The organism is Colwellia sp. D2M02, from assembly GCF_018860755.1.
GTDB classification, from domain to species: domain Bacteria; phylum Pseudomonadota; class Gammaproteobacteria; order Enterobacterales; family Alteromonadaceae; genus Colwellia; species Colwellia asteriadis.
Genome location: NZ_JAHKPW010000050.1, coordinates 5,803 through 54,500, shown reverse-complemented (window position 1 = coordinate 54,500; position 48,698 = coordinate 5,803). Strand labels below are relative to the sequence as shown.

Here is a 48,698-nt window from a genome sequence, read left to right as displayed (position 1 = left end):
ATATGATAAGCAAGGCAAAATTCGCGTCAATAGCAGCTTGGTTTAAATATTCATGCCGCTAAAACTTGGTCAGCAGTTTGCATAAATATTATCTAAATAAGTGATGACATTTAATGTAGCTGAGCGTTATAAATATTAATCTAATTTATACATCATATTTGTCATCACATTGCCGATAACCTAGTTAGCTTTGGGTAATTTATTGTTGTAGTTAACTCTATTTTTCAGAGCATATAATATAGATTCAAAAGTGAATTGCTTTACCATAGGATTTTTTATGCGCATTTTATTGACAATATTGTTCAGTGGCTTGATGGCTTTCTCTTCATTAGCACAAAGTGCCAACATGCAAGCTGTGCAAATATATACAGACGATCAATTACTTGACTTAATCAAAGAAAACAAACATTTAAGCCAAGTGGTATTAGATGAGTGTCAGTTAGTGCAAGATATTGAAGCGCGAGCCAATAAAGCGAATATGCCATCGTATCAATTTTTATGGGGCGATATGCTTGCCTTTGGTGTGTGTGTGAAAAAAGATATTCCGTTGGGATTGCACTATATGAATTTAGCGGCCGATCAAGGTTTATCAGAAGGGCTAGAGCAACTTGGACGCTATTATCATATTGGTAAGTTTATGCAGGTTGATATTGATAAAGCGATTGTTTATTTAAAAACTGCAGCCTCATTAAATAATTTAAAAGCGCAAATGCGTTTAGCGAGTTTGTATGAGCAAGGTTATGGCAGTCCGCTCGACTATCCAGCCTTATATTCGCAACTACATAATTCACTAACTGATGATAAAAAAACACATAAAAAAATTAGCCAGTTACTTGCACAGTTAGCCACTAAAATGCCACCTCAAGTGATTGAAGACGCTAAAAGGCGCAGTTACACCAATTAAGCTTTTCGGGTTAGAGCGATAAAACACGCTGAAGTTGTCTTATCAAAAGTGCTATCGCCCGCTCTAACTATTTAAAAGCAGCCCAAAGAAACAGCCACACTATTTTGGTAATAAAATTCTACAGATAACGTGATATACTGATAGCAGTTAATCCTTTATATACTGACTTAATATAGTGACATTTCAAGACCCACACGCTAAACGCGAAGCACAAAAATATGAAAAGCCTGTAGCTTCTCGTGAGCTATTGTTATCTGTTATTGAAAAATGCTCACCGCCGCCGACCTTTAAAGCTCTAGCTAAAACACTCAAGTATGATGAAGACTATCAATTAATTGGTTTGAAACGTCGTTTACGTGCCATGGAAAACAGTGGTCAGTTGGTGTTTAATAAGTTTAAGCAGTACGCGATACCGGCAAAAAGTAGCCTGCTTACTGGCAAGGTTATTGGGCATCGTGACGGTTTTGGTTTCTTTAGTCCTGATGACAGCAGTATTACGGATAAACGCGGGAAAGACTTTTATATTTCGTCTCATGAAATGCAGCGTGTTTTTCATGGCGATATTGTTGAGGCTATTTTAGTTGACCGTGTTGATCGCAAAGGTCGTAAAGAAGTTAAAATTATTGATGTTATTGAACCAAGAAAAGCGCCATTTGTAGGGCGTTTTTATGTTGATCATCATGTTTGCACTGTTATTCCCGAAGACACTAAAATTAAGCAAGAAATCACCATAGACCCTGAAGCTAAAATGGGGGCTCGCCATGGTCAAATGGTGGTCGTTGAATTACTACAACGACCTACCAAACGCTCACACGCTATAGGTAAAGTGGTTGAAGTATTAGGTGACCATTTAGCGCCAGGTATGGAAATTGAAATTGCCTTACGTGCCCATGATTTACCGCATCAATTTTCTCATACAATTACCGAAGAGTTAGCCAGCATTGCTGATGAAGTCGAAGAAAGTGCAAAGCTACCCCGTCGAGATTTACGAGAGTTACCGTTAGTCACGATTGATGGTGAAGATGCGCGAGATTTTGATGATGCGGTTTATTGTCGCCCTGAAGGTGATGGTAGTTGGCGCTTATGGGTTGCTATCGCCGATGTTAGTTATTATGTTCGCCACGGTAGCGCGCTTGATGATGAAGCTATTTCTCGTGGTAACTCGGTTTATTTCCCAAGCCAAGTTATTCCGATGTTACCTGAAAAACTTTCTAACGGTTTGTGTTCATTGAACCCGCATGTTGATCGGTTGTGTATGGTTTGTGAAATGACGGTGAGCGCTAACGGCGCATTAACTACTAGCGAATTTTACCCTGCGGTAATGCAATCACACGCACGTTTTACCTATACAAAAGTCGCTGCCATTTTAACGGGCGATGACGCGTTACGTAGTGAATATGCAGCGCAAGTTGCTGATTTAGAAAACCTTGAAAAAATGTACTTAGCTTTAAGTGATGCTCGCAGTAAGCGTGGCGCGATAGCCTTTGAAACAGAAGAGTCTATCTTCTTGTTTAATGAAGATAAAAAAATTGATAGCGTTGTACCCCTTATTCGTAACGACGCCCATAAAATCATTGAAGAATGTATGATTTTAGCTAATGTCGCTACCGCACAATTTATTGAGCAACATAATAAACCGGGCTTATTCCGAGTTCATGACAAACCGAGTGAAGACAAGTATAAAAACTTTGTTACCTACTTGAATGAATTAGGTTTATCGTTACCTGCAAAAGAATCACCAGAGCCAAGAGACTATGGCGATATTTTAGCGAAAGTAGCAGGTCGCCCAGACCAAGAGCTTATTCAAACCATGTTATTGCGCTCTATGCGTCAAGCGGTTTACCAAAGTGATAACTTAGGGCATTTTGGTTTAGCGTTAGAGTCATATAGTCACTTTACCTCACCTATTCGTCGCTACCCTGATTTAGTGGTACATCGGGTGATTAAAGCTATTTTACAAGAGCAATTGTTAGCGCAATCAGCAGATCATTCAACAAACAATTCAACAAAAAATTCAGTAGACAGTTCAGCAGCGAATGCAGGCTTTTATGACTATAAACTTGCCGAAGTTATTGAGTTAGGTGAGCACTGCTCAATGACCGAACGTCGAGCCGACGAAGCAACACGCGATGTTGCCGACTGGCTGAAGTGTGAGTTTATGCAAGACCACATTGGTGATGAATTCACTGGTGTTATCTCTACCGTTACTAATTTTGGCATGTTTGTTCGTTTAGCGGATTTACATATTGAAGGTTTAGTACACATTACCTCGTTAGGGCGAGATTTTTATCATTTTGATGATGTCAGAATGTGCTTAACGGGTGAAAACTCAGGCATTAAATACCGTGTTGGCGATGAAGTTAACGTGCGTGTTGCGGCAGTTCACCTTGATGAGAAAAAGATCGACTTAACTATTGAGGGAGTCGCTAGCCAAACAGATAAGCCATCAAAACGTCAGGGCAAAGGTAAAGCTAAAACTGGAGGTCGCTCAAGTTCAAGTAAAGCAGCTACAACTAGTGGTACTAAAAAAACAAAAGCGACAGATAAAAACGGTAGTAAAGTAAAAACTGAGAAACGCAAAGCAAAAAAGCGCACTGAACGTAAAAAGCGTCCTGGAAAAAATGCCCGTAAAAAAGCGAAATAGTTTCCTAAAGTTATAAACTATATGAGACCAACCAATAAGTGGTTAACGGCAACGCTTTATAAATAAAGCGGTGCAGTAATAATTTTAAAAGAGAAAAACATGGCGAAAAATGAAGAGTTAGTTTTTGGTATTCACGCAATTAATGCCTTAATTGACAGCGCTCCCGAGCGTTTTATTGAGATTTGGTTATTAAAAGGCCGAGAAGATGAACGCCTTATGCCAATTATTAACTTAGCGCGTAAGTACGGTATTTCAACACAAATGGTACAGCGTAAATTTCTTGATGAAAAAAGCGAGGGTGAGCAGCACCAAGGTGTGGTTGCGCGTGTTAGGCCGGGTAAAGTTTTTACCGAAAATGATTTAGACGACATTCTTGCTAGTGCAGAGAAAAAAGGTCAACCTCCATTTTTACTTATTTTAGATGGTGTTACCGACACGCATAATTTAGGCGCTTGTTTACGTAATGCTGACGCCGCAGGTGTACAAGCGATTATTGTACCGAAAGACAATGCCGCACGCTTAACACCAACTGTGCGTAAAGTAGCGGTTGGTGCAGCAGAATATGTACCCTTAGTGCAAGTGACTAACTTAGTACGTACTATGAAGCAATTACAACAAATGGGTGTGTGGATTATTGGTACTGCCGGCGAAACAGACACTTGCCTTTATGAGACCAAACTTTCAGGTCCGATGGCGTTAGTGATGGGGGCAGAAGGTAAGGGCATGCGTCGACTAACGCGAGAAAATTGTGATCAGCTAGTGAAACTTCCTATGGCAGGTAGTGTTTCTAGCTTAAACGTATCTGTGGCAACAGGTATTTGTTTATTTGAAATAGTGCGTCAACGCTCTGCTTAAACACTAAACACTAAACACTAAACACTAAACACTAATCGCTACGAATATAAAGCGAAAAATATATAAACCGATGAGGTAAATCATATAGATTAACCTCATCGGTTTTTTTCGTTAAGGCATCAACAGAGTCTAATTTAGGCTGAGCTTTCAGAGCCAAACTTTCGCGTATAAAATAGATGAAAATAGCGTATTCAATTGTGGGTTATATCAGCTTCTTCTGTATGTTTTTTAAGAACATTATAGTAAGGTAATATACCTGTTTTGATGATGGATTTACGGTGAACGGTTATGTCAGAGGGCATTGAAAAAATTGTAATTGTTGGCGGTGGTACAACGGGGTGGATGGCTGCAGCTAGCTTGTCACGCTACGTTAAAGATAAAAATATTACCGTTACCTTAATTGAGTCGCCTAGCATCAATACCGTAGGTGTTGGTGAAGCAACTATCCCTAATATTGTTTCATTTAATCGAAACTTAGGTATTGATGAAGTTGAGTTAATTAAAGCAACACAAGCTACTTTTAAACTCGGTATTGAGTTTGAAGGTTGGCACCAAAAAGACACGCGCTTTTTCCACCCGTTTGCTGACTACGGCATGAAAGTCGATAACGTAGAGTTTCATCATTATATTAACAAGCTCAACAGTGAAGGTTATTCATTGGATTTGCAAGATTACAGCTTTGCTTGTGTGTTAGCTAAACAGGGTAATTTTGCCCAGCCGCACCCAAATCCTACTAACCCTATGGCTGACTATTCTTATGCGTATCATTTAGATGCCGCCTTATATGGCAAGTTCTTAACTGATTTTTCGGTTAAACAAGGGGTTGAACATATTCTCGCTAATGTTGATAAGGTTCATTTAAATAAGGAATCGGGTTTTATTGAATCGGTTGAACTTGATGATGGACGTTGTATTTTTGGTGATTTATTTATTGATTGCTCAGGTTTTAAAGGGTTATTAATTGAAGGTGCTATGGGCATTGGTTTAGATGATTTAAGTCAGTGGTTACCTTGTAATAGTGCGGTTGCTGTACAAACTGAGTTGGCAGGAAGACCACTGCCTTATACGCGCGCTATTGCTAAAGAGGCGGGTTGGCAGTGGCAAATTCCATTGCAACACCGTATGGGGAATGGCTACATTTACAGCAGCGAGTTTAGCGACAAACAAGCCGCTGAAGATAGCCTACTGGCAAGCGTTCAAGGTCAAACCATTAATGATGTTAGACACTTCACTTTTCCATTAGGGCGACGAGAAAAAACCTGGCATAAAAACTGTTTTTCTTTAGGGCTAGCAGGCGGTTTTCTTGAGCCACTAGAGTCGTTAGGGATTTCTTTAATTCAAACGGCGTTGGCTAAACTCTTAACTTTCTTCCCAGATAAATCATTCAATGAAGCTGATATTGCTGAGGTAAACCGTTTGCACAGCACAGAGCTTGACCGTATTGTTGACTTTTTAGCTATGCATTATAAGTTAACCAAGCGTGACGATACTGAGTTTTGGCGCTACTGCCAGCAAATGAAAATATCTGACACGTTAGCACATAAAATTGAGGTATTTAAAAGCCAAGGACATATTGTGATGCATGATCATGAGTCGTTTGAAGAGGCTAGTTGGCTGTCGATGTATCACGGCTTTAAGGTTGTGCCGCAGCGCTATGATGTTCGGATTAAAAACCTTGACTCAAAGATGATAGAGCAAAAATTAATGCAAATGCGTAACTCTATTTATGGCGCGGCAGAGCAAGCGATGTCGCACCAAGCTTTTATTGAAAAGCATTGTCGTGCGAAAAGTGATCTTTAAGTAAAGTGATTCATTGATCGTGTTAACTTAGTCGAGTAACCAAAAAGGGAGTGCGTTTAGCACTTCCTTTTTGGTTATTTTAAAAAGTAATTAAGGTATTGGCGCTCGGCAGTATTGTTGAATAAATTCATCATGACTTGGTTGTAATTTAACTACTTGTTCAATTGCTTGCTTACCACTGGTTAAACTTTTATTTAACTGCGAGTAATTTAAGGCATCTAATGTTGGGTTATAATTTTTAGGTGTGATACCCATACCATCTAATACTGCATACCAACTGGTTGGCTGAAATAATTCTTCAACACCAGGAATTAATCCACCTGAAACTTTAAAGAAGTCTAATTTTTTTTGTAAAGTTGCAGGTATCTCCATGTTTTGACACCAACGCCAAAATTCAGTGTCATCACGCTCTGTGGCGGAGTAATGCAGTACCAGAAAATCACGAATTTCTTCATAGTCGGCTTTTACACGACGGTTAAACTCAGACATCAATATAGGGTTACATTCTTTTGTTGGAAATAAACGCACAAAAAAAGCTAAAGTTTTTGAAACCAAATGAATCGCGGTAGACTCTAATGGTTCAAGAAAGCCTTGCGCTAAACCAAGGGCCAAACAGTTTTTATTCCAAGCTTGTTTACGGATCCCTGTAACAAAAGGGATCACTTTAGGTGTAGTAATAGGCTCTCCCTCTATGTTGGCTAGTAAAGTGGCAATAGCGTCTTCATCACTGCAGTATTTATCACAAAAAACATAACCGTTGCCCGTTCTATGCTGTAGTGGAATACGCCACGTCCAACCTGCATTTTGTGCTCTTGATGTTGTATAAGGAGTTGTTTCACCGATATTTTTTGTTTGAACAGTAACGGCTCTATTGCAGGGTAAATAATGAGACCAGTCGTCATAACCTGTCTGTAAGGCTTCCTCGATTAATAAGCCTTTAAATCCTGTGCAATCAATGAAGAAGTCACCGTTGACCTCACGTCCATCTTTTAAAGTAACACTATTGATAAAACCTTGTTCATTTTTAATAACCGCTTCAACATGCCCTTCTGTGCGAATAACCCCAATACTTTTAGCGAAGTCTCTTAAATAACGACCAACCAATACCGCATCTAAATGCAAAGCATAATGTGCAGATGCTAAAGGCGTTCCCATTGCTTTAAACGGGAGAAAAAATCGATTATGATCTGATAATACCGACTCAGGAGAGTGTGCCATTAAAGGCGTTTCATCACCTTCTGCTTTTGATTTTAGCCAACATTGATAAAACTCGTGTCCATCAATATCTCGACCTAAAGAGCCAAAAGGGTGGAAGTAAGCGTGATCTTTTTTATGCCAGTTCTCAAAACGAATACCCCACTTAAAGCTTGCTTGCGTTGCTTTAATAAACTCCGCTTCATCAATACCAAGGCTGCGAATAGTTTCTAAAAAAGGTGGTATAGTTGCTTCACCAACACCGATAATGGCAACATCAGGCGATTCAACTAGCTCAACAGTAACATCACTATCTTTGAAAATATTTCCTAACGTTGCTGCAGCAACCCAACCAGCGGTGCCTCCTCCAACAATAACAAACTTTTTAATTGTGTTTTCCGTGACCTGCATTTGTTTCACTCTTATTTAAATTACTAACTTATTATTAGGGTTGGTAGCCACAATATTTCACCAAAAACTGTGTATGCGTTGGTGCATTATCGACTTGCTGTTTGATTATTTTTTTCATTTTTTCTAAATGTAGCTGTAAATAGTCATTATCCATTTTATCTGCTCTAGCATCATAATTTGTTGGTAAATAGTTTAAGCCATTAAATACTGCCAGCCAGCTATCAGCACCAAAAATTTCCCATGGGTAGCGAATAATATTACCCGTTTCTTTAAACTGCTGCATTTTTTCAGCGAGTTTCTCAGGTATTTCCATATCTCTGTAGCGTTGCCACATAGGGCTGTCATTACGTTGATTCGCCTTATAGTGAAAAATAATAAAGTCTCTTACTCGTTCATACTCAAGAGCATTTACTTCATTGAAGCGATTGATGTCATTATCGTTATAATGAGGAGTGTTAAACGATAGAATTATTTTTTCAATAGCTGTTTCAACTAAGGCGATACTGGTACTTTCTAAAGGTTCTAAAAAGCCTGAGGAAAGCCCTACGGCGATACAGTTTTTATTCCATGCTTTTTTTCTCCTGCCTGGCGTAAAGGTGAAGCTTCTTGGTTCATGTAAAATATCACCGTCAATATCTGCGAGTAACGATGCTTTTGCAGACTCTTTATCAAGATATTGACTACTAAAAACATAACCATTACCCATGCGATTTTGTAAAGGGATTTGCCATTGCCAACCCGCAGATTTTGCTTGAGAAATAGTGCGCGTGATAGGAGTAGAAGTGATTTTACTTTGTACTGCAACAGCGCTATCGTTAAATAGCCAATGACTCCAATTATCAAATCCAGTTTTTAAAGCACCTTCAATAAGTAATGCTTTAAAGCCTGAACAGTCGATAAACAAATCAGCGGAGACTGATGTCCCGTCTTTAAAGGTTAAGGAGTCAATGTTGCCAGAAGTTGGAGAAATATTGACGACTTCAATAATATTGTCAATTAGCTGAACCCCGTGATTGACTGAATATTCGCGCATGAGGTTGGCAAAAAGTGCGGCATCAAAATGTAAAGCCCAGTCAAATATATCGAGTTGGCTGTTAGGCTTTTCGGGAGGAAAAAAGAATTTGTTTTGCTGAGCTAAGTTTACCCCAAGAGAGAAGTCATTGAGATCATTGCTGTTGGTGCTAGCGTTTTTTTGTGCTTTAAGCCAATAGTGAATAAAGGGAACTTCTTTGGTACCTTGCCCAAATAAACCAAAGGGATGAATGAAGTTACTGTTATTATCAGTCCAGCCTTTAAATTCGATACCTAATTTACAGGTAGCATTGGTGGCTTTGATAACATCAATATCAGTAAATCCGAGCTTTTGATAAAATCGACGTAGCGTCGGAATAGTTGCTTCACCAACTCCAATAGTACCTAATTGTGATGACTCGACTAAGGTTATCGCTATTTTTTTATCAGGGAAGGTGGAAGTAAAGTGATGGCTTAGTGCTGCTGCAGTCATCCAACCGGACGTACCACCACCAGCAATCACAATTGATGTGATCTCGTTTGATGTCATCTTTATTTTCTCATTATTTATTGTAATAAGTAACCAGTGAGTACTAGTAGGGGAATATCATATTTTATTCAGCCCTTATTTAATACATAGTACTAATATAACTAACCTGAGATCGGCTTAACAAATGTTTCTCTAGCAGCTATTTTTCCTAACTTCTTCGTTAAATTTACTTGCAATAGGCCAGCTATTGACGCGAAATTTTCCTTGTTTATCATATGAAAAAAAGAAAAACTATCAAGCTATCGGTTCAGAAAAGTAATTTTTGCTGATATTTCAATTTGTTAAATATCTCTTAAACCAAGTTCAGGTTAACTAGACAAAAACGCCGCAAAATATGCGGCGTTTTTAAAGTGCGCAACCCGCACATTTTGTGAAAGTTACGCTAAAGTGTATAGTATTTAATCGTTAAATTAGAATGTTACACGAGCACCTAATGTCCAACGTGCTTCATATTCATTACGGAACGCTTTTTGTGAAGAAAACTCTAAATAAGTCTGTTGAACTTCTTCTAAAATGTTTGAACCATTAATAAATACATCTACGTTTTCAGTAACATGGAAGTTGGCGTTGAAATCAAGTTGTGAGTAAGTATCTTGATACAATGCTTGACGGCCAACAGCATCAGAGCCTTCAGTCATTAAGCGTGGGCTACGTGAGTTCCAGGCAAAACGCGTTGAAAATTCTTCTTGCTCATACCATAACACTAAGTTGTAAGTGTCTCTTGAATTACCAATGAAAGGCATATCGTTGCCTGATACATCTTTTGTACCTTGGCTGCTATCACTGTAAGTATAGTTAGCATCTAAGCCTAAGTTATTAATGAACGGGATATCCATAAAGTCATTAAAAGCGACTCTTGCTCCGACTTCAATACCATTAACATAACCGCCATCGCCTTGTACTTGAGTTGAAAAAGGCCATGGACCACGGCTGATGCCATCATCATCAGGCTCGTCGATCATTACAGTACCTGGAGTCGTAAAGCTTTCAATATCAATTTTGTAGGCAGAAATGAACATCATAGATGCATCACCATTATACCACTCAGCCGTTAATGAGAAGTTCTCTGAACGCCATGGATCTAAACTCGGGTTACCCGTCAGAGTACCGTTTACTACGCGTAAACAATCACAATCATCACTGTTAACTTTACCTACGGTTTTACCGCCACCCCAGTTAGCAAGGTCTAGTGATTCAACATTTTTAGAGTAAGCAAAACGGAAGATAATATCATCAGTTGCGGCTACAGCAACGTTAAGCGATGGTAAGTAATCTGTATAATCTCTGGTCGTAACGGCATCACCTACATCTGGACCTAAACCACTGTGTGGTAGATTAGGACCTGTTAAGTTTTGCTTAACGTATAAGTCAGTTTCAATAACTTTTAAACCAAAGTTACCACTTACAATACCTTGTTCGAAATTAGCTTGTAAGAAGTAGCTAAACTCTTCTAAACCAACATCATAAGTAGCACCACCATTTTCAGTACGTTGAACATTGCCGAACGTGTCTAAATGGAACTGGCGTGGGTTTTTAAAGTTACTTGGATCAATAGCCCACATGGTAGGAATACCTTGTGCACTACCAAAGTTAGACATTTGACTAACCGTTGTATGTTCGTCTAAACGTGTTGGTGGTAAAAGCGTGTAAGGAACCCACGTACCTGCTGCAAGGTCACCAACATCTGCAGTTAAGTATTCACCTGCTGCTGGGTTGCCTTCACAAGTAGCATTAGTATGGTATTGGTCAACCGCTTTCCACTGTGCAATATCACAACCATCACCAAACTCAGAAGTGTAGGTAAATTGGTCATGATCTACTTCACGTTCCATGTAACGTACACCAAAATCTACACTGGTAATAAATGGCATATCATCAAAGGCATAATTCCACTTGGTGCTGAAGGTGTTAATTGATGCGTCATCATCAGTGTTACCTTCTGAAGAGAAAGCGCCAATATGGTAAGAGTCTATATTGCCCATGTAATCGGCAACACTTTGCATACCTTGGCCACCATTAACCATTTGATCGAAACCACTAAATATTGGAGAGCCATTCGCTGCATTGTATTGTAATAAGAAAGAATCATCTTGAATGCCACCTGGTGCGAATGTGGCATAACAACCACCACGATCGCCAACAATAACGTCGTTAGGTCCACAGTTTTCACCTTGTGAAAATTGACCTGGGCCTGTAACCAAAGTGCCTTGGTCAATACTTAACATATCGCCTTCGCCGTAACCATGACGCATTTTCTTAGTTGCTGTAGCACGTGTCATACGTACTTGGCCGGTTAAGTTACCACCATTGTTGTAGTTTAATTCTAGGTTAAGGTTTTTAGACTTTTCTTCATTGCCGTTAACTTGAGTAAAAGTCTGCATACGGTAAGGTTTTAAGGCAAATTCATTAACCCCACCCCATAAATCGCCATTTTTATCAGTAAAGGTATCGCCTGTCCAGCTATCCCCATCAACAGGGTAAGCGTAGTCATTAAATGAGTTCCAACGGTTATTTTGTGAGAAACCTTGACGATTATTGAAGCGTTGCTGATCTGTGTAAAATGCATCAAAAGTTAGCTCGAAACCTTCACCTAAGTCCGCTTGTAAAGATAACTGGTAACCTTGACGCTCACGAGTCTCTTCTTTGTTAAAGGCAGAAAAACCTTGCGGTACTACATGACGAGTAGTGTTACCTTGTGGGTTTGGACCCCAAGTAAAGTTGTTGTTTGCTGCGCCAATGCCACCATTTTCAGAGGTATCGAAATAGCCGTTATAGTCAGTCGCTAAAGTAACTTCTTGTGTTACTGCAGAAAATAACACACCAAAACGATCCGAGTTATAACTTACTAAACCATTTAGGTTTGGATCACTTTCTTGACTAATAGAGCCACGAGTTACGTCAGCACCAGCGTTAAATGTCCAACCGCTATCCATATCGAAAGGACGACGCGTGTGTAAATCTATAGAGCCTGAAATACCGCCAGCAGTGCGTGCAGCTTCAGATGATTTATACACATCTACACCTGAGAATAATTGTGATGGTAAATCACCAAAGTCGGCACCCGATGAATCAATGGTCGTTGCACTTAAAAATACTTCACCATTTAGGGTTGAACCAATTTGAGGTAAACCACGAATTGCAACAGGACCGCCTTCACCAGCGGTACGTTCAACTTGAACACCAGTAATACGTTGTAATGAGTCAGCAATAGTAACATCTGGTAATTTACCAATGTCTTCTGCTGCAATACCGTCTACTTGAGAAGTAGCAAAGCGTTTGCCGTTAATACTTGCTTTGGTACTACCACGAATACCTGAAACCTGTATTACTTCTACATCATCTTTTACTGAGCTAGCGGTATCTTCTGCAGCCATTGCATATGGAACAGCGCTGGTAGATAAGACTACAGCTATGCTTGTTGATAACAAACTTTTTTTAAATTTTATATTTGACACAATAGGACCCTTAACATGTTTTTTATTATTTATAATTAGAGTTAGTACGTTTTCAGTTCAATTTTCTCTGGTATTTAAAACAATAGTGGTACTTTTCAAATGCATTCAGGTACTTTTCTACTGCTTTTTCATTTAAATGTCGAACGCTGTCATTTTTATAAATACACGTTGCAATTTATGAACAAAAAAGTACCTGCATACAGGTAAATACCAATAAGAGAAAGTGATTTTATTCAAAGAAGTTAAATGCGTTAATATTCAAGCAAGCAGTGTGTGTAAGGGCGAGGCATGAATTTGTTAAAAGCATTAACTCTATGATTAATAGTTAATAAATTAACTATCAATCCACTTTCAACCCACATTTTAGGAATGATTATTTGCCACTTAAGTTACAAATTAACACTTACTTCCGTGTAGGTTGTTAATTTGTAACATTCTAGGAGAGAGGAAAGCAACCATTTTTTTTGTTTATTAATAAATCATTATGTTTAACTTATAACCGTTAACGATAAGAAAATATGAGAAGTGAGGTTGTGCAGGAAAAGCTATGTGAGGCACCTTCGATAATATGTACGTTTTATCGAAGGTGCGAAAAGTTATCTTATTTCTTAGGGCGTTATTCTTAGGGCGTTAGTAAGCTGTTATGAGCGTTAAAGTTTAAGCCACAACGGCGAATGAAGTCACCCAAACCAGCCATTTCTTGGTGATGCGCTGTATAATCAATTGTTTGACTTGTACTTGTCTGCGGGAATACACCATAACCAGCCAACATACAAGCCCATGACTTAGGCTGGTAGCTGCCCATTAGTTTATATTTAATCATATCGTCAGCGAAATTTTGACTATTGGTCCACAGGTATAATATTCGACCTAACGTCTCTGATATGTTGCTATTTTTGGCATTATCTCGCCAATAATCAGTATCAAGGCGTTGGTTGGCTTTGTAGTGGCAAACCACATAGTCTCTAATGCCATCAAACCTTGAGTTTATATCTTGATTAAATGCTGATTCAAATTTATTAGTACCTTCACCCTCTTGATAGTGAAGCATAAATTGCGAAACGGTATTAAAGGAAAGTGCTATTGCTGTTGCCTCTAAAGGCTCGATAAAACCTTGTGATAGCCCAACCGCTAAACAGTTTTTATGCCAATGCTTTTCAACCCTACCTACTTTCATTTTCAAATGTCTTGCTTCGACATCGCTATCTAATAAACCTAAATGATCTCTCAGTTCCGTTTCAGCTTGATCGGCATTGATATAATCACTGCTATAAACATAACCATTGCCAAAACGGTTTTGTAACGGTATTTGCCAAGCCCAACCGTTAGTAAGTGCGGTGGCTTTGGTTTCTACTGGCAGTATTGATGATATTTCACTGGGCATAACAACAGCAGAGTCATTGAATAAATTATCTTTAAAGCTTTGATAGTTAACTTTTAAGGTTTTTTGCATTAATAACGAATTAAAACCAGAACAATCTAAGAAAAAGTCGGCTTCAAGTAAGGTTTGATCACTTAGCTTTACTGCATTTAAATTACCGTCGTTATGTACTAATACGTCACTAACAGTACTGACGATTTTTTTTACACCTAGACTTTGCGCATGTTTAGCTAAGAACTTCCCTAACAGTGCAGAATCAAAGTGATAGCCGTAAGCAATACCAAAAGGGAAACTTTCAGCAGGTAAAGGCCCTAAGTTATTTTTCGATAAATAGGTCTCTAAAAAATAACTATCAGGATGTGCGTTAACATCATAGCCCTGCATTTTTGCTTGAATATTTTTGAAAAAAATCGGTACGGTTAACATATCGTCAGTTTGTGCGGCAAAGGGATGAAAGTAAGACTCAAAACCTTTAATGTTTGACCACTTATCAAAAGTAATACCATTTTTGTAGGTGGCATTACAATGGGGCATCCATTGTGAGTCAGTAACGCCTATGGCATCAAAAAATAATTTTAAATGCGGTGTACTGCCTTCACCCACGCCAATAATGCCTATTTGTTCGGATTCAACTAAACAAATTTCAGTGTTTTTCCACCGAGAAGCGAGTAAGTTGGCTGCCATCCAACCTGCAGTACCACCACCTACAATTACTATTTTTTTTGGCTTGCCGTCATTATTTAACATTGTTTTATGCTCATTCTTTATTATTTTAAGTACTTTGAGGAATTACTGTTTAAGCTTGGTAACGAAGTATTCTTTAACCGCTGTAATATATTCAGGGGATAAATCGCCGAGTAAATGATGCTGATGTTCAGGAATATAAGAAGCTGGATCGACACCTTGTTTGAACAAGTAATGATCGAACATGCAGCGCCAAGCATCGCGCTGTTTAGGGCTCAAATCTCGCATAGCAAGTAATGCTATATTTAAACTATCAATAGGGCTAGGAGATATTGCATTTGGCGCGGAAGAACCATTCCACCAGTAATTCATTAACGCATTTACTTTTGATAAAGATTCAACGTGGTGCCACCAAAGCATAGGAATGAAAATAGCGTCACCAGGGGCTAACTCTGCGCTATATGCGGCGGCTTGTGCCTGTTTAAATAATGGATAACGCTCATAATCAGGCTGTGCAAAGTTAACTAAGCTTGTTGGGGCTCCAGCAGGGGTAAAGTTGAGTGAACCAGGGTATAAATTCGCTGTTTGCTCGGGTGGAAAAAGTATAAAGCGTCTGCGACCTGCAACAACACACGCGATATTATCGGAGCCATCATAATGAGCGCTAACAATGCCTTCATTACCAACCCATAAGCGTGGTTCAATGTGAGGAAAGAAGTCAGACTGATTATCCTGAACTAAGCCAGGTAAAATATCGCTAGTGCGTGCATTTTGCATAGAAATGGCAGGGTAAGTCTCGCGATCAATTAGTTCAAGTAAACGTCCTAGAAAAAGATCAACACGCTCTTCGCCACTTAAATAGTTAACATCGGTCATCTCTTCGTTATAATAAAAGCGCTTGTTAGCCGCGGGGGGAGCTACGAGCATTTTGGCTTTTGTCCCTTGATAAAACTGATTTAAATAATCGACAAAAGCGTTAGGTGATTTTTGAGCTGCAGCCACTAATGGCCAGTTTTTAACAAACCCACGGATGACGATAGGCTTTTGCGCAGGGGCAACTTCTTGAAAAAACTGTGCGGCACTTAATGTTGCACTATGTAGGTTGTACTCTGAAATGCTTTTATATACGGTCATTTACTTTTATTGACACCTTTCATAATCTTACTTTTTAATTAATTACACGCTTGGCAATGCGTTTGAATATATTCGTGGTGATTAGGCATTTGTTTTACCGTAGCACGAATATCATTAATATTTTTAGTTAATGTATTGGTTAGGTCTTGCTGATGAAACGCATCTAATAGCGGGTGGTATTTTTTAGGACGAATTTTCATTCCTTCTAAAATAGAACACCAACTGTCATTTGTAAAAAACTGGCCTAATGTATGATCTAATTGACCACGTTCTCGAAACTTACGTATTTTCTCGTTCAGCGACTTAGGAACAGGCATGGTTTGGCACCATTGCCAAAAATCACTATCGTCACGACCCGAAGTGCAATAATGTAAAATAATAAAATCTCGAATTTCTTGGTAATCGGTATTAATGTTGTCGTTAAAGGCTTGCTCGTTATAAGCATCAAAGTCGCTATCAGGGAAGTGCTTGATAAAATGGACCAGCGATTTATAAACTAAATGAATAGCCGTTGACTCTAAGGGCTCTAAAAATCCACCTGCTAACCCTAAAGCTAAACAGTTATTGTGCCATATTTTTTTCCGTCTTCCGGTTGTAAACGGAATAACTCTAGGTTCATTTAGCATTTTCCCTTTGATTTGCTTAAGTAAGGTTTCCATTGCTTGTTCGTCACTACAGAACTGGCTAGCAAAAACATAACCATTACCCACCCTATGCTGTAAAGGAATGCTCCAAGACCAACCCGCTTTTTGTGCGGTTGCTATTGTATAAGGAACGGGGTTATTTACTTGTTCAGTTTGTACTGCAACAGCGCGATTACAAGGTAAATAATGCGACCAGTCTTCAAAGCCAACTTGTAATGACTTTTCAATTAATAGTCCGTGAAAGCCAGTGCAGTCGATAAAAAAATCACTGGTAAGGCTTGTGTCATTGTCAAGTTCAACACTTTTTATAAAATCCTTTTCATCTAGATTAACGTTTTTCACTGTGGCTTCAATACGAGTAACTCCGCGTTTATGGCAAAGATCACGTAAATAGTGAGCAACTTTTACGGCATCTAAATGTAGCGCATGGGCATAACTTGATAGTACCCAGTTATCATGCTTTGCGGGGCGTAACATAAAACGTTCGTTTTCAGCCATGATAGCGCTTGGAGAAAAGTCAAGCCAGCGTGATTTTTCTCCATCAGCAAGTGATTTCAACCAGGCTTGATAAAACTCAAAACCGTTGATGTCTTTGCCCACTTTACCAAAAGGGTGAAAATAGCTTTCGCCTTGGGTTAACCAGTCATCAAAGCGTATGCCTAACTTGAAAGTAGCAGAAGTTGCTTGAATAAACTCTTTTAAGTTAATTTGACTTGCTTGTATAAAGTCCATCATTGAAGGTACGGTAGACTCACCTACACCTATGGTCGCAATATCAGGTGACTCCACGACAGTAATTTGAATTTTACTGCCTCTTAAAGCACTTGAAAGGAGTGTTGCTGCCATCCAGCCGGCGGTACCGCCACCAACAATACAGATAGATTTTAAAGCGTTTTGCATAATAAGGCCGTATTTATAATAAGTGTTATATTATTTTCTCGTGGGTTTGTGAGCTTGTATTAGTGGCGTTGATATTTCGAGATTACTTTCTACAGCCCCTAAAGTAAATAAACGACGCTGCATTGCTACAGCGCCGTTTATATTACCTTTTCTACTTTTTTAGCTACTAGAAAACAGCGCTAAGACTCAACGAGTAACGACGGTCTGTCGTAAAGGTAAAGGCATCGGTTAATGTCCCTTCCTGATTTTGTTGATATTTAGTTTTAGTGTCTGAATCTAAAACATTATTTACCGTTAGGCCAATTTTGACATTATCGGTAATGTTGTAGAAAAGACTAGCATCCATCATGCCTTGCGCTTCAGAGTAAGCAGGGACGAACTCTTCAGACTCACGTAAAGTTAATAGATACTCAGAGCGCCATGTGTAAGCTAGGCGAAGTGAGAAGTCGTATTTTTCATACATGCCGACAATGTTGAAGTTCTGATCAGAATACCCTTGTAATGGTAAGTTAGTAAACTGGCGGAACGAGTTACGATTGTCGGTAACTGGCACACCAGCACCATTGTATTGTAGCTGCTCAGCAGGTGAAGTATTTGGATCTTCTAAACCATTTTGATCAATATAGGTATAGTTAAACTGCATGCCTAAACCACTAAATACGCCAGGTAACATATCGTAGAACTGACTATAAGCAAGTTCTACACCACGAATTGTGCCCGATCCTGTGTTATCAGGGCCGTAAGCTGATACTGGGTAAGTGGTACCATCGACTTCAACTTCGGTAGAAAATTGCTTGTTACGAATAATGTTTGAAAGCTTTTTGTGGAACAAGCCAACTGTTACAGAGCCAGCATCGGCAAAGTACCATTCGGTTGTTAAATCTAGGTTTATTGACTCTTCAGGCTCTAAAAACGCATTACGTGCATTAGCGCTGATTTCAATGTTTCTAAGATCAACCGTTGGGTTAGTCGCTTCATCTTTACCTTGAGAAGGGTCTAATAGTACTTCTTGGTAATCTAAACTAATGTTCATTTTGTTAGCTGAGTCGACTAGGCTTGGGTAGTAAAGCCCTTTTGAAGCGCCAAATCGAACAATTAACTCATCAGTAAGACCAAAACTTAAGTTTAAGCTTGGTAGTATTGTAGTGTAATCAGTTCCATCAACCGTGCTAGCGAAGCTTTCACCTGAAGCCAATGCGAAAATACTTGGGTAGTCATTTAGCATTACTTGGTAAAGTGAATCACTTTCACTTGTGCCGCGACGAGCAGTGGCTGGTGTATTAATACCACCAGTTGATTGTAGTTGATAGTCAACATAACGTAGACCAACATTACCTTTAATAATAATATCGCTTATGTCGAAATCAAAATCACCACGTACGTAGAACTCAGTACGTTGAGTTTCACTTGAGCTAATATGACGAGGAGCAAAGTGACTAAATACGCGATCACCTACGTCGGCATAAGCTAATGCACAACCGCCACTACCGTCCATTGCATTACCGTTAGCGCTCCATGTACCACAACCATCTCGAAGTGTTTGAGCGTAGTTCTGTGCTAAGTCCATACGTGGGAATAAGAAGCTATTATTAGCACCAACTAAACTATCGCCTTTGTAATGGTCAGCAAAACTAATACGATCGAATAAACCAGGCTCTACTTGCGGCGAAGCATTGTAAGAAGCTTGAGCATTCCACGGAGTGCCTAGCGCTTGCCAGCCTTCATAATCAGTATCACGAACGGTAAGTTCTTTTTCTGAATAGTAAACACCGGCTTTAATTGCGGTAAAAGCACCATCAAGGGCATATTCAAAGTCTAACTTAATCGCGTCAGAACTTGCTTCGTTATGCTCTTCTTGTTGCATACCACTTGCTAATCGTAGAATAGGGTTGGTATCAGCATCCACGTCTGGTGGCATAGACGTATTCGAATTTAAATATTCTAAAGTTGGGGTATCACCGCGTAAATCTAGGAAGAATGGAGCATGCTCACTAGTTTGGTTACCATTGATACGTGAAGTTAGTGAGTTATTGTGAACAATTTGTTCAGAATCAATATGTTGATAATCAAACGCAACGGTTAAACGATCGGTCGCTTTAAATACTACATTTAATGAAGTGTCATCAACCGTACTTTCATTATAGTTGTAACGTGAGCGGAATTGCAGTGGTAAATCAGGGCTAGTACCACGACCAACACCAGAGGTTACATAGCCGTTGCTATCAACCGTTAATGGGTAATCTTGATTATTCCCTTCATAGCCATCAAACCATTGTATACCATTAGGTGCATAAGATAAGAAACCACGGTCACCTGAGGCAATAACATGCTCTCGCCACTCTAATGAGGCTTCTGAGCTTATGTGTTCTAAGGTTGCGGTAATACGTTCGTCATTACTTTGCCATTGCAAAGAGGCGGTTAAACCTTGACGCTTACGATCATTTTCCGCACTGGTCATAGTGTAACTTGCTGGCGCATACCAAGTTGAACCTTCAGGTTGACCTTCAAGTTCCTGTGCTTCAAACGGCGCAGTATAGTTTGCAGCATCTTGCTCTGAATATTGAACGGTATCGCCCAAGTCGGCACCACAAGCACGCCAATCTGAAGCGCCTGGAATACAAGGGTTAGAATATTGCCCTGCGATTACGCCTGGGCTTGGTGTACCCCACTCATCGTATGAAAAAGTATCGGCAGGACCGCGACTATGGAAGTTACCTAAACCAAAGCCGTCACCACGACTTTTGTGTTCTGAATATGAGCCAGCAACTAATACCCCAAATTTACCAGCATCAGTATCCCAACTATCTGAGAAAAGAGCACTAAATGATGGTGTGACTTCTTCACGGTAATCACCGTAGTTTGCTTTTGCTGTAAAAGCAAAAACAGGCTCTTCAGAGTCAAACGCTTTACGGGTTACTAAGTTAACAGTACCAGCGATACCGCCAGAAATAAGATCAGCGGTTTGGTTTTTAACAACTTCTACCGCACCTAGTAATTCTGCTGGGAAATCTTCATAACTTAAACCACCATGTGGGTTTGCACTAAATGAATCGCGACCATTTACCTCACTACGAACACGGTCTAAACCACGTATTAGTACACCGGTACCTTCATCAGCAAAGTGCTTAGGATCGCTTGATGATGCAAAGCGCTCGATAGTCACACCAGGTAAGCGTTGCAAGGCTTCTGTTACTGATACATCAGGTAATGCACCAATGTCTGCAGCGGTAATTACATCTTTAACGGTGTCAGCATGGCGTTTTAGGTTTTGCGCACTATTAATACTATTACGCATACCGACGACTTGTATTACTTCAAGATCTTCATCTTTAACTTCTTTTTTATTGACGTCATCAGCAGCAAAAGCTGCTGTTGATACCGAATAAGCAACGGCCGCTGATATGGCGATTGCTAAGCGTTTTCTCTCAAACTTGCTCGACATTGTATACCCTCAATATTTATTATTTTAATATTTGGCTCTTTATATAGCCTTAGGTTTTATTTATTTTTTTCTTGTTACGCCTGTCATAGCAACTCTATTAATTAAGTGAATATTCTCTCCCTATAAAGAACACCTATGTATTAAAGTTGATATTAAATCCAATTAACATATTGATAATTAGGTTTTTTATAAAGGCTCTCCTTAATATGTACAGAAATAATATGGCATATATTACTAATGTACATTTACCTAAGCCGCCCCACTGTTTAGGTATATAGTCACCATATCACAATGAATTATTATTCACTTAAATTAACTTATTATACGTTATTGTCTTTTTGATACGTAAGGTTATAAAATAACAATCATTAAGTATTGAACTTGTTACTTTTTAACATTAGTATGTGGTAAAAATCAACATATATTTACATTTTTGGTTGTTAATTGACCATTATGATATTGTTCGTTGATATATCTTTCTAGGTAAGTGAGCATAGGTAAGTAAGCAAGGCGAATAGGTCTAAGGTATGAAAAATAGCTTTACAAAAGCTGTGGTAGAAAAAGGCAGCGGCGTTACTAATAATGCACAAAAAAATTGGAACTTACTTGCCGAAGAGGTGAGCTTCCCTACTGCGGTGTTAAATGAGCAAGCATTAACTAATAATGCCCGCTGGATGCAGCGTTTTAGTGATGACTCCGCGGTAAAGTTAGCGCCCCATGGCAAAACCTCAATGTCGCCTGAGTTGTTCCAGCTACAACTAGCGCAAGGCTGTTGGGGGATTACCCTGGCGACTGTCCCGCAAGTGGTTAATGCTTATAATAGTGGCGTTAAGCGTATTATGTTAGCGAATCAACTTATTGGTTTATATCACTTTAAACTCATTGCAGACTTAATCATTGATACAGATATTGAGCTTTATTGTTTTGTTGACTCTATTGATAACGCAAAAGCGCTTGATGATTATTTCTCAAGTCGTGGTGTTACCTTGAATATTCTACTTGAACTGGGTGTTAAAGGTGGGCGCTGTGGTTGGCGTGATATTGTTAATATTGATAGCTTAGTGGATGTAATCACTCAAAGTAGTAGCTTGAAATTAACAGGGTTAAGCTTTTATGAAGGGGTAATTCATGGTGACAACTCTTATCAACAAGTTTGCCAATTTATTGATGAAGTAAAAGTACTGGCACAGCGCCTACTTGCCCAACAAAAATTTGCACTGCCAGAGGTTATTTTAACCGGCGCAGGTTCAGCTTGGTATGACGTAGTCGCTAAAGAATTATTGCCTTTAACCTCTGACTTTACCGTTGTTATTCGTCCTGGTTGTTATCTTATTCATGACACTGGTATATATCAAGAAGCACAAAATGCTATTGTAGCACGTAGTCAATTAGCCTGTGATATTGCTGGCGATTTGATTTCTAGCCTTGAGTTATGGGCTTATGTTCATTCAATCCCTGAGCCGGGGTTGGTGATTGTTGGTTTGGGTAAACGTGATGTTGCTTTTGACGCGGGCCTACCGACACCAGAATATAGTTACCGACCAGGTAATGATAAACCAAGCAAAGTTAATGGCTGGCAGGTTGTAAAAATTATGGATCAACACTGCATGATGGAAGTGAGCCTTGATTGTGACTTAAAACCGGGTGATTTAGTGATTTTTTCAAGCTCACACCCGTGTTTAACATTTGATAAATGGCGACATATCGGCATTAGAAACCAAGACTTCACAGTTGAAAAAACCATAACCACCTTATTTTAGCTAAACCATTATTAGTAACCTTTAAAATAGAGTAAATCAATGGATATAGTCAGTAGAATTAAAGCCGGTCTAGGGCACTTTAGCCCCGCCGAGGAGAAGGTTGCTCGCTTTATTTTGGCCGATCTCAATTATGCGGCCAATGCCCCTATTAATGAATTAGCTGAAAAAGCTAAAGTAAGTCACGCCAGTATTACCCGTTTAGCACGTACCTTAACTTGTGCGAATGTCCGCGAACTTAAATTAAAGCTAGCGCAATCGGCAGCCGTTGGTGAACGCTTTATTAATGAAGATGCCGTTGATAAAAAAGATATTTCTCATGTTTATCAATCTATACACGACATTCTAACTTTAAACGCTGGATTGATTGAAGATGAAACGGTTGAGCAAGCGGGACAACATATCTGTGCAGCAAAACATACCTTGGTTTTTGGTGTTGGCGGCGGCAGCAGCATGATGGCACAAGAGTGTCAAAATCGTTTTTTTCGTTTAGGCATACCAAGCAACGCGCATAGCGATCCGATGATGATGCGTATGACTGCTGCTACGGTTGATAATGATGATGTTGTGGTGTGCTTATCACTTAGTGGCTTAAGCCCTGATGTTTATCATGCTACGCAAATAGCGAAAGAGTATGGCGCTATTATTGTTGCTATTTGCCCTGATGGAGAGTTGGCTAACTTAGCAGACTTTCACCTGCCGATAGCGACACAAGAAAGTGACTATATATTCAAACCGAGCGCTTCTCGTTATGTAATGCTTGCGGCGATTGATATTTTATCCAGTGAATTAGCGATGAAAAATCAACGAAAATCACGAGAGAAGTTGCGCCGATTAAAAGTACAACTTGATGCGCACCGTGAACAGCATGCTACAGGGAACGATAGCATGAATGAGCACCTTAAACGCTTACCATTAGGGGATTAGTACGTGCACAAAAAAACAATGGAAGTGCCAAATAATGCAGCCCCATTAAATAACTCAAGTAAGCACTCAACTGAGATTATTATTGATACCTTAATTATTAATGCAGAGTTGTGTGATGGCAGTGGCTATAAGAGTATTCAACAAGACGTTGCTATTAAAGGTGATAAAATTATTGCCATAGGTGATCTGAAACATTGGAACGCTACAACACTGATTGATGGTGAGGGTTTACTATTAGCGCCAGGCTTTATTGATGTGCATACCCATGATGATCTTGAGGTGTTACGTAATCCTCAAATGCACAATAAAATTAGCCAAGGGGTAACTAGTGTTATTGTTGGTAACTGTGGTATTAGCGCTAGTCCATATCAGTCAGATAAAGCCCCCATTGATCCAATAAATTTACTTGGTAAGCCTGAAGAGTTTTGCTTTCCTAATTTACAAGCGTATGTCACTAAATTTAAGCAAATAAAGCCTTTTATTAATGTGGCAGCACTGGTGGGGCATACAAGTCTTAGAGCGCAAGTGATGGACTCATTAGATCGCGCAGCAACACCTGTAGAAATTGAGCAAATGGTGCTGTTATTGCGCAGCGCGCTAGAGCAAGGTGCCAAGGGTTTCAGTACAGGGCTGGCCTATCATAATGCTAATTGCGCGCCTACAGAAGAAGTGCAAGCGTTAGTGCAGCTGTTGGGTGATTATAGCGCGATTTATTCAACTCATTTACGTACCGAATTTGACGGCATTATTGATGCGTTAGATGAAGCTTTTAGTGTAGGCAAGAAAGCCGAGGTGCCGGTGGTTATCTCACACTTAAAGTGTGCTGGAAAAAATAACTGGGGGCGTGCTGGTGAAATACTTAACCATATAGAAAGTAATCAACAGAATCAGCATATTAGCTGTGATTGTTACCCTTATAATGCGAGTTCTAGCACTTTAGATTTAGCACAAGTTACTGAAGACTTTGAAGTTTATATTACCTGGTCTGAGCCTCACCCTGAAAAAGCGCAACAAACCTTAGCGGCAATTGCCGAGCAATGGCAAGTGTCATTACTTGAGGCGGCTAAGCGACTACAACCCGCTGGCGCTGTTTATCACGGTATGTTTGAGGAGGATGTTCGCACCATTATGCGGGCACCTTATAGCATGATTGGCTCAGACGGTTTACCTTGTGATCCTCATCCGCATCCAAGACTGTGGGGAACTTTTCCACGTGTTTTAGGGCATTATTGTCGTGATGAAAATGTATTAGCGCTTGCGCAGGGTATTCATAAAATGACTGGGCTATCGGCAACCGAATTTAAGCTTAACCAGCGTGGTTTTATCCGCGAAGGTTACTTTGCTGACTTGGTGCTATTTGATCCTGAAACCATTAAAGATGTGGCTAGCTTTACCAATCCTGTGGCGACCTCAAAAGGCATAAAGTGTGTTTGGGTTAATGGTCAACTCAGTTATGAAAATAATGCCGCCGTTTCAATGCAGGGTGCAGGGCGTTTTCTAACTCATAACGAGGTTTGTTAACACGTTTGCTAGCACAATAAGCACTAAAAATAGTCAAGAATGTAAATAAATTTAAATAAATCCATTTTTATAAATAAAGTCAGATAAGTAAGGAAAAAACAATGACAATTAAACGTTATGGTGTTGAAGGCGGTAAAGGTACCGGTGGACAACATTTACCTTTTTCTCGTGCAGTTGAAGCGGGTGGTTGGTTAAAGGTCTCAGGTCAAACACCAATGCGAGATGGTGAAGTGGTTGAAGGTGGCATTATCGAACAATCGCGTATTGCTATTGAAAACTGTATCGAGATTATGACCGAGGCTAACTATGGTCTTGAGCATGTTACTCATGTTTCGGTTGTGTTGACTGATTCTCGATATTTCCAATCATTTAATAAAGTCTTTAAAGAATTTTTTGGTGAACATCCTCCAGCGCGAATTTGTTTAGTGGCCGACTTGGTTGTTGATTGTAAAGTTGAAGTTGATGTGACTTGTTATAAAGCTCCATAAGGTTTGATAACTCAATCATAAAGTAGTTAAGAGGGCAGGTATGGAAACATTATTTATTATTGCTTTTATCGCTTACATGTTGGTGATGATCGCTATTGGCTGGTTAGTTTCGCGTAAGCAAAAATCGGGAGACGATTTTTTATTAGCAGGCCGTAATGTTCCTTTACTTCTTTCGCTAGGTACTACGGTTGCTACTATGGTTGGCACTGGATCGTCAATGGGCGCGGTCGGTTTTGCTTATCATAATGGCTGGGCAGGTGCTCTTTATGGTTTAGGGGGAGCGGTAGGTATTCTCTTACTTGCTTGGCTTTTTGTGCCAGTGCGAAAACTTAACTTCACTACCATGAGTGAAGAGCTCGCTTATTATGTTGGCAATAATATTTATGTAAGAAATATTATTGCTTTTATTATTTATGCCGCAAGTATTGGCTGGTTAGGTGCGCACATTATTGGCGGTGGTATGTATTTATCATGGCTAACAGGCTTAGACCTAAGCAGTGCTAAGTTACTTATCGCGCTTAGTTTTGCTATTTATGTTGTTATTGGTGGTTATACCGCCGTGGTATGGACCGACTCAATTCAAGCACTTATTTTGTTTGTTGGCTTTATTTTAATGGCTTATTTTTCTGTTGATTATGTTGGTGGTTGGCAAGCTATGCTTGATAACCAACCTACAGAAAATACCAGTTGGTTTGCTTTAGATAAAATGGGCGCTTTACCTGCACTTTCGCTCGCATTGGCTGTATTGGTGGGGGTGTTAGCAACGCCGTCTTTTAGACAGCGCATTTACTCAGGAAAAAACGTTAGTACTATTCGTAAGTCTTTCATTTATTCGGGCGTTTTATATTTAGCCTTCTCTATTATTCCTGCGCTAATCGGTATGAGTGCTTATGCGATGACCGCAGATTTAGAAAATGCCGCGTATGCTTTTCCTCATATCGCATTAAATGTTATGCCGGTTGCTTTAGGTGTATTAATTATTATTGCTGGTATATCAGCAACACTCTCTAGTGCTAGTTCAGACGCTATTGCTGGGGTTAGCGTACTGTTAACAGACATTTATCAAGCGATTTTTTCAAGAAAACCTGCCGCTGATCGCATGATGCTTTTTTCTCGTCTCGGTTTGGTCATTACCATTAGTATTGCCTTAATGTTTGCCATGCTCTCGAACAATATTATTACCTATATCACGCAAATGATTGCGGTACTAATGTCTGGCATGTGTGTTTGTGGGCTGTTAGGTCGCTTATGGCCTAAGTATAACTGGCAAGGTGCTATTGCTACGTTAATTGCCGGAATGAGCAGCGCTATTTTAGTAAGTACTAATGAAAGCTGGAATAGTTTTTTTGGTAATTCAGTACTACCAGCACTTGTTTGCGCTACATTGGCAGGTGTAACGGTTACCTTACTTACCTATAAGCGTACCCCAGTTAATAACACCGTTACTGCTGCTGAAATAGAGCAAAGCGGATAGACAACTATTAGCCACTAATATATCAAAACTTTTAAAATACATAGGAATTATTGTGCGACGTCTCTCTAGTTTTTTACCACTTATCACCCTTAAATTGGGTTTAACAGTAATGTGTTTTTCAGCATTCGCTCAAAAGGCTACTATTGAAAGTTGTTTAGGGTTAATGCCTTGTCCGCAGCAAATCGAAATAAAAGACGGGCTTTATCATTTATCTGTTGCCCCTAAAATTTTTATACAAGGTATGAGTGAGCAGCGACAAAAAGTGGCGTTAGCGCGATTAAATCGGCATTTAAAAAAAATTAATGGTTTTGCTTTTCAAAAGTTAGAGGTTACCAACACAAAGAAAAGTGCAGATATTGTTGTGTTAGTTCACTCTGCTAATCAAACCTATCAATTACCCGCATTAGGCGATGATGAAAGCTACCAGCTCACCATTAATAGCTCGAAAATATTACTTAATGCTAATTCCGAATTTGGCGCTTTACAGGGGTTAACAACTTTAGTGCAATTAGCGGCTTTACCTCATGGCGCACGGCCATTTATTACCGATAATGTACACGCTAAAACGGATGCTTTAGCATTAACTCAGGCGAATATTAATGATAAACCGCGCTTTAAATGGCGCGGGTTTTTACTCGACAGTTCACGTCATTTTATGCCTGTTGCTACTGTGAAACGTCAGTTAGACGGCATGGCTGGAGCTAAACTCAACGTGTTTCATTGGCATTTAACTGATGATCAGGGGTGGCGAATTGAATCAAAGGCTTATCCTAAATTGCATCAATTAGCTTCTGATAACTTATATTACAGCCAAGCTGAGATTAAATCGGTAGTTGCGTATGCTAGTGATTTGGGGATTCGTGTCGTGCCAGAGTTTGACATTCCAGGTCATGCTTCTGCAATTGCGGTTGCGTATCCAGCGTTAATGGCAGAACAAAAAGTTTATGAAATGGAGCGCCACTGGGGAGTTTTTGAGCCGTTATTAGATGTCAGCAATGAAAATGTTTATCTGTTTGTTGATAAAATGGTTCAAGAGATTACCACTTTATTTCCTGATGCATATTTGCATATTGGTGGCGATGAAGTTAATCCTAAACAATGGCAGGAAAATGCTGATATTCAAGCGTTAATGGTAAAAGAGGGCTTGCACGATAGCGAGGATTTGCACCGCTTTTTTAATGGTAAAGTCCAAAAAATATTAATGAAGCACCAACGTAAAATGATGGGCTGGGATGAAATACTCCACAAAGACCTTCCTAAAGATGTGGTGGTGCAATCCTGGCGCGGTTTAGAATCTATTAATCATATTGCAGGGCAGGGCTATCAAGCGTTGTTATCTGCAGGTTATTATATTGACCAACCTCAGCCTACTAGTTATCACTACCGCAATGACCCACTTGCCTATACCAATCACCAAGGGCTTAATAAGTCTACTCAAATAAATAAAACTGGGCATCAAACTTGGCAGTCTTTTTCTTTTACCATGCCGCGTTTAAAAGGCAGTAGCGTTCGTGGTGAGTTAACCCTGATCACAGACAATAATAATGGTGTTGATAAAAGTGACACCGCAACAAATTTTAGTGCCTATTTAAAGCTAAATGATCACTTTTATAAAGAAGTTACCTTACTCTCATCACTCAGTGAGTTTAAAGCCAATAAGGTTGTTTTTAATTACGATAGTTGGATGGGTGCTATGCGTTTTGAGCTAGATACCTCTAATTCAGCTGCATTGCAGGGAGTGATTTTTGTTGGTAATAGTTATTATCCTTTAGTGGCAAAAACTACCTCAAGTCAAAAAGCAACGGTTGTTAATCAAATCAACTTATTACCGTTATTATCAAATGAGCAAGCGAAGAATATTCTTGGTGGTGAAGCAACATTATGGGCTGAAATGATTGATGAAAATAATGTTGATTTACGGGCGTGGCCGCGCTTATTTGCTATCGCTGAACGTTTTTGGTCAGCTAAAAGCCTAACAGACAGTAATTATATGTATCAACGCTTACATTATATCGATGATTATGCTGCTAACGTGCTTGGCTTGCAGCATAAACAACAGCAACAAGATGGTTTTCAGCAATTACTTAATGATAATACCTCAGCAGAGGAGGTTGTAAATGATATTGCGGTGTTAACTGAATTTTCGCAAGTGTTAGCGCCAGCGCAGTATTACACTCGTCATCATATAAAATATCAGCAAAATCAATATCACCAACAAGCGCCATTAAACCTATATGTCGATTATTTAGCGGTTGAGAGCTTTAGTTTATTAGCATTAAAGCGCCAATTACAGGCCTATCAGCAAGGTAATAAGTCAGCACTAGGTGTTATTGAAAGCAGCATACTAGCTTGGCAGCAAAGCGAACCTTCATTAGCTGCGTTAATAGCAAAACATGAAAAATTAGCTGATTTATCAGGCTATGTGGCAGACTTTAAACGTTTAAATAATTTGGGGTTACAGGTGATTTCTGCGTGTAAACAAGGTCTACCACTAAGCGAATCACAGCAACTTGCAATTAACCAACAAGTACTAGCAATACAAAGTAAACAACAAGAAATAGTATTAGCGACTGCGCCAGTTATTCGTGAGCTTATGGCAAGTTGTCAATAATCACACCATAGAGGCGCTGCCTTGCTTAAATACTAAACAGATAGCTGCAAATTTAAGTTTGAAAGGTCAACAGCCCCTAAACCCTATTGATAAAAGCAGAGAGTATTAAATGAAACAGAATAATTTAACTAAAGTAGCTTTAGTATGTGCAATGACAATACTAGCAAGCGCTTGTACGAAAAACTCTACATCAACAACAGCTCATCAGGTTAATAATGTGCCTTTATATCAAAGCACAGACTGGATTACTGATGGTGTATTTACGCAAGGCGTTGAAGGCCCAGCAGTAGCTCAAAATGGCACTTTATATGCGGTCAATTATCAGCAAGAAGGTACTATTGGTAAAGTTAGTGGGCAAAGCAACGCTGAGCTATTGGTTGCGTTACCTAATGGCTCAGTGGGTAATGGTATTCGTTTTGATAGCATTGGTAATATGTATATTGCCGATTATGTAAATCACAACGTCTTAAAAATAGCGGCACAAGATCTTGCCAATAATTCAGTATCGGCCGAAAAAGTACAAGTTTATGCCCATTCTGCACAAATGAATCAACCTAATGATATTGCCATTATGGCCAATGGTATTTTATTTGCTAGTGATCCTAATTGGGCAAATGGCTCGGGACAATTATGGCGTATTAACACCTCAAATTCAGCTCAGGGTAGTAGCCAAGGCGATAAACCACAAGGTGAAGCGGTATTACTTGAAGCGAATATGGGCACTACTAATGGCGTTGAAGTAAGCCCTGATAACAATACCCTGTATGTTAATGAAAGTGTGCAACGTAAGGTATGGCAGTACTCATTAACGCCACAAGGTGATATTGAACATAAAAAATTATTAATCAGTTTTGATGATTTTGGTTTAGATGGTATGAGAACCGACAAGCAAGGTAATTTATATATTGCACGTTATGGCAAAGGCGTTATTGCCATTGTTTCGCCACAAGGCGAATTATTACGTGAAGTGCAATTAACCGGTCAGCATCCAACTAATGTTGCCTTTGGCGGCAAAGATGGAAAAACGGTATTTGTAACCATGCAAAAACGCGGCGCCATTGAATCATTTCGTAGTGAATTTGCAGGGCGTGAGTTTATTGGCAACTAACTTCGCTTTGAGTGATTTTTATGCTTGTTATTAATATGTCTTGCGCCTATAATACGCGTCCTTAATTCAGCCTGAACTTTTGTTCCTTGCCTCAATACTGGTGTTGGCTGAGCCAGATTAAGAGGCTACAACCGTAAGGAGCTCGTAATGCGTCATTACGAAATCGTATTTATGGTTCACCCTGATCAGAGTGAACAAGTGTCTGGTATGATCCAGCGCTACACAGACTTGATCGATGCTGCTGAAGGCAAAATCCACCGTCTTGAAGACTGGGGCCGTCGTCAATTAGCATACCCAATCAATAAATTACATAAAGCACACTATGTTCTTATGAACATTGAAGCGCCACAGTCAGTTATTGATGAACTTGAAACTTCTTTCCGTTATAACGATGTTGTTATTCGTAACATGATCATGCGTACTAAAAACGCGGTAACTGAAGCATCACCTATGGCTGCTGCTAAAGAAGACCGTCGTGAAGTTAAAAATGATGCACCTGCGCAAGAAGCAACTGAAGGCTCTTCACAAGAGAAGTCTGAAGAAACTGCTAGCGAAGAATAGTCATTTGTGATGGCTCTCTCGTTGAGATTTTAATAGAGAATATCTATGCAAGACTCTCTTCCAGAGAATAACCTGGTGATGACAGGTGAAGTCGTGAAAGCGCCTAAACAGTCATCAAGCCCTGCAGGTATAGCACATAGCCAATTTTCAATAGACCATAAGTCTATTCAAAATGAAGGGGGTTTTAACCGCCAAGCTTTTGTGAGAATACAGGTGGTGGCAACAGGTGAATTATCACAGTTAACGCGTGAATTAGTTGCTGGTAGTATGGTGAAAGTGAGTGGTTTTATTAATCGTCACGAATCTAGAAACGGAAATCCGCTTTTAGTACTACATGCCCAGCAGATAGAAATGATTAATTAAGGATTTTTTACGCTATTTTTAGCATAAAAAAACCATATTAGGAGAACTCCATGTCTCGTTTTTTTAGACGTCGTAAGTTTTGCCGCTTCACAGCGGAAGGCGCAACTTCTATTGATTATAAAGATGTTGCAACTTTAAAAAACTATATCACTGAAAGTGGTAAAATTGTTCCTAGCCGTATCACTGGTACTGCTGCTAAATATCAACGTCAATTAACTCGTGCGATCAAACGCGCTCGTTACTTGTCATTGTTACCATACACCGACTTACATAAGTAAGCTAATAAGGGGTTTAAAATGGAAGTAATTCTTCTAGATAAAATCGCCAAATTAGGCGGCCTTGGTGACAAGGTAACTGTTAAATCTGGCTATGCTCGTAACTTCTTATTACCACAAGGTAAAGCAGTTTTTGCATCTCAAGCTAACGTTGAGCACTTTGAAGCTCGTCGTGCTGAAATTGAAGCTAACTTAGCTACAGTTTTAGCTGCTGCACAAGCACGTGCTGCTAAATTAGCAGAATTAGCTGAAGTTACAATCGCATCAAAATCTGGTGACGAAGGTAAATTATTCGGCTCTATTGGTACTCGTGATATCGCTGATGCGATCACTGAAGCTGGCGTAGAAGTTACTAAAGCTGAAGTACGTTTACCATTAGGTGCAATCCGCGAAACAGGTGAATTCGATATCGCTATTCACTTACACAACGATGTTGATACTAGCATCAAAGTTGTTGTTATCGCTGAAGCATAATAACGTTGTTATAGCGTAATGCTGTAACCAATGTTATTAATAAAAACCGCACTCTCTTTGAGATTGCGGTTTTTTTATGTGCGTTAATTTTATAGCAAGTTCATTATACTAACGCATTGCCTGTTATTTGACGTAAAGTGATTACCAAGCTGAACCCGCTTGAATATAAAATACCGTATCTTCTGGGCCCTTTGCTATATCTACGCCCATATTAAAACCATAACGTCTAGCAATAAGATAACGAAAGCCAAGGCCTTTACTGACTTTACTTTGGCTACTGGCTAAGTCAGAAAAATCATTACTGGCTTTACCTGCGCCCACAAAGGCATTAACTTCCCAGCGAAAGTTAATTTTATAAACTAACTCTAGCGCTGACATTGCAACGGATAATCCTTGATAACGGGCTGATGGAATACCGCGCATATCAATAGCCGGGGTTGCATAAGGCGGTAAAAAGTTATCTGAATTTGCATAATTGACTGCGACTCTAATGCCTGTTCGCCAATTTTTTGAGAGTTTAAAATAGTTGAGTGCAGTTAACTCTGTCAGTTGGTAATCAATATCTGAGCCTATTTTATCATCAAACCATAAGTGATTGAGTTCATATCGTAAGCCTTGTGTTGGTGAGAAAAAGTTATCTCTTGAGTCATACTCTAAGGTAAAGCCTGCACCTGAAGTTGCTACATCGCGTGTTAATAACTTACTGATGGATTCTTGCCACTGTGGGGGAATATTATCAATTAATTCGTTAGTGTTTTGGGGAGAAATACTGGCATTAATATATCGTTGAGTGGGGCCAAAATAAAACTTACTGTCACCTAATTTAAATTTTAGTGTTTGTAAAACACCGGTAGCTTGGGTGGTTATTTCTATTGGCTTGTTTAAATTCACATCACCAAAGCCATAAAAGTCTATATTAATATTCCCATAACCAATGCCACCTTTATAACGAATACGCCCTTGTTTGAAAAAGCCTAAATGGCCGCCACCAACAAAATAAGAGTCATTACCTGTATAAGCGCCAATAGCCGCTGAGACGCTTGGTGGCATAAGGTGAGCAGCTGCTGATTGGTTATTTTCATCTTGCATTGCTTTGAGTCGAGCACTGCGTTCTTCTTCACTTTCATGAAAGAATAAGCCCATCATACCTAAACCGCCTTCGACGGCCGGATCGGTAATAATAATAGGTACAGGGAGAAAGCCATAAGCATTTTCAGATAAATACTGTGAGGCGTCTAATTGATTATCTAATTTATCAAAAAATTGATCTGAAGCCGCAAATACTGGGCAAGCTAGTAATAATGCGGCAGCGATACTGTACTTACGATAGTTCACAATATTCTTCCTTTAGTTGTAAACTTAATTGCTAGGCTAGTGCTGATAGCGTATTGATTCAATATGTTAGGTGTTTTAAAGATCTTTAATTAATAACCTGAAATCTGTTACCGTCTGGAAGTCGTCGATAATATTCATTGCTTTTTTACTGTCAGGGTTGGCAACTGCCAATAAGTGCTTGATACCAAAACGCTTGGCTGAGTGTAATATGTCAATGCTATCGTCGATAAAGAGCGTTTTATCGTTGTTGAAATTTTGTTTGTGCTGTAAACGTTGCCAAAGGAGCTGTGACTCTTTGGTGACACCAAATTCATGGGTGGAATAAAGAACATCAAAATATTGATCAAGTTGAGTGCGCTCTATTTTTAATGATAACGCATCAGGATGAGCATTGGTTACCAGTACCACTTCACGACCGCTGGCTTTTAGCGCCATTAAAAAACTTTTGGCATCATCACGTAATTGAATTAAATGCTCTATTTCTCGTTTGAGCTCCTTAATGGGCATTGTTGTTTGAGCTTCCCAGTAATCTAAACAGTACCACTCAATAGTGCCGGCAACAGACTGGTAATGGGCCGCAAGTTTTTTTTGTGCGGCCTCGACTGAAATGCCCATTTTTTGGCTATAACGCAAAGGTAAATGTGTTAACCAAAAGTGGTTATCAAAATGTAAATCTAAAATGGTTCCGTCCATATCAATGAGAACGGTAGATATTTCTGACCAATTTAACAATTTAATGATTCCAAAAGAGTTATTTATCGTGTCATTATAGCGTTAACTTAACTGAATTATTCAATTATTGTATTGTGCTCATGATAGATAAAAATCAACTTCCAGAAATTACAGGAAAACGAACTGTTGCCAAAAGTGCACTTTTTAATATTGAACAAATCGATTTAACGTTCAGTAATGGTGAGAAACGGCAATACGAGCGTATGTTAGGATCTGGTCGCGGTGCGGTATTGATAGTACCTATGATTAATAAAAATACGATGGTATTAGTCAGAGAATATTGTGCTGGTACTCACAGTTACCAGTTAGGTTTTCCTAAAGGGTTGATCGATCCAGGTGAACAAGCTGAAAATGCGGCTAACCGTGAGTTGAAAGAAGAAATATTTTTTGGTGCAGATAAACTTTCATATGTTGCAGAGTTAATGATGGCTCCTGCTTTTTTTAACGCTAAAATGACCGTATTTTTAGCAGAAGGTTTATATGAATGTAAACTTGAGGGTGATGAGCCTGAGCCACTAGAAATAGTTGAGTGGCCTATCGCTGATTATAAAGGCTTATTGCAGCAAAATGATTTTACCGAAGCACGTAGTATTGCAGCCCTAATGTTAGTCATTGATAAATTCAGAGGTAATCATGAGTAATAACGAAAATATCCAAGATAAACTACTGAATGTCGCATTACAAAGTGCGAAAAAAGCAGGTGTTGAGGTAATGAAATATTACCGACAAGGTAACTATACCGCTGAATTAAAAGATGACGAAAGCCCAGTAACAAGTGCCGATATAGCCTCAAATGACGTTTTAATGGACCAACTAAGAACATTAACACCTGATATTCCAATTATATCTGAAGAGGTTGGCGCATTAGCATTAAGTGAGCGAAAAAACTGGTCGCGTTATTGGTTACTTGACCCTATTGACGGCACCGGTGAGTTTATTATTGGTAGTGGAGACTTCGCCGTAAATATTGCGTTAGTTGAAAATGGTCACCCGACCATTGGTGTTATTCATGCCCCTGATCACTGCTTAACTTATTACGGTCAAAAAGGTTTAGGATCTTTTAAAGATAATAGCCAAGCGAGTCATGCAATTCAGGTTGCTAATTTTGAAGAGAACCGAAAAATTAAAGTGGCTATTAGTCGTCGCCAGCAACTTGAACTTATGGGGCAATATCTTAATGAGCAATATAATTATGATTATATTGCTTTAGGTAGTTGCTCATTGAAAAACTGCCTAATTGCTGAAGGTGGAGCTGACTGCTATTTACGTGTTGGTGTTACTGGTGAATGGGATACTGGGGCAAGCCAATGTATTTTAGAGCAAGCAGGTGGTAATATTTTAGATAGCGAATTTCAACCACTGAGTTATAATCAACGTGAGAGCTTACTTAACCCTGACTTTGTTAGTTTAGGCTCTCGAGATTTTGCATGGCAAAGTATTATTAAAGCGCATAGACAACATTACTAATTAATTTTATGTTAACCAGCATTTTAAAACAGCATACCTTACACCATCAAGCAGGACATCGTCCGTGCTTCTTCAAGAGTATTGATCAAATTTAAATTTTTGATGGATAGCCATTGCTGCCATCAAAAATATCCTATTGTTATTTTCTGACACTTTGTCGCTATCCGTTGATCTAAGCTAATTCATCATCTATTTTTTTAAGTAGAATTTGAGTTGCTCATCCCCTATTAACGATGAACATATTAAAAATATGTCGATTGAACACAAAGCAAGAGGAAACAATATGACAACGCAAGTAACCACACTTTTTGACAACATTTGGCAACAATACCTGCAAGTTACGCCATCAGCTGAAAAAATTCACGCTTTATTAGGCAATGGTGCTGATGTGATTAACGATCATGTCGCGTATCGCACCTTTAACAATACTAAAGTGAATTTAGCGGCATTAGCTAAGCACTTATTAGCATTAGGCTATACCGAATGTGGTCAATATGACTTTGCAGCGAAAAAGCTTGATGCTAAGCACTTTGAACACCCTGATAGCACTATGCCTAAAGTTTTTATTAGTGAACTACGCGTTGAAGAATTTTCAGCACAAGCGCAACGTATTATTAATGACTTAGTTGCCCAACTACCTGATGATGTTAGTGACCGGGCTGACTTTTTATATTCAGGGCAATTATGGAACATTAGCTCAGCCGATTACCAAACCTTGTTAGCTGAAAGTGAATATGCAGCATGGCTTGCTGCATGGGGTTATCGTGCTAATCACTTTACGGTTAGCATTAATCACCTTGAACAATACGATGATATTCTAGAAGTCAATGCGGCGTTAAAAGCAGCGGGTTATCCACTAAATACTAATGGTGGTGAAGTGAAAGGCGATGAAGCAGTAAAGCTTGAACAATCATCAACGCTTGCTGACACAGCGCAAGTGCAATTTAGTGATACAACACTAGCCATCCCAAGCTGCTTTTATGAGTTTGCTAAACGTTATCCATTAGCAAATGGTGAGTTATACACCGGCTTTGTCGCCGCTTCAGCAGATAAAATATTTGATAGTACTAATGTTGCTAAATAACCTGAGAGCGGCTTAACATATGAAAAGAAGAAAACTATCAAGTTAGCGATTCAGAAAAGTAATTTGTTCTGATATTTTAATGTGTTAAATATCTCTTAAATCGGACTCAGGTTAAATAATCGTAACTGATTAGTTGTAGATGTTTGTTCAGTCTTTAAACCTACGGGAAGCTGCTCTTGTTAGCCTGTAGGTTTATCATTACCTGATAACCTACTTAACCTGATTTCGGCTTAACAAATGTTTCTCTAGTAGTTATTTTTCCTGATATTTCAATTTTTTAAATGTCTTTCAAACCGAGTTCAGGTTACTTAAATTCATCGTTATTTTGATGAGTAAACTCATCATGCTCACTTTCCGCTAGTTGCTGCATAAATTGTGCTTTAGGCAGTATATTTACACTTTCATAAAGCTCAGAATAAACGACTACCACGCTACCTTGCTTGAGCTGTTGTTTAACTTGTGTGATTTTTTGATCATTGTTTATATCAATATCCCCATTATCACCGCCCTCGCGCACAATAAACTCTTCGATAATGGCGGTTAGTGTTTCATCAGCAATTTGTTCGAATGGAATAATCATAATAGCCTGCATTAAAAAAGTGACGAAGCGCAGTATAACAAGTTCAGAGCAGGTAAGGGGGATATAAAGAAAGTTAAAAGCTAGAAGTTTGTATACCAGCTATTAACAAGAGCACTTATGCATAAAGCTGATATTAAACTAATTTATTGAAGAGTAGCCCTTTACGCTCTTCTTCATTTTTCTTATTGATAATTGCTGCTTGTAATAGTATTTCTGTTTGCTGCTGTTCGCTCGTTTGTGCAGCAAAATCAGTATCTTCAATACGTGAGCGAGAAGCGCTAACATTGACTACACTGGTTTCGTAACTACTAACTTGGCTAGCTAAACTATTACTACTTGCCCCTAGCTCACTTGCGCTAGTATTAACGATTTCTGCGGTATCTTGAATAGCGGTTTGTGTTGCTTGAGGATCACTAGCATCAAGACCACTGATAAAGTTCTCTTGGCCGAGCACATTACTTGCCACGGTGTTTATTTCTTCAGTGATTTGATTTAGCTCGTCTTGAATAGCACTGCTATCGTAAAGTGGGTTGCCTGATTGTACTGACAATACATTAGCGCGCTCTAAGCCTTCTGTTATGGCAGATAAGGCACCCGTTTTTACGGTATTAAGGTTAACTTGATCTTGTGCGTTAAAGCTTAACTGTTGATTGCCATTAATTTGGCTTGTTAGGCGGTTGGCTATTTGTAGCCCTGCGGCATCATCAGCAGCTTTATTGATACGTTTACCTGAAGCGAGTTTCTCACTTTGCTGCTCAGCTCGTTGATTTAAACGCTCAATAAAACTTAAGTTATTGTTTGATTGATTGATGCTAAGCATAAAAGATTACCTCTACTAAAGAGTTGACGATGTCAGTAATTATAGCAGAGGTCTGTATGAAATATAAACAGATAATCACCAAGAATAAGTGTCACTATTTTAGCTACTTGAGTATTTAAACCCGATTACACTATTTTTTATCGTTAACAATATGCGTAATAAAGTAATAAATGTAGTAAGCACAAATAGCTAATACAACCCCTAAGCCACCAAAAGAAAACATTACAATAGGGTCGTTAGTTAACATTGATAACAGATCCATAATAGGCTCCTAATTACTCGTAAATATAAAGTGAGGTAACAACAACGGCGTTGTTACTTTCCATATATCTAGTGTACTTAAGTCACCTAGTTAACTTGCTGATGTAGATCAATATATTGACTTGTTATCAGCCATTTTCGCTTTAATTTCTTGTTGGTCTAGTATTTTTTGATAAATTTCATTGGCTTTTTCACGACCGCGTTCAATTTTAAGTTTTGATAACGCTCGTTCATCAATTTTTCGGCTAGTTTCAGCGTCAGGGTAGCCATTCCATGAGGCAATGGTGTTCCATATATAAGACTGCTCAATACTTTTTTCGATGCCTTTGCCTTCGCTATATAGTAAGGCTAAATTGTATTGTGCTAAAGCGTAGTTCTGATCTGCAGCACTTTTATACCAACGAGAGGCTGCAAAATCGTCTTGCTTAACGCCTTCGCCAGTGGCATACATTACCGCTAAATTAAATTGAGCACTGGCTAAGCCTTTATAGGCAGCTTTACTGGTAAGCTCGAATGCTTTTTTTAAATCTTTTTTAACAAACTTTCCTTCAGTATAAAACAAGGCCAATTCAAATTGAGCATCGGGGTAATGTTGCTCGGCTGATAATGTTAATAACTCAATCGCTTTGGCAATATCTTTCGGCATGCCATAACCGTTTTTATGCATCATTGCCATTTGATATTGTGCAGGAGAGTAGCCTTCTTCAACCAGCGGGGTAAACTCGGCAATAGCCGCTTTAAATTCGCCTCTATTTAATTCATAAATACCCGCATCTAAATCAGCTCCTTGAGCTAATGTGGTAGTGCTAGCGAATAACGAGGTGCTAAAAAGCAATATTTTCAGTGTGTTATTCATAACTCATTCCTTTTAATCAATGGTTTATTATAGGGTATAGTACTCTATAGGTTAAAACGAGCGAAATTCATAGTTATGTTTGTTAATTGGCAGCAGACATTATTTCTTCAATTTCTTCTGCTAATTCTAGCCATACCATTTCATTTTCTTCAATATCGTTTTTTAAGCTAGCTTGGCGTTTTAGTTGTGTTGTTAATTCACTCTTTCGCTCTGCTTGATAAATATCACTATCACTCAATAGCGCTTCTACCTCGGCTAATTCTTTTTGCCAAGTTTGAATATCTTTTTCAAGCTTATCGGCTTTCTTTCTCAGTGGCGCAGATATTTTTCTAAGTTCGGCTTGTTGTTGGCGTAATTGCTTTTTATCAACCGTTTTTTCATTATTGCTATTGTTTTCAGTTTTGTTCGATTTTACTGTATCTTTTTTATCATCGTTTAACCATTGCTGGTAATCATCTATATCGCCACTGAAATCTTTTACGGTGCCGTTCGCGACTAAGTAAAACTCGTCAACACAAGACTCTAATAAAAATCTATCATGGGCAATCAGAATAATAGCGCCGCCAAAGTTTTGTAGTGCCATGACCAAGGCTTGGCGCATCTCTAAGTCTAAATGGTTAGTTGGTTCATCGAGTAATAATAATTGTGGCTTTTCTAGCACGATTAACGCTAGTACTAAACGTGCTTTTTCACCACCAGACATGGTTTTAACCTGACTTAGCGCTTGGTCACCACTAAAGCCAAATTTACCTAAAAAAGTACGTGCTTGTGGTTCGCCTAAGGTGGGTTTTGCGCGTAGGATATGATCAACAGGGCTAGATGGCGCATGCAGCTGTTCTAATTGATGTTGAGAAAAGTAACCAATTTTTAGCTCTTGTGCGCAGTAACGTTCGCCACTGAGTATTGCTAATTCACCTGCCAGTGATTTTATAAGCGTTGATTTACCTGCGCCATTTCGCCCAAGTAAGCCAATGCGACTACCAGGTACTAAAGTTAAACCAACATCGGCTAAAATAATTGCTTGTTCGCTTTTATCTGACTTAGCATAACCACACTGAGTTTCTTTTAGAGATAATAGCGGGTAGGGTAGGTTTTCAGGTTCTTCAAAGCTAAAAGTGAATTGACTATCGACATGCGCTGGCGCTAAATCAGGGAGTTTTTCTAAGCGTTTTAAGCGGCTTTGTGCCTGTTTCGCTTTACTGGCTTTTGCACGAAAACGATCAACAAAAGCCGTTAAATGAGCGGCTTCTTTTTGTTGGCGTTGATACTGTGCATCTTGCTGCGCCAAATGCTCAGCACGTTGGCGTTCAAAAGCGGTGTAATTGCCGCTATATAATTTCGCTTGTTGATGTTCAATATGCAAAATTTGCCCAATAACCGTATCAAGAAAGTCCCTATCATGAGAAATAAGTACTAAGGTACCAGTGAAGCGTTTTAACCAACGTTGTAGCCAAATAACGGCATCTAAGTCTAAATGGTTGGTTGGTTCATCAAGCAGTAATAAGTCAGCACGAGAGATTAACGCTTGTGCTAAGTTTAAGCGCATGCGCCAACCACCTGAAAAGTCTTTTACAGGGTTATTTAGCTGAGATTGTAAAAAACCTAAGCCATGAAGTAACTCACCAGCACGAGCCGGTAAACTGTAACCGTTGATCGTATCAATTTTATTAATAATAGTGGCTTCAAGGTTACCATTTTGAGTCGATCTAGCGTGTTCTAATTCTTGCTCTAATTGACGAAATTCTTTGTCGCCGTCCATGACATAATCAAGAGCTGATTGCTCTAAAGAAGGGGTTTCTTGCTTTACCGTGGCAACATCCCAGCTATTTGGCATTGATAAATCACCCGCATCTGGCGCTAAGTCGCCTAAGAGTGCGGCAAAAAGTGAAGACTTACCACAGCCGTTACTGCCCACTAAGCCTACTTTATGATTTGGATGAATAGTGAAGCTAGATGATTTTATTAGGTTTTTAGCCCCTCTATCTAAACTTAGGTCTGTTGCGGTAATCAATGGTAAGTCCTCAATATCTTATCGAAAGCAAAATGCGCATGCATTGTCCCTTTTCCTATAGCCACTATTCAAGGTAAAATAACCGATATTATTCATTTAACTTTAAGTTAAGCATTGTTATAGATGGCTAGCTTGAGTGAAAACTTAGTTAAAGAGAGCTATAGAGTTTATGACAAATCATAAAAAACGATTTATCGCTGGGGCGGTTTGCCCAAAATGTAAAGCGATGGACACCATGGCGTTAACTAAAGAAAATAGCGTTGAAAAAGTAACGTGTGTTAGTTGTGGTGAGCAAATGGTTCAACCTGAGGCGCAAGTGGCCAAGGCGGTTCGTCAGCACGAGCAAGTGATTGGTGTTTTTAATCCTGAATAATCGTTAATCGCCATTCAGGATTTTTAACTGCGTTATATTTAATAATGAGGTGGTGGCGGCTCTACTTCTTCTGTTTGTGAAGACGACAAGTTACCCGCATCTTTTAGGCGATTAGCCACTAATTGAATTTGCTGCTTAAGCTCAGCAATAGCATGTTGGTGAACAGCTAGCTCTTCGCTTAATTGATCAATAACATCATCTTGAAAAACATTACGTGACTCTAATGAGTCAACACGCTCTTCTAAGTCTTTAATATATTGGTTATTAGCGCTGTGTGCACTTAGTGTGATTTCGGCATTGGCCATGTTTCAGCGTATCCTGATGAGCTTATCGTTAATAAGGTGTTATTATCGCTAAATGCGATACTATACACAACAGCGCCGGTTGGTCTTTTCGCTTCTTTTGGTGTTACAAACCAATGGCTAAGTCGTTGACCTGTTTTGACATCCCAAACACTGACTTTACGTGAAGCTGCACCGGTAACTAAAGTTTTTCCGTCAGGAGAAAAGCGAACGCTGCTAAATACCTCTTGGCGTTTAGTTCCTTGTAGCGTGCTAATACGTTTACCTGTTTTTAAATCCCAAATGTATGCGCCTTTCATGCTATCAGCTGAAAAAGCGAAGCGAGCTTGTTCATCTAGCGCCACTTTAGATACTCGGGAGCTGTGGTTTAACTGGTAGATGACTTGTCCAGAAACAGTATCCCAAATATACGCAATAAAGTCGTTTCCCCCTGATATGGCAACTCTGCCATTAGGCAGCATATCGACACTATTAATCTTTTCTTTGTGCCCTAAAAACTCTAAGCGCCTGCCACTATCAATACTTACATGTACTACCGTACCGTTACTTTTCCCAATAAGTACGTAATCACCATTATTGGCAATAGCAATATCGCGAATATTGGACTCACGTACTTTCCAGTAACCCTCAGATTGCCCTGTAGTTAAGTTCCATAAAGCAAAGCTCTCCCTGTTGGCCGTTAATGCATGGCTACTGTTCTGGCTAATATCGATAGATAATACTAAGTTGTCACTGCTATTTTGTTCTTGCGCCCAATTATATAATCGCTGTTTGGTCTTGATATCCCAAACACTGACACCATGATGTATAGAAGAGACAATACTATATTTACCATCGTTGCTAATTTGGCCAGCATAAGCGCCGTCAACGGTCATTTTTAAACGAGCAAGCGGCTGCTGTGTAACAGGCTGGCAAGCCGTTAACATTATGGTAATTAACAGTAAACATGGTAAGTTACATTTAAACAAAATATTAATACTTTTTTATCTAGGTATTTATCGTTAGTATAAGTTCTTTTTTGAAATTGTTTAGTGTTAATATTCAAAAAACCTAAATACAACATTAGGTCATAATCCTAGTGGCTCATAATATACGGAGAAACAAATGAAATTTTTTAAGCCTACATTAGTAGCACTTGCCTTAGTTGCAGTTACTGGTTGTCAAGAAAAAGCAGTTGAAGAAGTAAAAGCACCAGTACTTGAAACAGAAATTCAAAAGCAAGCCTATGGTTTAGGTGCTTCAATTGGTATGTATATGGAGCGTAACCTAGTAGAGCATGACAAATTAGGCTTAACGTTAGATAAAGAGCTTATTACTAGAGGTTTTATTGACAGTATTGATGGTAAAGCATTAATTGAAAAAGAAGAAATTCAAGCATTATTAATGAACCTAGATGCAACCATGAAAGAAAAACAGCAAGAAGCGATTATCGCTGAAGCTGAAGCAGCGTTAGCAGAAGGCACCAAGTTTTTAGCTGAAAATGCTAAGAAAGAAGGCGTACAAGTAACTGAGTCAGGCATTCAATATGTTGTAGTTACTGAAGGCGAGGGTGATAAGCCAGCAGCAACAGATACCGTTAAAGTACATTACAAAGGTACTTTCTTAAACGGTGAAACATTCGATAGTTCATACGATCGTAATGAGCCTGCTGTTTTCCCACTTAACCGTGTTATTAAAGGTTGGACTGAAGGTGTACAATTAATGTCTGTTGGTTCAAAGTATACCTTTACTATTCCATCAGATTTAGCTTACGGCCCAAATGGTAACCCACCACGTATTCCAGGTAACTCTGTGCTTCAGTTTGAAATTGAATTATTAGAAATTCAACAGGAAGAAGCTGCACCACAGGTAGGCGATCAAGCCGCACAATAACAATAACTTGTTATAAAGTTTTTAGAGCCACGAGTGATTTCATTCGTGGCTTTTTGTTTTGTTGCGCTTAAGGTATTTACGCTCGCGTTGAGCTTTTATTAAGCGCAAGCTATTATGCTTAGCTGCAGTATTTTTTATTAGATAATAAGGATGTTAGAAATGAAAAAAAGTGTGCTATTGGCAATATCAATAATGTTAATGATAACCTCAGCGTTTATTGCTAATGCGAAGATTTATCAGTGGACAGATAAAGACGGAAAAAAACATTTTGGTGATAAGCCACCAGCCGAAGAGAAAGTCGTAGTACTGAGTGAACAACAGATTAATGCACGAGGTAGCAGCTACACTAAAGAGCCATCAAGTCTTGTTGAGGGTGATATCTATCGAAATAGATTGAGCGACACCGTGGTGATGTATACCACATCAAGTTGTGGTTATTGTGCCAAAGCTCGAAAACACTTTGCTGCCCATAACATTAAGTATGTTGAAAAAAACATTGATAAATCGACGCGCTATAAACATGAATTTAAGCAAATTAAAGGTAAAGGTGTTCCGTTAATATTTATGGGGGAGTATCAAATGTCTGGTTTTAGTGTTGCTGGCTTTACGCGTAAATATGAGCAGTTTATGAAGAACGCGTCAGTGAACAGCTAACTTATTTTAGCGTCGTAAGCATCTCGCTAAAAGGTAGTTTTGTTAATTCTTCTTTAAGCTTCAATATATAATTAATTTTTTTAACCTGAGTTCAGGTTAGTTGTTAAATTCAGGTGTAAAATAAAATACGATGATGAAAAAACTCCTTATTATTGGCTACGTATGGCCAGAGCCAAATTCATCAGCGGCTGGTAGTCGCATGATGCAACTAATTGAAGCATTCAAACAGCAAAACTATCAAATCACTTTTACCAGTCCCGCTCAGCAAAGCGAGCATATGGTTGACCTGCCTAGTTTAAATATTGATATTGCCAATATTGAACTCAACAATAGTAGTTTTGATGATTTTATTAAAGCGTTACAGCCTGATGCTGTGATGTATGATCGCTTTATGATGGAAGAGCAATTTGGTTGGCGTGTTAATGAGCACTGCCCACAAGCATTACGTATTCTTGATACTGAAGACCTCTTTAGTTTACGTGATGCGCGCCACAAAGCTTATAAGCAAGGAGTGGCGATGACTGATAATGATTTATTATCGTCTGAGCTAGCAAAAAGAGAAATCGCCGCTATTTTTCGCTGTGATTTAAGCTTAATGATTTCACAATATGAAATGGAGTTACTACCACGGTTATTTAATGTACCTAGTCAGTTACTGCATTATTGCCCTTTTATGTTTACTGAGCAGCAATTGAATCAAGGTAATCCTTGTTTTGATGAACGTGATGGTTTCATGGTGATAGGTAACTTCAGGCACGCGCCGAATTGGGATGCGGTATTGTGGTTAAAACAACAAGTATGGCCACTTATTAGAAAACAGCTACCTGATGTTAATTTGTCGGTTTATGGTGCTTATCCACCGCCCAAAGCCACTGATTTACACGATATTAAGTCAGGTTTTTTAGTAAAGGGCTGGGTTGATGATGCAGTACAAGCAATGCAATCAGCGCGAGTATGCTTAGCACCGCTGCGCTTTGGCGCAGGTATCAAAGGAAAATTAGCAGAAGCTATGATGTGTGCAACGCCTTCAGTGACCACAGATATTGGCGCAGAAAGCATGGAAACAGCAAATGATTGGGCGGGTATTATTGCTAATGATCCTCAAACTATTGCTGATGCTGCAGTCGAGTTATATCAAGACAAAAATCGCTGGCAATTGGCAAGTAATCTTGGGCCCATTAATGCGAGGTTACTGTATCAACAAGCGGCAATAATGAGCAACTTCAACTTGCGCTTATCACAATTAATTGAAAATTTAGCGCAAGAGCGGCAACAAAACTTTATTGGCGGCATGCTTAATCATCATCACCATAAAAGCACGCGTTACATGTCACAGTGGATAGAGGTTAAAACCCAGCTAAAGGCGTTAACGGATTTTGAAAGTTCGAGTGAAAGTGATACCTAAAATGATACCTGATATGAAACTTATTTTTTACTAAAGTGAAGCCTCTAATACTTTTTGTAGGCGCTTTGCTGCCAGCAGCAGTTGTTGTTCCATAATGGGTAAGTGCACTTGCTGATAATTATCAGTGAGCACTACTGTTTTTCGTGGTTGTACGCAGCGTTTATTACTTGCTTCGCCTGCGCTGTCAAGCTGACAGTATTGAAAACTATTTTTTCGCACTAGCTGATAACTTTGATCAGCCCATAGCCATACTTGTGCAGGTTGATAAGCTGGTGTACTTTTCTTATGCCACTGCGCCGCTAATAAACTTAGCCATTGCACGTAAGTGCGTTGCGACTGAGCCAAAATACAACTGTCCCAATACCAATGTAAGTTTGTGCATTGCTTTTGCTTAGCAAGCTTGATCTTGTTTCCTCCTAAGTCGCTGGCGTAGCTTACATGTAGGGGTTGATGAATATCACCCAGCCAATGCCCCAAAAAGAGTAATGCTTGTGTTTTTTGCCAGGAAACATCTAAGTGTTGTAATTTATTTTGGTGGTACAAAATAGCTTGCGGTAGGCAATTTTTATCACAGCTATTAGCAATTACGTTAGTGTTACTTCTTGGTAGATTCATATAATGCCAAGCATTATATTGCTGGTAGCTATCTTGTTTTTTTATAGCATCTGCCCAAGTACACGCTTTAGCAAAGGTTATTTCATCACTTTCTTTTGTGTGGTTATAGCGGTTAATGCGGCGTTGTTCTTTGGCAGGAATAAATGCGAGCAATTGTTTTATTCGCTGTTGTTTACTCTCAGGTAAGTGTTCAAAAGCTAATTGACAAACTAATTGATGACCTAGCTTAGCCAGAGCAAAGCTAGGTTGAGCATAGACCAAACAAAGTAAGAGTAGTGCTTTAATAACGTGTTTAGTCATAAACTTATCCGTTAATTAATCAACAAAAATCTGCATTTCTTCGCCAATTTGTTTACGCATTTCCATGAGTTTGACTGCGGTTGAATGCTGCTTTTTATCAGCTTCAGTTTTTGGCACCCATTGTGGAACGCTCTCTGATTGACCGTTTTGATCAACCGCGACCATTATAACAATACAATGAGTAGTTAAGCGGCGATTAAGCGATTTTGGATCGCAAGCATTTACTTCAAGGGCAATATGCATTGAAGAGTTTCCAGTATAAATAACCTTAGCCTCAACCTCTACTAAGCTACCAACATGAATGGGCGCAACAAAACGAATGCCACCGGCATAAGCGGTAACGCAGTAGCGGCCACTCCAGCCAGCTGCACAGGCATAAGCAGCTAAATCTATCCATTTCATTACGGCGCCACCGTGTACTTTACCACCAAAATTAACATCTTGAGGCTCGGCTAAAAATCTAAGGGTTATATCGCGTTGCGGTTGGCTCATGGTCTGATCTGCATATTATCAATAATTATCATAATGCTAGCAGATAAAACGACAAGTGTCGCAATGCTTATACTGGAGAAGGTAATTTGTTTTATTTATTTATCAGGGCGTGATTACATTTGCTGATTAAGTGAGCAGTTAAATAAAAAATAATAACAACTATTTCTTTACATAAAACTTTACTTTAAATAAAATGATAACCATTATCATTTGTGTTTGGTTGTTGTGAATGGAAATATGGCAAGCGTTATTACAAAGAGCAAATTATAGCTTTAATCATAATTTATGGGCTCAAGCAGAAGAATATTATCATCAAGCAATTGAATGCTTAGAGGAAAAGTGGCGCGATGATATTGAAAATGTAGCGTTGTTACAGGCATGGGTAGGAGCTTTTCATCATTTAGCTATTTTATATGAAGAGCAAAGTAAACCTAGAATAGCGTTTCGTTATTTACAAATACCGCATCAACGTATGACAGAGATCTCACAGCATCCTGCTTATAGTGATGAGTTTCAATTTATTGCTTTACGATTTCTAAAGAGCACGTTAACACCTTTATTGGAATTCAGTAAAAAGCATCCGGCTTGTGACAGCTGTTTGGCTTCATTACAAAAAATAGCCGTTGAGGTTGCAGCGAGACAACCGATACTACATTAGCTAAAAGTGGCTTGCGCAATGTTTGAGGTTATCGCACGTCAATAACATTATTTATATATAACAGGAGTTAGATAAATATGAATGCAACGAAATTATTTATTAGCGTACTTATTTTTTTGAGCAGCGCTACTGTTTTAGCACATTCTGGCCATGATCATAATGCTGCTAATTCAACCTTAATTCATTTGTTATGGCTAGCACCGGTTATTGTTGTGATGGCAGCGATGAGTTACCGAAAGATAAAAGCGACTAAGTCAGACAAAAATCATTAGTTAACCTGAACTCGGCTTAAGAGATATTTAACAAATTGAAA

General features: G+C 39.1%; 42 protein-coding genes. 24 read left to right on the top strand and 18 right to left on the bottom strand.

Features of this window, described 5'->3' with window-relative positions; genetic code table 11:
- Window positions 1-277: 277 nt before the first annotated feature.
- The 4 genes from KO495_RS08215 (at window position 278) to KO495_RS08200 (ending at window position 6,203) form a co-directional block, all read left to right on the top strand.
- Entirely contained in the window at window positions 278-904 is a 627-nt protein-coding gene (locus tag KO495_RS08215) for a tetratricopeptide repeat protein (RefSeq protein WP_215979923.1), read from the top strand.
- Between the two features lie 175 nt (window positions 905-1,079).
- Window positions 1,080-3,548 (top strand): ribonuclease R, encoded by a 2,469-nt coding sequence (rnr, locus tag KO495_RS08210; RefSeq protein ID WP_215979922.1) that lies wholly within the window; start codon window positions 1,080-1,082, stop codon window positions 3,546-3,548.
- 99 nt (window positions 3,549-3,647) lie between these two features.
- Window positions 3,648-4,403 carry a 23S rRNA (guanosine(2251)-2'-O)-methyltransferase RlmB gene (gene rlmB, locus KO495_RS08205; RefSeq protein WP_215979921.1) on the top strand — a complete coding sequence of 252 codons (756 nt, stop codon included), beginning with the start codon at window positions 3,648-3,650 and terminating at the stop codon, window positions 4,401-4,403.
- Between the two features lie 288 nt (window positions 4,404-4,691).
- Window positions 4,692-6,203 carry a tryptophan halogenase family protein gene (locus KO495_RS08200; RefSeq protein WP_215979920.1) on the top strand — a complete coding sequence of 504 codons (1,512 nt, stop codon included), beginning with the start codon at window positions 4,692-4,694 and terminating at the stop codon, window positions 6,201-6,203.
- Between the two features lie 90 nt (window positions 6,204-6,293).
- Here KO495_RS08200 and KO495_RS08195 read toward each other — a convergent pair whose 3' ends face one another.
- From KO495_RS08195 to KO495_RS08165, 7 genes are all read right to left on the bottom strand, one after another.
- Window positions 6,294-7,808, bottom strand: a complete 1,515-nt coding sequence (locus tag KO495_RS08195; protein ID WP_215979919.1) for a tryptophan halogenase family protein — start codon at window positions 7,806-7,808, stop codon at window positions 6,294-6,296.
- A gap of 34 nt (window positions 7,809-7,842) precedes the next feature.
- Window positions 7,843-9,369 (bottom strand): tryptophan halogenase family protein, encoded by a 1,527-nt coding sequence (locus KO495_RS08190; RefSeq protein ID WP_215979918.1) that lies wholly within the window; start codon window positions 9,367-9,369, stop codon window positions 7,843-7,845.
- Window positions 9,370-9,779: 410 nt separating this feature from the next.
- Window positions 9,780-12,824, bottom strand: a complete 3,045-nt coding sequence (locus KO495_RS08185; protein ID WP_215979917.1) for a TonB-dependent receptor — start codon at window positions 12,822-12,824, stop codon at window positions 9,780-9,782.
- Window positions 12,825-13,446: 622 nt separating this feature from the next.
- Window positions 13,447-14,952 carry a tryptophan halogenase family protein gene (locus KO495_RS08180; RefSeq protein ID WP_215979916.1) on the bottom strand — a complete coding sequence of 502 codons (1,506 nt, stop codon included), beginning with the start codon at window positions 14,950-14,952 and terminating at the stop codon, window positions 13,447-13,449.
- Between the two features lie 42 nt (window positions 14,953-14,994).
- Window positions 14,995-16,023, bottom strand: a complete 1,029-nt coding sequence (locus KO495_RS08175; RefSeq protein ID WP_215979915.1) for a cupin-like domain-containing protein — start codon at window positions 16,021-16,023, stop codon at window positions 14,995-14,997.
- A gap of 38 nt (window positions 16,024-16,061) precedes the next feature.
- Window positions 16,062-17,567: a tryptophan halogenase family protein gene (locus KO495_RS08170; RefSeq protein WP_215979914.1), complete on the bottom strand. Its 1,506-nt coding sequence runs from the start codon at window positions 17,565-17,567 to the stop codon at window positions 16,062-16,064.
- Window positions 17,568-17,733: 166 nt separating this feature from the next.
- Window positions 17,734-21,009 carry a TonB-dependent receptor gene (locus KO495_RS08165; RefSeq protein WP_215979913.1) on the bottom strand — a complete coding sequence of 1,092 codons (3,276 nt, stop codon included), beginning with the start codon at window positions 21,007-21,009 and terminating at the stop codon, window positions 17,734-17,736.
- Between the two features lie 527 nt (window positions 21,010-21,536).
- On the opposite strand from KO495_RS08165, the gene KO495_RS08160 reads away from it, so the two are divergent.
- The 11 genes from KO495_RS08160 (at window position 21,537) to rplI (ending at window position 32,568) form a co-directional block, all read left to right on the top strand.
- Window positions 21,537-22,769 carry an amino acid deaminase gene (locus tag KO495_RS08160; RefSeq protein ID WP_215979912.1) on the top strand — a complete coding sequence of 411 codons (1,233 nt, stop codon included), beginning with the start codon at window positions 21,537-21,539 and terminating at the stop codon, window positions 22,767-22,769.
- A 39-nt stretch (window positions 22,770-22,808) separates the two neighbouring features.
- Window positions 22,809-23,693 carry a MurR/RpiR family transcriptional regulator gene (locus KO495_RS08155; protein ID WP_215979911.1) on the top strand — a complete coding sequence of 295 codons (885 nt, stop codon included), beginning with the start codon at window positions 22,809-22,811 and terminating at the stop codon, window positions 23,691-23,693.
- 3 nt (window positions 23,694-23,696) lie between these two features.
- A complete protein-coding gene (locus tag KO495_RS08150; protein ID WP_354668375.1) occupies window positions 23,697-25,214 on the top strand; it encodes a D-aminoacylase in 1,518 nt (505 codons plus the stop codon).
- A gap of 101 nt (window positions 25,215-25,315) precedes the next feature.
- A complete protein-coding gene (locus tag KO495_RS08145; RefSeq protein WP_215979910.1) occupies window positions 25,316-25,702 on the top strand; it encodes a RidA family protein in 387 nt (128 codons plus the stop codon).
- Between the two features lie 40 nt (window positions 25,703-25,742).
- Window positions 25,743-27,176 carry a sodium:solute symporter family protein gene (locus tag KO495_RS08140; protein WP_215979909.1) on the top strand — a complete coding sequence of 478 codons (1,434 nt, stop codon included), beginning with the start codon at window positions 25,743-25,745 and terminating at the stop codon, window positions 27,174-27,176.
- A 52-nt stretch (window positions 27,177-27,228) separates the two neighbouring features.
- On the top strand, window positions 27,229-29,787 hold the full coding sequence (locus KO495_RS08135; protein WP_215979908.1) for a beta-N-acetylhexosaminidase: 2,559 nt from the start codon (window positions 27,229-27,231) through the stop codon (window positions 29,785-29,787).
- Window positions 29,788-29,896: 109 nt separating this feature from the next.
- Window positions 29,897-30,895 carry an SMP-30/gluconolactonase/LRE family protein gene (locus KO495_RS08130; protein ID WP_252738875.1) on the top strand — a complete coding sequence of 333 codons (999 nt, stop codon included), beginning with the start codon at window positions 29,897-29,899 and terminating at the stop codon, window positions 30,893-30,895.
- A 147-nt stretch (window positions 30,896-31,042) separates the two neighbouring features.
- On the top strand, window positions 31,043-31,456 hold the full coding sequence (gene rpsF / locus KO495_RS08125) for a 30S ribosomal protein S6 (RefSeq protein ID WP_215979907.1): 414 nt from the start codon (window positions 31,043-31,045) through the stop codon (window positions 31,454-31,456).
- Between the two features lie 45 nt (window positions 31,457-31,501).
- Window positions 31,502-31,819 (top strand): primosomal replication protein N, encoded by a 318-nt coding sequence (priB, locus tag KO495_RS08120; protein ID WP_215979906.1) that lies wholly within the window; start codon window positions 31,502-31,504, stop codon window positions 31,817-31,819.
- 50 nt (window positions 31,820-31,869) lie between these two features.
- The gene (gene rpsR, locus KO495_RS08115) at window positions 31,870-32,097 is read left to right on the top strand and encodes a 30S ribosomal protein S18 (protein WP_019029522.1); all 228 of its coding nucleotides are present in this window, start codon (window positions 31,870-31,872) and stop codon (window positions 32,095-32,097) included.
- Window positions 32,098-32,115: 18 nt separating this feature from the next.
- The gene (gene rplI, locus KO495_RS08110; protein WP_215979905.1) at window positions 32,116-32,568 is read left to right on the top strand and encodes a 50S ribosomal protein L9; all 453 of its coding nucleotides are present in this window, start codon (window positions 32,116-32,118) and stop codon (window positions 32,566-32,568) included.
- A gap of 141 nt (window positions 32,569-32,709) precedes the next feature.
- On the opposite strand, the gene KO495_RS08105 is transcribed toward rplI, so the two are convergent.
- A complete protein-coding gene (locus tag KO495_RS08105; protein ID WP_215979904.1) occupies window positions 32,710-33,903 on the bottom strand; it encodes a BamA/TamA family outer membrane protein in 1,194 nt (397 codons plus the stop codon).
- Window positions 33,904-33,978: 75 nt separating this feature from the next.
- Window positions 33,979-34,641 carry a GMP/IMP nucleotidase gene (gene yrfG / locus KO495_RS08100; protein WP_215979958.1) on the bottom strand — a complete coding sequence of 221 codons (663 nt, stop codon included), beginning with the start codon at window positions 34,639-34,641 and terminating at the stop codon, window positions 33,979-33,981.
- Window positions 34,642-34,715: 74 nt separating this feature from the next.
- Here yrfG and nudE point away from each other — a divergent pair, with 74 nt between their 5' ends.
- From nudE to KO495_RS08085, 3 genes are all read left to right on the top strand, one after another.
- Entirely contained in the window at window positions 34,716-35,276 is a 561-nt protein-coding gene (gene nudE, locus KO495_RS08095; RefSeq protein WP_215979903.1) for an ADP compounds hydrolase NudE, read from the top strand.
- Window positions 35,269-36,102 carry a 3'(2'),5'-bisphosphate nucleotidase CysQ gene (gene cysQ, locus KO495_RS08090; protein ID WP_215979902.1) on the top strand — a complete coding sequence of 278 codons (834 nt, stop codon included), beginning with the start codon at window positions 35,269-35,271 and terminating at the stop codon, window positions 36,100-36,102. The genes nudE and cysQ overlap by 8 nt, the downstream gene beginning before the upstream one ends.
- 283 nt (window positions 36,103-36,385) lie before the next feature.
- Window positions 36,386-37,186: a DUF1338 domain-containing protein gene (locus KO495_RS08085; RefSeq protein ID WP_215979901.1), complete on the top strand. Its 801-nt coding sequence runs from the start codon at window positions 36,386-36,388 to the stop codon at window positions 37,184-37,186.
- A 304-nt stretch (window positions 37,187-37,490) separates the two neighbouring features.
- Here the strand turns inward: KO495_RS08085 and KO495_RS08080 are convergent, their stop codons facing one another.
- The 5 genes from KO495_RS08080 to KO495_RS08060 form a co-directional block, all read right to left on the bottom strand.
- Window positions 37,491-37,766 (bottom strand): YheU family protein, encoded by a 276-nt coding sequence (locus KO495_RS08080; protein ID WP_215979900.1) that lies wholly within the window; start codon window positions 37,764-37,766, stop codon window positions 37,491-37,493.
- A gap of 133 nt (window positions 37,767-37,899) precedes the next feature.
- On the bottom strand, window positions 37,900-38,586 hold the full coding sequence (locus KO495_RS08075; RefSeq protein WP_215979899.1) for a flagellin: 687 nt from the start codon (window positions 38,584-38,586) through the stop codon (window positions 37,900-37,902).
- 130 nt (window positions 38,587-38,716) lie between these two features.
- The gene (locus KO495_RS08070) at window positions 38,717-38,848 is read right to left on the bottom strand and encodes a DUF3149 domain-containing protein (protein ID WP_215979898.1); all 132 of its coding nucleotides are present in this window, start codon (window positions 38,846-38,848) and stop codon (window positions 38,717-38,719) included.
- Window positions 38,849-38,956: 108 nt separating this feature from the next.
- Entirely contained in the window at window positions 38,957-39,703 is a 747-nt protein-coding gene (locus tag KO495_RS08065; RefSeq protein WP_215979897.1) for a tetratricopeptide repeat protein, read from the bottom strand.
- A gap of 82 nt (window positions 39,704-39,785) precedes the next feature.
- Window positions 39,786-41,714, bottom strand: a complete 1,929-nt coding sequence (locus KO495_RS08060) for an ATP-binding cassette domain-containing protein (protein WP_215979896.1) — start codon at window positions 41,712-41,714, stop codon at window positions 39,786-39,788.
- Window positions 41,715-41,883: 169 nt separating this feature from the next.
- Between KO495_RS08060 and KO495_RS08055 the strand changes: the two genes are divergently transcribed.
- The gene (locus KO495_RS08055; RefSeq protein WP_215979895.1) at window positions 41,884-42,087 is read left to right on the top strand and encodes a YheV family putative zinc ribbon protein; all 204 of its coding nucleotides are present in this window, start codon (window positions 41,884-41,886) and stop codon (window positions 42,085-42,087) included.
- Window positions 42,088-42,125: 38 nt separating this feature from the next.
- Here KO495_RS08055 and KO495_RS08050 read toward each other — a convergent pair whose 3' ends face one another.
- Both KO495_RS08050 and KO495_RS08045 read right to left on the bottom strand, forming a co-directional pair.
- Complete coding sequence (locus KO495_RS08050) at window positions 42,126-42,392, bottom strand: SlyX family protein (RefSeq protein WP_215979894.1); 267 nt, start codon at window positions 42,390-42,392, stop codon at window positions 42,126-42,128.
- Window positions 42,368-43,357, bottom strand: a complete 990-nt coding sequence (locus tag KO495_RS08045; RefSeq protein ID WP_252738873.1) for a PQQ-binding-like beta-propeller repeat protein — start codon at window positions 43,355-43,357, stop codon at window positions 42,368-42,370. Before KO495_RS08045 ends, KO495_RS08050 begins: the two co-directional genes overlap by 25 nt.
- Before the next feature lie 136 nt (window positions 43,358-43,493).
- Here KO495_RS08045 and KO495_RS08040 point away from each other — a divergent pair, with 136 nt between their 5' ends.
- The 3 genes from KO495_RS08040 (at window position 43,494) to KO495_RS08030 (ending at window position 46,320) form a co-directional block, all read left to right on the top strand.
- A complete protein-coding gene (locus KO495_RS08040; RefSeq protein ID WP_215979893.1) occupies window positions 43,494-44,261 on the top strand; it encodes an FKBP-type peptidyl-prolyl cis-trans isomerase in 768 nt (255 codons plus the stop codon).
- Between the two features lie 159 nt (window positions 44,262-44,420).
- Complete coding sequence (locus KO495_RS08035) at window positions 44,421-44,915, top strand: glutaredoxin family protein (RefSeq protein WP_215979892.1); 495 nt, start codon at window positions 44,421-44,423, stop codon at window positions 44,913-44,915.
- 133 nt (window positions 44,916-45,048) lie between these two features.
- On the top strand, window positions 45,049-46,320 hold the full coding sequence (locus KO495_RS08030) for a glycosyltransferase (RefSeq protein WP_215979956.1): 1,272 nt from the start codon (window positions 45,049-45,051) through the stop codon (window positions 46,318-46,320).
- Window positions 46,321-46,350: 30 nt separating this feature from the next.
- On the opposite strand, the gene KO495_RS08025 is transcribed toward KO495_RS08030, so the two are convergent.
- Both KO495_RS08025 and KO495_RS08020 read right to left on the bottom strand, forming a co-directional pair.
- The gene (locus KO495_RS08025; protein WP_215979891.1) at window positions 46,351-47,235 is read right to left on the bottom strand and encodes a S1/P1 nuclease; all 885 of its coding nucleotides are present in this window, start codon (window positions 47,233-47,235) and stop codon (window positions 46,351-46,353) included.
- A gap of 15 nt (window positions 47,236-47,250) precedes the next feature.
- Window positions 47,251-47,727 (bottom strand): acyl-CoA thioesterase, encoded by a 477-nt coding sequence (locus tag KO495_RS08020; RefSeq protein ID WP_215979890.1) that lies wholly within the window; start codon window positions 47,725-47,727, stop codon window positions 47,251-47,253.
- 229 nt (window positions 47,728-47,956) lie between these two features.
- Between KO495_RS08020 and KO495_RS08015 the strand changes: the two genes are divergently transcribed.
- Both KO495_RS08015 and KO495_RS08010 read left to right on the top strand, forming a co-directional pair.
- Entirely contained in the window at window positions 47,957-48,385 is a 429-nt protein-coding gene (locus tag KO495_RS08015) for a hypothetical protein (protein ID WP_215979889.1), read from the top strand.
- A 77-nt stretch (window positions 48,386-48,462) separates the two neighbouring features.
- A complete protein-coding gene (locus tag KO495_RS08010) occupies window positions 48,463-48,657 on the top strand; it encodes a hypothetical protein (protein WP_215979888.1) in 195 nt (64 codons plus the stop codon).
- The last annotated feature ends 41 nt before the right edge of the window (window positions 48,658-48,698 follow it).

What these genes read in the sequence shown, in the direction of transcription:
- KO495_RS08195 (WP_215979919.1), bottom strand. Translation starts at nt 7,808, where the DNA reads ATGCAGGTCACGGAAAACACAATTAAAAAGTTTGTTATTGTTGGAGGA.
- KO495_RS08035 (WP_215979892.1), top strand. Translation starts at nt 44,421, where the DNA reads ATGAAAAAAAGTGTGCTATTGGCAATATCAATAATGTTAATGATAACC.
- KO495_RS08070 (WP_215979898.1), bottom strand. Translation starts at nt 38,848, where the DNA reads ATGGATCTGTTATCAATGTTAACTAACGACCCTATTGTAATGTTTTCT.
- rlmB (WP_215979921.1), top strand. Translation starts at nt 3,648, where the DNA reads ATGGCGAAAAATGAAGAGTTAGTTTTTGGTATTCACGCAATTAATGCC.
- KO495_RS08020 (WP_215979890.1), bottom strand. Translation starts at nt 47,727, where the DNA reads ATGAGCCAACCGCAACGCGATATAACCCTTAGATTTTTAGCCGAGCCT.
- rpsF (WP_215979907.1), top strand. Translation starts at nt 31,043, where the DNA reads ATGCGTCATTACGAAATCGTATTTATGGTTCACCCTGATCAGAGTGAA.
- KO495_RS08080 (WP_215979900.1), bottom strand. Translation starts at nt 37,766, where the DNA reads ATGATTATTCCATTCGAACAAATTGCTGATGAAACACTAACCGCCATT.
- cysQ (WP_215979902.1), top strand. Translation starts at nt 35,269, where the DNA reads ATGAGTAATAACGAAAATATCCAAGATAAACTACTGAATGTCGCATTA.
- KO495_RS08155 (WP_215979911.1), top strand. Translation starts at nt 22,809, where the DNA reads ATGGATATAGTCAGTAGAATTAAAGCCGGTCTAGGGCACTTTAGCCCC.
- KO495_RS08075 (WP_215979899.1), bottom strand. Translation starts at nt 38,586, where the DNA reads ATGCTTAGCATCAATCAATCAAACAATAACTTAAGTTTTATTGAGCGT.
- KO495_RS08050 (WP_215979894.1), bottom strand. Translation starts at nt 42,392, where the DNA reads ATGGCCAATGCCGAAATCACACTAAGTGCACACAGCGCTAATAACCAA.
- KO495_RS08175 (WP_215979915.1), bottom strand. Translation starts at nt 16,023, where the DNA reads ATGACCGTATATAAAAGCATTTCAGAGTACAACCTACATAGTGCAACA.
- KO495_RS08055 (WP_215979895.1), top strand. Translation starts at nt 41,884, where the DNA reads ATGACAAATCATAAAAAACGATTTATCGCTGGGGCGGTTTGCCCAAAA.
- KO495_RS08030 (WP_215979956.1), top strand. Translation starts at nt 45,049, where the DNA reads ATGAAAAAACTCCTTATTATTGGCTACGTATGGCCAGAGCCAAATTCA.
- KO495_RS08180 (WP_215979916.1), bottom strand. Translation starts at nt 14,952, where the DNA reads ATGTTAAATAATGACGGCAAGCCAAAAAAAATAGTAATTGTAGGTGGT.
- rplI (WP_215979905.1), top strand. Translation starts at nt 32,116, where the DNA reads ATGGAAGTAATTCTTCTAGATAAAATCGCCAAATTAGGCGGCCTTGGT.
- KO495_RS08200 (WP_215979920.1), top strand. Translation starts at nt 4,692, where the DNA reads ATGTCAGAGGGCATTGAAAAAATTGTAATTGTTGGCGGTGGTACAACG.
- KO495_RS08190 (WP_215979918.1), bottom strand. Translation starts at nt 9,369, where the DNA reads ATGACATCAAACGAGATCACATCAATTGTGATTGCTGGTGGTGGTACG.
- KO495_RS08140 (WP_215979909.1), top strand. Translation starts at nt 25,743, where the DNA reads ATGGAAACATTATTTATTATTGCTTTTATCGCTTACATGTTGGTGATG.
- KO495_RS08215 (WP_215979923.1), top strand. Translation starts at nt 278, where the DNA reads ATGCGCATTTTATTGACAATATTGTTCAGTGGCTTGATGGCTTTCTCT.
- KO495_RS08065 (WP_215979897.1), bottom strand. Translation starts at nt 39,703, where the DNA reads ATGAATAACACACTGAAAATATTGCTTTTTAGCACCTCGTTATTCGCT.
- rpsR (WP_019029522.1), top strand. Translation starts at nt 31,870, where the DNA reads ATGTCTCGTTTTTTTAGACGTCGTAAGTTTTGCCGCTTCACAGCGGAA.
- nudE (WP_215979903.1), top strand. Translation starts at nt 34,716, where the DNA reads ATGATAGATAAAAATCAACTTCCAGAAATTACAGGAAAACGAACTGTT.
- KO495_RS08085 (WP_215979901.1), top strand. Translation starts at nt 36,386, where the DNA reads ATGACAACGCAAGTAACCACACTTTTTGACAACATTTGGCAACAATAC.
- KO495_RS08170 (WP_215979914.1), bottom strand. Translation starts at nt 17,567, where the DNA reads ATGCAAAACGCTTTAAAATCTATCTGTATTGTTGGTGGCGGTACCGCC.
- priB (WP_215979906.1), top strand. Translation starts at nt 31,502, where the DNA reads ATGCAAGACTCTCTTCCAGAGAATAACCTGGTGATGACAGGTGAAGTC.
- KO495_RS08160 (WP_215979912.1), top strand. Translation starts at nt 21,537, where the DNA reads ATGAAAAATAGCTTTACAAAAGCTGTGGTAGAAAAAGGCAGCGGCGTT.
- KO495_RS08010 (WP_215979888.1), top strand. Translation starts at nt 48,463, where the DNA reads ATGAATGCAACGAAATTATTTATTAGCGTACTTATTTTTTTGAGCAGC.
- KO495_RS08015 (WP_215979889.1), top strand. Translation starts at nt 47,957, where the DNA reads ATGGAAATATGGCAAGCGTTATTACAAAGAGCAAATTATAGCTTTAAT.
- KO495_RS08145 (WP_215979910.1), top strand. Translation starts at nt 25,316, where the DNA reads ATGACAATTAAACGTTATGGTGTTGAAGGCGGTAAAGGTACCGGTGGA.
- KO495_RS08040 (WP_215979893.1), top strand. Translation starts at nt 43,494, where the DNA reads ATGAAATTTTTTAAGCCTACATTAGTAGCACTTGCCTTAGTTGCAGTT.
- KO495_RS08130 (WP_252738875.1), top strand. Translation starts at nt 29,897, where the DNA reads ATGAAACAGAATAATTTAACTAAAGTAGCTTTAGTATGTGCAATGACA.
- KO495_RS08025 (WP_215979891.1), bottom strand. Translation starts at nt 47,235, where the DNA reads ATGACTAAACACGTTATTAAAGCACTACTCTTACTTTGTTTGGTCTAT.
- KO495_RS08165 (WP_215979913.1), bottom strand. Translation starts at nt 21,009, where the DNA reads ATGTCGAGCAAGTTTGAGAGAAAACGCTTAGCAATCGCCATATCAGCG.